The 46545-nt window shown below is 40.9% G+C and carries 34 protein-coding genes, 1 tRNA gene and 1 pseudogene; 24 read left to right on the top strand and 12 right to left on the bottom strand.

Annotated features, from left to right (window positions below; translation table 11 throughout):
- Positions 1-239: 239 nt before the first annotated feature.
- Entirely contained in the window at positions 240-1685 is a 1446-nt protein-coding gene (locus tag P7J58_RS05800; RefSeq protein WP_408555909.1) for a UDP-N-acetylmuramoyl-L-alanyl-D-glutamate--L-lysine ligase, read from the bottom strand.
- A gap of 146 nt (positions 1686-1831) precedes the next feature.
- On the opposite strand from P7J58_RS05800, the gene P7J58_RS05795 reads away from it, so the two are divergent.
- From P7J58_RS05795 to P7J58_RS05785, 3 genes are all read left to right on the top strand, one after another.
- Positions 1832-2578, top strand: coding sequence for a lysophospholipid acyltransferase family protein (locus P7J58_RS05795; protein WP_014735985.1), 747 nt, complete (start codon positions 1832-1834; stop codon positions 2576-2578).
- 66 nt (positions 2579-2644) lie between these two features.
- Positions 2645-3307, top strand: a complete 663-nt coding sequence (locus P7J58_RS05790; protein ID WP_408555910.1) for a helix-hairpin-helix domain-containing protein — start codon at positions 2645-2647, stop codon at positions 3305-3307.
- Positions 3291-5528 carry a DNA internalization-related competence protein ComEC/Rec2 gene (locus P7J58_RS05785; RefSeq protein WP_408555911.1) on the top strand — a complete coding sequence of 746 codons (2238 nt, stop codon included), beginning with the start codon at positions 3291-3293 and terminating at the stop codon, positions 5526-5528. Before P7J58_RS05790 ends, P7J58_RS05785 begins: the two co-directional genes overlap by 17 nt.
- Before the next feature lie 320 nt (positions 5529-5848).
- On the opposite strand, the gene P7J58_RS05780 is transcribed toward P7J58_RS05785, so the two are convergent.
- Positions 5849-12724: a G5 domain-containing protein gene (locus P7J58_RS05780; protein WP_408572568.1), complete on the bottom strand. Its 6876-nt coding sequence runs from the start codon at positions 12722-12724 to the stop codon at positions 5849-5851.
- Positions 12725-12869: 145 nt separating this feature from the next.
- Between P7J58_RS05780 and holA the strand changes: the two genes are divergently transcribed.
- The 4 genes from holA to P7J58_RS05760 all read left to right on the top strand — a co-directional run bounded on the left by holA (position 12870) and on the right by P7J58_RS05760 (position 17152).
- Positions 12870-13901 (top strand): DNA polymerase III subunit delta, encoded by a 1032-nt coding sequence (holA, locus tag P7J58_RS05775; protein ID WP_408555914.1) that lies wholly within the window; start codon positions 12870-12872, stop codon positions 13899-13901.
- A gap of 91 nt (positions 13902-13992) precedes the next feature.
- A complete protein-coding gene (sodA, locus tag P7J58_RS05770; RefSeq protein WP_024399054.1) occupies positions 13993-14598 on the top strand; it encodes a superoxide dismutase SodA in 606 nt (201 codons plus the stop codon).
- 262 nt (positions 14599-14860) lie between these two features.
- Positions 14861-16885 (top strand): surface-anchored 5'-nucleotidase, encoded by a 2025-nt coding sequence (locus tag P7J58_RS05765; protein WP_408555915.1) that lies wholly within the window; start codon positions 14861-14863, stop codon positions 16883-16885.
- Between the two features lie 195 nt (positions 16886-17080).
- A tRNA-Arg gene (locus tag P7J58_RS05760) sits at positions 17081-17152 on the top strand.
- 20 nt (positions 17153-17172) lie between these two features.
- Here P7J58_RS05760 and P7J58_RS05755 read toward each other — a convergent pair.
- The 4 genes from P7J58_RS05755 to P7J58_RS05740 form a co-directional block, all read right to left on the bottom strand.
- Positions 17173-18390 carry a chloride channel protein gene (locus P7J58_RS05755; protein WP_408555916.1) on the bottom strand — a complete coding sequence of 406 codons (1218 nt, stop codon included), beginning with the start codon at positions 18388-18390 and terminating at the stop codon, positions 17173-17175.
- Positions 18383-18658, bottom strand: a complete 276-nt coding sequence (locus P7J58_RS05750; protein WP_002940390.1) for a chorismate mutase — start codon at positions 18656-18658, stop codon at positions 18383-18385. Before P7J58_RS05750 ends, P7J58_RS05755 begins: the two co-directional genes overlap by 8 nt.
- Positions 18659-18739: 81 nt before the next feature.
- Positions 18740-19009: a 30S ribosomal protein S14 gene (gene rpsN, locus P7J58_RS05745; RefSeq protein WP_029996585.1), complete on the bottom strand. Its 270-nt coding sequence runs from the start codon at positions 19007-19009 to the stop codon at positions 18740-18742.
- Positions 19010-19147: 138 nt separating this feature from the next.
- Positions 19148-19609, bottom strand: coding sequence for a flavodoxin (locus P7J58_RS05740; RefSeq protein WP_012775265.1), 462 nt, complete (start codon positions 19607-19609; stop codon positions 19148-19150).
- Positions 19610-19703: 94 nt separating this feature from the next.
- On the opposite strand from P7J58_RS05740, the gene P7J58_RS05735 reads away from it, so the two are divergent.
- The 3 genes from P7J58_RS05735 (at position 19704) to P7J58_RS05725 (ending at position 22025) form a co-directional block, all read left to right on the top strand.
- Positions 19704-20648 carry a DHH family phosphoesterase gene (locus P7J58_RS05735; protein WP_408555917.1) on the top strand — a complete coding sequence of 315 codons (945 nt, stop codon included), beginning with the start codon at positions 19704-19706 and terminating at the stop codon, positions 20646-20648.
- Entirely contained in the window at positions 20635-21663 is a 1029-nt protein-coding gene (locus P7J58_RS05730; RefSeq protein WP_408555918.1) for an FAD:protein FMN transferase, read from the top strand. Before P7J58_RS05735 ends, P7J58_RS05730 begins: the two co-directional genes overlap by 14 nt.
- A 119-nt stretch (positions 21664-21782) precedes the next feature.
- Entirely contained in the window at positions 21783-22025 is a 243-nt protein-coding gene (locus P7J58_RS05725; RefSeq protein ID WP_012027466.1) for a type B 50S ribosomal protein L31, read from the top strand.
- Positions 22026-22126: 101 nt separating this feature from the next.
- Here the strand turns inward: P7J58_RS05725 and P7J58_RS05720 are convergent, their stop codons facing one another.
- Complete coding sequence (locus tag P7J58_RS05720; RefSeq protein ID WP_408572567.1) at positions 22127-23269, bottom strand: tyrosine-type recombinase/integrase; 1143 nt, start codon at positions 23267-23269, stop codon at positions 22127-22129.
- A gap of 1017 nt (positions 23270-24286) precedes the next feature.
- Here P7J58_RS05720 and P7J58_RS05715 point away from each other — a divergent pair.
- From P7J58_RS05715 to serB, 5 genes are all read left to right on the top strand, one after another.
- A complete protein-coding gene (locus P7J58_RS05715; RefSeq protein ID WP_099778023.1) occupies positions 24287-25516 on the top strand; it encodes an FtsW/RodA/SpoVE family cell cycle protein in 1230 nt (409 codons plus the stop codon).
- A 13-nt stretch (positions 25517-25529) separates the two neighbouring features.
- Positions 25530-26069 carry a DJ-1 family glyoxalase III gene (locus tag P7J58_RS05710; protein WP_015647132.1) on the top strand — a complete coding sequence of 180 codons (540 nt, stop codon included), beginning with the start codon at positions 25530-25532 and terminating at the stop codon, positions 26067-26069.
- A gap of 181 nt (positions 26070-26250) precedes the next feature.
- Positions 26251-28203: a DNA topoisomerase (ATP-hydrolyzing) subunit B gene (gene gyrB, locus P7J58_RS05705; RefSeq protein ID WP_408555920.1), complete on the top strand. Its 1953-nt coding sequence runs from the start codon at positions 26251-26253 to the stop codon at positions 28201-28203.
- Positions 28204-28291: 88 nt separating this feature from the next.
- On the top strand, positions 28292-30016 hold the full coding sequence (ezrA, locus tag P7J58_RS05700; protein ID WP_024377085.1) for a septation ring formation regulator EzrA: 1725 nt from the start codon (positions 28292-28294) through the stop codon (positions 30014-30016).
- A 51-nt stretch (positions 30017-30067) separates the two neighbouring features.
- A complete protein-coding gene (gene serB / locus P7J58_RS05695; protein WP_032511538.1) occupies positions 30068-30703 on the top strand; it encodes a phosphoserine phosphatase SerB in 636 nt (211 codons plus the stop codon).
- Positions 30704-30733: 30 nt separating this feature from the next.
- On the opposite strand, the gene P7J58_RS05690 is transcribed toward serB, so the two are convergent.
- Positions 30734-31384 carry an HAD family hydrolase gene (locus P7J58_RS05690; RefSeq protein ID WP_024379738.1) on the bottom strand — a complete coding sequence of 217 codons (651 nt, stop codon included), beginning with the start codon at positions 31382-31384 and terminating at the stop codon, positions 30734-30736.
- Positions 31385-31491: 107 nt separating this feature from the next.
- Between P7J58_RS05690 and P7J58_RS05685 the strand changes: the two genes are divergently transcribed.
- Complete coding sequence (locus tag P7J58_RS05685; RefSeq protein WP_408555921.1) at positions 31492-32619, top strand: glycerate kinase; 1128 nt, start codon at positions 31492-31494, stop codon at positions 32617-32619.
- A 227-nt stretch (positions 32620-32846) separates the two neighbouring features.
- On the opposite strand, the gene P7J58_RS05680 is transcribed toward P7J58_RS05685, so the two are convergent.
- Positions 32847-33299, bottom strand: a complete 453-nt coding sequence (locus P7J58_RS05680; RefSeq protein ID WP_172062651.1) for a DUF1694 domain-containing protein — start codon at positions 33297-33299, stop codon at positions 32847-32849.
- A 149-nt stretch (positions 33300-33448) separates the two neighbouring features.
- Between P7J58_RS05680 and eno the strand changes: the two genes are divergently transcribed.
- Positions 33449-34756 (top strand): surface-displayed alpha-enolase, encoded by a 1308-nt coding sequence (gene eno, locus P7J58_RS05675; RefSeq protein WP_002935704.1) that lies wholly within the window; start codon positions 33449-33451, stop codon positions 34754-34756.
- Positions 34757-35092: 336 nt separating this feature from the next.
- Positions 35093-35734 (top strand): HAD family hydrolase, encoded by a 642-nt coding sequence (locus tag P7J58_RS05670; protein WP_125177639.1) that lies wholly within the window; start codon positions 35093-35095, stop codon positions 35732-35734.
- A 32-nt stretch (positions 35735-35766) separates the two neighbouring features.
- Here the strand turns inward: P7J58_RS05670 and P7J58_RS05665 are convergent.
- A pseudogene (locus P7J58_RS05665) lies at positions 35767-35951 on the bottom strand (hypothetical protein).
- Positions 35952-36014: 63 nt separating this feature from the next.
- A complete protein-coding gene (locus P7J58_RS05660) occupies positions 36015-37019 on the bottom strand; it encodes a beta-propeller fold lactonase family protein (protein ID WP_172025906.1) in 1005 nt (334 codons plus the stop codon).
- A gap of 136 nt (positions 37020-37155) precedes the next feature.
- On the opposite strand from P7J58_RS05660, the gene P7J58_RS05655 reads away from it, so the two are divergent.
- Genes P7J58_RS05655 through budA form a run of 3 tightly spaced genes read left to right on the top strand, consistent with a single transcriptional unit; the run spans position 37156 to position 40261 of the window.
- A complete protein-coding gene (locus P7J58_RS05655) occupies positions 37156-38322 on the top strand; it encodes an AI-2E family transporter (RefSeq protein WP_029174488.1) in 1167 nt (388 codons plus the stop codon).
- Entirely contained in the window at positions 38312-39541 is a 1230-nt protein-coding gene (locus P7J58_RS05650; protein ID WP_408555922.1) for a tetratricopeptide repeat protein, read from the top strand. The genes P7J58_RS05655 and P7J58_RS05650 overlap by 11 nt, the downstream gene beginning before the upstream one ends.
- Before the next feature lie 3 nt (positions 39542-39544).
- Positions 39545-40261, top strand: a complete 717-nt coding sequence (budA, locus tag P7J58_RS05645) for an acetolactate decarboxylase (protein WP_024377919.1) — start codon at positions 39545-39547, stop codon at positions 40259-40261.
- A 25-nt stretch (positions 40262-40286) separates the two neighbouring features.
- Here budA and P7J58_RS05640 read toward each other — a convergent pair whose 3' ends face one another.
- Complete coding sequence (locus tag P7J58_RS05640; RefSeq protein WP_408555923.1) at positions 40287-41945, bottom strand: NFACT family protein; 1659 nt, start codon at positions 41943-41945, stop codon at positions 40287-40289.
- Positions 41946-42250: 305 nt separating this feature from the next.
- On the opposite strand from P7J58_RS05640, the gene licT reads away from it, so the two are divergent.
- From licT to P7J58_RS05625, 3 genes are read left to right on the top strand one after another with little or no spacing between them, the layout of a single operon-like run.
- Positions 42251-43090 carry a BglG family transcription antiterminator LicT gene (licT, locus tag P7J58_RS05635; protein WP_012775252.1) on the top strand — a complete coding sequence of 280 codons (840 nt, stop codon included), beginning with the start codon at positions 42251-42253 and terminating at the stop codon, positions 43088-43090.
- A gap of 10 nt (positions 43091-43100) precedes the next feature.
- Positions 43101-44942 (top strand): beta-glucoside-specific PTS transporter subunit IIABC, encoded by a 1842-nt coding sequence (locus P7J58_RS05630; protein ID WP_408555924.1) that lies wholly within the window; start codon positions 43101-43103, stop codon positions 44940-44942.
- Between the two features lie 14 nt (positions 44943-44956).
- Positions 44957-46381 carry a glycoside hydrolase family 1 protein gene (locus tag P7J58_RS05625; protein ID WP_408555925.1) on the top strand — a complete coding sequence of 475 codons (1425 nt, stop codon included), beginning with the start codon at positions 44957-44959 and terminating at the stop codon, positions 46379-46381.
- Positions 46382-46545: the final 164 nt, after the last annotated feature.

Here is a 46545-nt window from a genome sequence, read left to right as displayed (position 1 = left end):
CATAGCTCCAACAGTCAGAGTAGTGACTGTTGGAGGTTGGAAATGAAGCGAACTCTGTTCGCATCAGTCGTAATGGTTAGATTTGGAGTGTAAAACACGAATTGCTGAGATTTACTTCGCAAATACTATCTCCAACCTTTAACAGTCCACTGGACTGTTAAAGCCAATCAACCACTGCGCTGAGATGTTGACACTAACTTTGATAAGCGGTGCTGGGCTTTTTGCCCAGCCTCCGTATATTACAAATATTGTTTTGCTACTTCGATGTCACCGTCATAGGCGACCTTTTCGCCGTTTACAATCTGGTAGGCGTCAGCCCCCTTGCCTGCGATGATGACGGCATCTTTCGGAGAGCTTGTCTGACTCATGGCTGTGCGAATGGCTTCTTCCCGGTCCAAGATAAAGTTGCTTGGACGGGTCATGTGGGCACGGATTTGCTGGGCAATTGCTGCAGGATTTTCACGGTTAGGGTCATCAGCTGTCAGAATGACCTCAATCTGTGGATAGTCATTGAGTAGAAGTCCGAAGTCCTTGCGGCGGCTTTCTCCCTTGTTACCTGGAGCTCCAAGTATCAAGATAACCTTGCCTGTCTGGTGTTCCAAGACGACATCGATTAACTTTTTCACGCTGTCGCCGTTGTGGGCGTAGTCCACAAAGACCTTGGCACCATTTTGCTGGGTCAGGACTTCCATGCGGCCAGGGACATTGGTTTGGGCAATTCCTGTGTGAATATCGTCCAGGCTTGCACCCAAGCGGAGACAGGCCAGTCCTGCTGCGATGGCATTTTCTTGGTTGAAGCCACCAATCAGCTGGATGTCGTAATGGCCAGCCAATTTGCCAGTCGCTGTGAAGTCAAAACCTGCTGACTGGCTAATTTGGTTTTCAGAAGTCGGTCCATAGAAGTCATGGTCCTTTGAGCTGACTTGGTCTTTCACGACCTCAAAATGGTCCATTCCAGCATTGACAATGACTGCTCTGCTATTGTCCATCAAAAGCCGCTTGTGGTAGAAGTAGTCCTCAAAAGTCGGGTGCTCAATGGGGCCGATGTGGTCGGGGCTGATGTTGAGGAAGACACCGACATCAAAGGTCAGCCCGTAAACCCGCTTGACCAGATAGGCCTGGCTGGACACCTCCATAATCAAGTGGGTCATGCCGTTCTTGACCGCCTCCGCCATCATGGCAAAGAGGTCCAGGCTTTCAGGCGTGGTTAGGGCAGACTTAAAGAAAGTCTCACCGTCCAGCGTGGTGTTCATGGTCGAAAGCATGGCAGGCTTGTGGCTCTGTTTGAGAATGTTAAAAGCAAAATAAGCCGCCGTTGTCTTACCCTTGGTGCCGGTGAAAGCCAGGAGTTTGAGCTGTTTCTGGGGATGCCCATGAAATTCCATGGCAATCAGGCTCATAGCCTGCTTGATGTCGTGGACGATGATAGCAGGAATGCCGACCTCATAGTCGATTTCAGACACGTAAAAAGCCAGCCCAACCTCGATAGCTTTTTCCAGAAATTCCTTCTTAAAGGCCAAGCCCTTGGCAAAAAAGAGGGTTGTTGGGCTAACCCTACGGCTGTCATAGCTGAGGGCGTCAAACTGGATATCCGTCCATGTGCTGTCAGTCTGGTTATTCTGTTTGATATGGCGGAAGTTGTTGTCCGCCTTCAATATTTCTAATACACGTTCAATTGTAATCATGCTTCTATTGTAAACCTATCTAGTGGTTTTTACAAGTCGGGGGCTATGTAAATAGTGGGTATTTTGACCGTAAAGTTGAATGAATATGACATTTCGTTCTGACGCAAATTTGTGCTATAATAGGAGGGATTGAAAAGGAGAAGTTTATGTTTTATTCTTATCTACGAACACTATTAACATTCTTGTTGTGGGCCATCAATGGCAATATTCACTATCATGATAGAGAGAAGATTTTGCCACAGGAGGAAAATTATATTCTTATCGCTCCGCACAAAACCTTCTGGGATCCAGTCTTTCTTGGCTACGCAGCTGCTCCCAAGCAGTTCATCTTTATGGCTAAAAAAGAACTCTTCAAAGACCGCGGTTTTGGTTGGTGGATTTCAAAATGTGGAGCCTTTCCAATTGACCGTGACAATCCTGGCATGGCAGCCATCAAGTATCCAGTTAACATGTTGAAAAAAAGTGACCGTTCGCTGGTCATGTTTCCTTCTGGAAGTCGTCATTCATCTGAGCTAAAAGGTGGTGTGGCGGTCATTGCCAAGTCAGCCAAGGTCAAACTCATGCCAGCTACCTATGTGGGTCCCATGACTATCAAAGGGCTCTTAGCTGGTGAGCGAATTGATGTGGCTTTTGGAAATCCTATCGATGTTTCGGACATCAAGCGTATGGATGATGCAGGTACAGCAGAAGTAACTAGCCGAATTGAGGCTGAGTTCAAACGCTTAGATGACCATGCGGCATCTTTCCAAACCAAGAAAAAACCAAATATCTTGACCTATATCTACCGTATCCCAGTTCTTTTGCTGGTTGCTCTTATCTTGGGATTGACCTATGCCTTTAGCTATATTGCCAGCTTCTTCTGGCAACCAAGTACTCAGTTGGATAAAAAATAAGTAAATGAAACTCGCAGCTTGCGGGTTTTTTGTATTTTTTACGAACTATATAGGTGGAGGTAATTTATGGATACAATCAAAACTTATATAGAAATGCTTAAAGAATACAAGTGGCAGATTGCTCTGCCAGCAGTTGCAGGTTTGCTTCTGACCACATTCTTAATATTCAGCCAACCTGCCAAATCTGACCAGACAGGACTGACAGATTTTCCACAGCTAGAGCAAACTTCTAGCAGCTCTGAGTTGGTCGAGGAAACCAGTGCAGAAGCAAGCGAAGAGCCCAGCCAGCTGGTCGTCGATGTCAAAGGAGCGGTAGCAAAGCCAGGACTCTACACTTTAGAAGAGGGTAGCAGGGTCAATGACGCGGTTGAAGCAGCTGGCGGCTTGACTAGTCAGGCAGACCCCAAGTCTATCAATCTAGCTCAGAAGCTCAGCGACGAGGCGGTGGTCTATGTGGCTAGTAAGGACGAAAACATCTCGGTGGTGGCCAGCACGACTACCAGCTCTGCTATGTCCCAAGAAGAAAAAAACACTAATCTAGTCAATCTCAACACGGCGACCGAGGCTGACCTGCAGACTATTTCGGGCATCGGTTCCAAGCGAGCGGCGGACATTATCGCCTATCGTGAGGCCAACGGTGGCTTCAAGTCGGTGGATGACCTCAACAATGTTTCGGGCATCGGCGACAAGACCATGGAAAGCATTCGGCCTTATGTCACGGTCGATTAAGCTCCCCAGCCAGCCCATCCATCTGGCAGTCTTGGCGGTGGCGGCCTATTTTGCAGTCCACTCTTTTTCCCTCTTGACAATGGGCCTGTTCAGTCTGTTACTAGTTGTCTTTGGGTTTCGGCAAGGTAAGGCAGTTTTTCTCAAAACGCTGCCGCTTCTAGCCCTGTGTGGTCTCTTTTTCGGATGCCAAAAGGTCCAATGGGAGCGGGCAGACCAGTCAGCCTCAGAGCAAGTCACGACTGTGCAGATTATTCCAGATACGATTGAAGTAAACGGGGATAGCTTGTCTTTTCGTGGTCGGGCTGACGGACAAATCTATCAAGTTTTCTACAAATTAGCCAGTCAGGAGGAACAGACTTATTTTCAAAAGCTAACAGATTTGGTCCAGCTTGAAGTGGAAGCAGAGGTCAGCCTGCCAGCAGGTCAGCGGAATTTCAAGGGCTTTGACTATCAGGCTTACCTGAAAACACAGGGTATCTATCGGACTATCAAGCTAACGGCGATTAAGAAGATTGTTCCTATCCAGTCTTGGAATGTTTTTGACTGGCTGTCAAGCTGGCGGAGGCAGGCCTTGATCTATGTCAAAACCAATTTTCCAGCTCCGATGAGTCACTACATGACAGGGCTTTTGTTTGGGGAGCTGGATAGTGATTTTGACCAGATGAGTGACCTCTATTCCAGTCTAGGAATCATTCATCTCTTTGCCCTGTCTGGTATGCAGGTGGGCTTTTTCATCGACAAGTTTCGCTGGATTTTACTGCGTTTGGGCTTGACCAAGGAAACAGTGGATAAGTTACAAATTCCCTTTTCCCTTGTCTATGCGGGCTTGACAGGATTTTCGGTGTCAGTGGTGCGGTCTTTGGTTCAGAAAATTTTAGGCAATATGGGCTTGCGGAAGTTGGATAATTTTGCGGTGACAATCTTTGTCTGTCTGCTGATTCTGCCCCGATTTCTCTTGACAGCTGGTGGTGTCCTGACCTTTACCTATGCTTTTTTGCTGACGGTTTTTGATTTTGAAGACTTGGGGCAGGTCAAAAAGGCTGCGGTGGAGAGCCTCAGTATTTCGCTGGGAATTTTGCCGATGCTTATGACCTATTTCTATGCCTTTCAGCCTTTGTCTATCCTCTTGACCTTTGTCTTTTCCTTTGTCTTTGATGTCCTGCTTTTGCCAGGCTTGTCGGTCATTTTTCTTCTATCGCCCTTGGTCAAGATGACTTGGGTCAACGGATTTTTCGTTTTTATGGAGAAAATCATTGTCTGGGTGGCAGATTTGGGTTTTCGGCCTTGGATACTGGGCAAGCCGTCTGGGCTGGTCCTCTTACTCTTGCTGGTCTGCCTCTTTTTGCTCTACGATTTTCACAGGAAGAAGAACTGGCTCTTAGGACTGAGTTTGGTCCTCGCTCTGCTATTTTTCATCACCAAACACCCGCTGGAAAACGAGGTGACGGTGGTGGACATCGGGCAGGGGGACAGCATCTTTTTGCGGGATATGTGGGGGCGGACGGTCTTGATTGATGTGGGTGGTCGAGTCGATTTCGCGGCCAAGGAGGAGTGGCAGGAGCGGTCTTCGCAGGCAAATGCAGAGCGGACTTTGATTCCCTATCTGCATAGTCGAGGTGTGGACAGGATTGATAGTCTGGTCCTGACCCACACCGACACAGACCATGTGGGCGATGTGCTGGAAGTGGCTAAGCAGGTCCAGATTGGACGGATTTACGTGTCGCCAGGAAGCCTGACGGTGCCTGACTTTGTAGCGACCTTGAAAAAAATCAATGTGCCTGTCCATGTGGTGGCGGTAGGCGACCGCTTGCCGATTTTTGACTCCTATCTGGAAGTCCTCTATCCAGATGGGACAGGCGACGGGGGTAATAATGACTCTGTTGTTCTCTACGGTCGCTTGTTGGAAACGAACTTTCTCTTTACCGGAGATTTGGAGCAGGGGGAGTTGGAATTGATAGAATCCTATCCCAACCTGCCTGTCGATGTCCTCAAAGCCGGTCACCATGGCTCCAAAGGCTCTTCCTATCCAGAATTTTTAGACCATATCGGTGCCAAGATTGCCCTAGTATCAGCTGGGGAAAACAATCGCTACAAACATCCACACCAAGAAACCTTGGACCGTTTTGACAGCCGGAATATCCAAGTCTATCGCACAGACCAGCAAGGAGCCATTCGCTTCCGAGGTTGGAAGGAGTGGAGGATTGAAACGGTGAGGGAGTGATGATATGAAAAAAAGGATCTATAATTTCTACAGTGGATTTGCCCACTATAGAAATTATAGAGTCCTTTAAGGGAGTTGGGTGGCATAGGACTATTAGTAAGTTTATGCTATTCTATTCAATACTGTTTTCTTATTTCCAAAGAGTTTTTTTATCTCTTGGGAGAGGAGGTAGACGATTAGTATAGATCTGGTCGACTTTCAAAAGTTCCCATCAGAAGGAAGGAGTCGTCAATATCATAAGAATTAGAAGTAACCCTATGTTGAACTGTCTTAAAAAGTTAGATGGAAAAGTCTAACTTTTTTTGGGATGGAAATACATATTATTTACTCTTCCTTTTATTTTTGAGAAGAGTTGAGATAGCCCAACAAAATTCTAAAGATAATAGGGAAATGTATCCCAATCTGGCCAGGAAGTTTTCTTTTTGTTCACCTGTTTTTGGTAATATTACGCCATTGGTTTGTTGAAGCTGGCTCGGAGAAACTGTTGAATCATACTTCCTGTCAGTCAGATATTGAATTGATTTTGGTGTCTCTGCGAGTTTAATTGGAGTAGAGCTTACTTTATTATTTGGTAATGTTAGTCCAAGATTTGAAATATCTGTTTTTTCTTTTTTGCTTGGGAGGTCTATTGCTTTATCGGTACTGCGGTTTCCGATTTTGATAACTTGTTCAACCGGCTCAAGGAGGATGGTATCAGAAATGATTTCTTCATCGTTTCTTCCAACGACTGAGCCATTTATGAGAGCAATAATTTGTCGTTGACCGTCTTTGCCTTGTACAAGGATAATTTCTTCTCCCTGTTTCAACTGATTATCCACGATGTATTTCGTTTGGAAAGGAATTGGTATGATTGTTGTACTCCATTTGAGTTCAGGTTTTATGTGTTGCTCAGGAGCAGTTTCGGGAACTTTTATTTCTAAAGTTCCAATTTTCACAACTTGTTCGACTGGTTCGATTGTTTCCGTTGCGGTGTTCGCAGTAATGTTTCCAGTTTTGGTATCTAGTGTGTAGGTCGTAGTGATGATTTCCTTGCCTTCTTTACCTTGAGTGACGGTTTCTGTGTGTCCTTTTGGCAATTCAGGGTCTTCTACGGTAGTTGTCTTGTATTTCAAGATGTTGGTTACAACAACTGGTTTTGTACCGACAGCGACAATTTCGTTTTGTGGTTTTTCAAGGACTTCTCTTACCGGCTCAGAACCTTCTGTCTCAGTAATTTTTGCCTTTCCAAGTTTTCCGCTAGAGATGGTTTCTTTTTCTCCAGCTGTTCTGTTTTCGTCAGCTTGGTAGATAACTGTAAACGGAATCTCTTCGAATCGAACGGTTGTTTGAGGGGAAGATTTGGTTCCAATTTTCACAACTTGTTCGACTGGTTCGATTGTTTCCGTTGCGGTGTTCGCAGTAATGTTTCCAGTTTTGGTATCTAGTGTGTAGGTCGTAGTGATGATTTCCTTGCCTTCTTTACCTTGAGTGACGGTTTCTGTGTGTCCTTTTGGCAATTCAGGGTCTTCTACGGTAGTTGTCTTGTATTTCAAGATGTTGGTTACAACAACTGGTTTTGTACCGACAGCGACAATTTCGTTTTGTGGTTTTTCAAGGACTTCTCTTACCGGCTCAGAACCTTCTGTCTCAGTAATTTTTGCCTTTCCAAGTTTTCCGCTAGAGATGGTTTCTTTTTCTCCAGCTGTTCTGTTTTCGTCAGCTTGGTAGATAACTGTAAACGGAATCTCTTCGAATCGAACGGTTGTTTGAGGGGAAGATTTGGTTCCGATTTTCACAACTTGTTCGACTGGTTCGATTGTTTCCGTTGCGGTGTTCGCAGTAATGTTTCCAGTTTTGGTATCCAGTGTGTAGGTCGTAGTGATGATTTCCTTGCCTTCTTTACCTTGAGTGACGGTTTCTGTGTGTCCTTTTGGCAATTCAGGGTCTTCTACGGTAGTTGTCTTGTATTTCAAGATGTTGGTTACAACAACTGGTTTTGTACCGACAGCGACAATTTCGTTTTGTGGTTTTTCAAGGACTTCTCTTACCGGCTCAGAACCTTCTGTCTCAGTAATTTTTGCCTTTCCAAGTTTTCCGCTAGAGATGGTTTCTTTTTCTCCAGCTGTTCTGTTTTCGTCAGCTTGGTAGATAACTGTAAACGGAATCTCTTCGAATCGAACGGTTGTTTGAGGGGAAGATTTGGTTCCGATTTTCACAACTTTTTCGACTGGTTCAATTGTTTCCGTTACGGTGTTCGCAGTAATGTTTCCAGTTTTGGTATCCAGTGTGTAGGTTGTAGTAATGATTTCCTTGCCTTCTTTACCTTGAGTGACGGTCTCTGTGTGTCCTTTTGGCAATTCAGGGTCTTCTACGGTAGTTGTCTTGTATTTCAAGATGTTGGTTACAACAACTGGTTTTGTACCGACAGCGACAATTTCGTTTTGTGGTTTTTCAAGGACTTCTCTTACTGGCTCAGAACCTTCTGTCTCAGTAATTTTTGCCTTTCCAAGTTTTCCGCTAGAGATAGTTTCTTTTTCCCCAGCCGTTCTGTTTTCGTCGGCTTGATAGATAGTTGTAAATGGAATCTCTTCAAAACGAACGGTTGTTTGAGGGGAAGATTTGGTTCCGATTTTCACAACTTTTTCGACTGGTTCAATTGTTTCCGTTACGGTGTTCGCAGTAATGTTTCCAGTTTTGGTATCCAGTGTGTAGGTTGTAGTAATGATTTCCTTGCCTTCTTTACCTTGAGTGACGGTCTCTGTGTGTCCTTTTGGCAATTCAGGGTCTTCTACGGTAGTTGTCTTGTATTTCAAGATGTTGGTTACAACAACTGGTTTTGTACCGACAGCGACAATTTCGTTTTGTGGTTTTTCAAGGACTTCTCTTACTGGCTCAGAACCTTCTGTCTCAGTAATTTTTGCCTTTCCAAGTTTTCCGCTAGAGATAGTTTCTTTTTCCCCAGCCGTTCTGTTTTCATCGGCTTGATAGATAGTTGTAAATGGAACATCTTCAAAACGAACGGTTGTTTGAGGTGAAGATTCGTAGCGCCAGTAACCGGTATAGAATTGTCGTTTTGTAGTACTATTAGAATCAAGTTCCCATCTGTCAAAGACCCATCTTCCATCCCCATCTACAACTATTTCAGTAATCGCTTCTGGTTGTGGAATCGCTTGATTAGGACTTTCCTTATCTTCTGGCAATAAATCTTCGACTTCACTTGGCAATATCTTATCAAGTTCTACGGATTCAAAATAATATCCTGCTGAGTAAGGCTGATGATAGATGTAATTTCCGTCTTTGTCCATTTTAAGTATTTCATCCAGCGGTATTAGCTTGACTGAAAGGCCACTTTGTTTAGAAGCAATCGTGACAAATGTCTTACCGTCTGATTCAGAGAAATTCATATCTTTGCGTTTAAACTGGATAGTCGCTTGTCCGTCTAAATCTTGTAAGGCTAATTGTCCCTTATCTGTGAATCCTAATATTCCATCTCCTTTAAGTGATTGGAAACGAGCTTCTAAATCTCCCAAATTTATTTGGCTACCAGTTTCTACTGTTAATGCCTGTTGGATTGGATTGAGTGATTGGCTGTTTAGGGAGATAAAGGAATTGTTTTTTACTATGAGATTTGAGATGTTTTTTAACTCTACATTACTTGCTTTGCTATTATTAAAAATAAGGGTTACCTGATTGGTTGCAGGTGCTTGGAATTTATTGACCTGATTACTTTCGGAAGTGATTGTAACAGGAGAAGGTGTAGTCACTTCGACACCGTTTTTAATTTGTGTACCATTTGCAATCGCAATATCTGCGGCATTTTGGACGGTCATCTTATCGAAAACAGTTTCATTTGTATTTAAAATTTTCAAACTGGATTCACGCTTATCAGTTGTATCTGCTGATGAACCTATGATAAGACTAGGGCGTTTATCAGTTTGACGATTGGATATAAGAGTGGATACATGATCCATTGTCACTTGACCATCTATGTAGATGTTTCCAGGGACATTGCTTTCTGTTAAAGCATGAATACTTAAATTACGTAGGGTAACGTTATTTGAAATTTGAATACTCTCATTAAAAATAATCGCATTTTCACTGCTATCACTCTCAATGGTAACTGCTTTATTGATGACGAGTGGAGTTCGCTCGGTGGCATTGCCGACCAGTTTGATGATAGTACCATCTGTAGCTTTCTGCAAGGCTTCAGCCAAACTTCCCATAGGGGTATCTTCTGTCAGTCCTTGTCCGTTTCCGCCATTTTTTACATAGATAATGTCAGATTGTTTTGGTGCTTCAAAGATACTAGCTTCTAGATTGTTAAACTGTAGAGCTTTGTTTAGAATATCTAATTTAACTTTACGGACATTAGTTGCTAACCGAGCAACTGAAGCTTTTTGAGCTGCTTGGTCTAACTGCGTTTGAGTAACAGTGGAACGACTGTTAAGTAGACTGTTAATTGAATTTCGATAGGTGGTTAATACTGCTAAATCAGCTTTTATAGCTGTTTCTAACTCTTTCTCCAATTGGCTAGTTTGCCACAATTGATTAACCGGTTCCTTATCTTCTAACCGTTTATATTGCGCTTTTTTGAAACTAGCCCAATCTGAATATTCGTTTCCTAAGATTGCTTTAAAAGCTTCTGAGTCGCTATTGTATCTGTTACTAATGTAACTTATAAAGGCATCCCAGCCTTTCCATGCCAATATTTCATATGCATGTCGCTTGAAAGAGATATCTCCAACGGTATTATTGCCACTTGGAGCTTCTGAAGCACCGTAGAAGCTTTCTAGAAGTGGGACATGATCATATTGGTTATGACTTAATTCCGTTAGGATAGGGGAAATTCCACGAGGGATAAACTGACCACTGACTGCATCTTGGTCAACCAAATCATTGATGCTAGTTGGTTTAGTAAGTGAAGCAACCGTCAACTGCCCATAGGGGAGAAATGCATCGTTGGTAGAAGGGAGACTGGTGGTTGTCGTGCTAGTGTTAGAAGTGGTATTGCGAGGTACTTGGACGACCTTATTGAAATAAATAGCTAATTCATTTTCTGCTAGGGATTTTAAAGCAACCCTCGCTTCAACAGCTTCTAAATAAGCGACTAAATCAACAAGATTTTTTGTGTAATTTGCTAACTTTTCTGTAGAAGTTTGAGGTGTTAATGCTTGAGTACGATTAGAACTTTCAGCAATAGTGAGAGCGGTATTCAAATTAAAGACAGGTTTGTACTCACCAGGAACACCGTTTTGTGTATTATCAATTACTTCAAATAAACCTCGTGCATACACTTCAGGTCCTTGACCAGCTCGTCGACCTTCTTTACGATAAGTTCCACCGAACAACCTAGCCTCATCGTTTGTATGAGTCATTTCGTGAGTGAACAGTGCGACACCTGAAAGGTTACTGTGCATAAAGCGTGTCTCGTAGGCTTTAATCATATTTTCACCATTTGCAACACCTCCTAGTCCAACTCCTGAACGAACATAATTTTCCCAGAGATTCATTGGAGAGAAGAAGTTGAGTACCGCAGAATGTGCAGAAGTGCCTTCGTTAGGTGACCAAGTGTGTGCTTTGGTGGTCTCGTTATAGACATTCATCGTATCGACTGCTAGTGTAAATGGAATAGTTGTACTATCTTTTTTAGCAGAGTTAAGGAAAGTCAACCAATTTTCTTGGTAGGTAAGGATTTTTTCGAAGAAAGTAGATGTAGGTTGTTGTACCCCACGTTCCTTGCTGTAGTTTTTCAACTCAGGGTACAGGTCTGTATACGAATCTAAAAGTCCAAGAGTCAAACTATTGCTAGTACCCGCAACGTAAATTCCTCTTCCTTGTGAGAGGATAGGGAGAATGTAATCTGGCTTATTTGTTTTCAATAAGTCAAATATGGAAATATTTGGGCTAGTTCCAATCAGTGCCTGAGATTGTTCTGTAAAGTAGCTATTTACATCTTTTCCTTTAGATTGAGCTATTTTTTCAACTAATTCAGCAGTAGATTTGGTACCAGTGTATTGACCAATCATACGGTTATTGAATTGTATTTGATTAAGATTTAAAGCAAGCGATCGTTTATCAGTAATACGACCACCATAAGCCATCAATCGGTCATAGGCACTTGTCTGGTCAGCTTGGATATTACCGATTGTGTGGGGAGTAAAGACAAGAGTTTGTGGTAAATCTTTTTCAAAGGAGTATTGTTGCTGGAGGTATAGGACACCACGATACAGTTGACTAAGATTATTTTTTAGAGTTTCAACTGTAAGTCCTGATTTTTCCGTAAGTAGCTGACCATTGTTATATTCAAGAAGTTGTTGGAAAGTGTTTCTCGCCTCAGGCGCAAGAGCTTCAATACTCGCATCTTCGTAGAGGTTTTTGTTCGCTTCAATCAGTGCTAATTTTCTTGCTTCTTCTACTTTTTCAGCATTAGAGAGATTTTTGTATTTTTCATCCAATCTAATCTTTTGGATCAGTGGAATGAAATACTTCGTTGAGTCAGCAGGGCTTAACCATTCTTTAGGTTTCACAACATCTAGTAAAGCTACTTTATCAGCGCTAGTTTCAAAGTTTGTGAGAATGAGGTTGTTAAGAGTTTGTTTCTCTTCAGCGTTTAGAGATGCTATCGTTTTAGACTGAGGGATGCTTCCTTTTTCGATTGCTTGGATTGCAGTATCATCAGTGGAAACAGCTGTTGTTGGGGCTGTATTTGTATTTGCTGCTGTGCGAAGTGCAGTACTTCCTTCGATTGTACCAGCCGGCTCTTCTGAAAGGCTGGTTTCATTTGTTTCTGATTCAGTGGATAGTTCAGGAGTAGAAATAGTAGATGGCTTACTCGCTGTTTCCACAGTTTCGAGGGAGGCACTTGTTTGTGAACTGTCTTCAGTATCAGAAGAGCTTGAAGGGGCTACCTCATTTTTACTGTCATTAGTGTTGCTGACAAGAGGGGCTACTTCAGGTTGTTCTTCTCTAGTCTTGTTTAATGCAGGATCTTCGTCGGTGTTTCCTGTATCTTGTTCCGCTTTTTCATTCACTAACGTTTCAACTGAATCTGCAGTTTCACTTCCGTCAGCTTCTACCTTGTCAGTTACAAAAGCTACAGTATCCTTTTCATCAGCTGCAACTGTAATACTTGCTTGAGCAAGAAAAGTAAAACCGATGCAAATAGAGACAACACCGATTGATAATTTTTTTATTGTAAATCGCTGTTTCCGTTCCATATTTTCCCCTTTTCTAGTTCATGTAGTTATCTAGAATATAACAGAAATTAAGCGTTTTTGCAAATAGTATAGTAATTGATTTTGTTAGACACTTTGCCAGCCTCATTGCTTTTGTGGTAAAATGAAAACAGAATATGAGGTATACATGTTAGTTATTGAACAGATTGAAAAATTAAAAAAAGAGAAACTAGAGCTTCTGACCGTTTTATGCGGTGAAGACATCGGACAATACCAAATAGCGAAAGACTTACTTCTGAGGAAGCTTGATTTCGATCCTGCAGATTTGGGGTTTGCCTATTTTGATATGTCAGAAGCTGATTATAGTCAGGTGGATTTGGATTTGGTTTCTCTCCCATTTTTTTCAGATGAAAAAGTTGTCATACTGGATTATTTTTCTGATTTGACCACAGACAAGAAGCGGCATTTGACGGACGATGAGCTTAAACAGTTTGAGGCTTATTTGGAAAATCCTGTCGAAACAACACGTTTGATTATCCTAGCTCCAGGAAAGTTAGATAGCAAACGACGCCTGGTTAAACTTCTCAAACGAGATGGACTAGTATTAGAAGCCAATCCTCTGAAGGAGATGGATTTGAAAAATCATTTCCAAAAGGAGATAATGCGTCTTGGATTGCAGATGGGAGGAGAGGTTTTTCAATATCTTTTAGAAAAGTCCAATTTTGATTTTGCAGAAATTAGTAAGAACCTAGTCTTTCTTCAATCTTATAAGGGAAAAGAGACGATTGAAATTTCAGATATTGATGCGGCTATCCCCAAGACACTACAGGATAATATCTTTGATTTAACACAGTTAATTCTACAATCCAAGGTAGACGAGGCTCGCAACTTAGTTCGTGACTTGCGGTTGCAAGGGGAGGAAGAGGTTAAGTTGATTGCCATCATGTTAACCCAATTTCGAACCTATCTACAAGTGCAAATCCTAGTAGAGCAAGGCCGAGGGGAACAGCAGATAGTAGCTGAGTTATCAACTATTATGGGGCGTAAGGTGAATCCATACCAAGTAAAGTATGCTTTGCGCGATTCACGCTATTTATCCATTGGATTTTTGAAAAAAGTTGTTCGATTATTGATAGTAACGGATTATCAAATCAAGACAGGACAGTTTGATAAGGATTACTTGTTTGATCTTACATTGTTAAAAATTGCAACGAGTTAAGTGTTTGATTAGTATTTTCAGACAAAAAAATTGAAAAGGCTCTCACATTGGAGTAAAATAAGAATATCAATTAGTATAGGAGAACAAGAAAATGGCAATTATTTTACCAGACCTTCCATACGCATACGATGCCTTGGAACCACATATTGATGCAGAAACAATGACCCTGCACCATGACAAGCACCATGCAACTTATGTTGCAAATGCTAATGCAGCCCTTGAAAAACACCCAGAAATCGGTGAAGACTTGGTAGCACTTTTGTCAGATGTGGAGCAAATTCCAGCTGATATCCGTCAAGCCCTTATCAACAACGGTGGCGGTCACCTTAATCATGCACTTTTCTGGGAATTACTTTCACCAGAGAAAACAGAAATTTCAGCAGAATTGGCAGCCGATATTGATGCGACCTTTGGTTCATTTGATGCCTTCAAAGATGCCTTCACAACTGCAGCAACAACTCGCTTCGGTTCAGGTTGGGCTTTCTTGGTTGTCAACAAAGAAGGCAAGTTAGAGGTTATCTCAACAGCTAACCAAGACACACCTATCATGCAAGGGTTGAAACCAATCTTGGCATTGGATGTTTGGGAACATGCTTATTACCTCAACTACCGCAATGTTCGTCCAAACTACATCAAAGCCTTCTTTGAAGTGATTAACTGGGACAAGGTTAACGAACTTTATAAAGCAGCTAAATAAGAACAGTTCTCTTCCGTTTGGAAGAGATTTTTTAGTTGTGAGGAGTATTTTGTAGAGAATTGTGTAAGGGAAGAGGGATGATTTTTCGTATTATGGATAAAAACAACAAGATATTTTCAGAAAAATGATGCAAAAGTAAGAATAAACGAATATTTTTATACTTTTTTGTTATAAATGACTGATTTGATATTGAAAAGCCGTAAAAAAAGGATTATTATAGATATGTCAATATGAAAAAAATAGAAGGAGCATTGTTTTGCTTATGAAAAAGAATATTCGGTTGAAAAGCAGTGTACTAGCTCTTGTAGCTGGTTTTAGTGTCATTACAACACAGGCTGTTTTAGCAGATGAATTAGCTGTCCAAATTATGGGAGTTAATGATTTCCATGGTGCGCTTGATACGACAGGGACAGCGCGATTGGAGGGGGAAACAGTTCGGAATGCAGGAACTGCAGCCTTGCTTGATGCTTACATGGATGATTCGCAAGCAGAATTTGAAGAAACAGCAGCAGAAACAGAAACACCTGCAGAGTCTATCCGTGTTCAAGCCGGAGATATGGTTGGTGCAAGTCCATCGAATTCTGGACTTTTACAAGATGAACCAACTGTAAAAGTCTTTAACAAAATGGATGTTGAATATGGTACTTTGGGGAACCATGAGTTTGATGAGGGACTTGATGAGTATAACCGTATCATGACTGGCGAAGCTCCAAAAGAAGGCCAGTTTAATGAGATTGTAGATAATTATACTCATGAAGCAGCCAAACAGGAGATTGTTATCGCTAACGTTATTGATAAAGAGACGGGTGAAATTCCGTATGGCTGGAAACCGTATGCTATTAAGACTATTCCTGTAAATGATAAAGAAGCAAATATTGGCTTTATTGGTGTAGTTACGACAGAAATTCCTAATCTTGTTTTGAAGAAAAACTATGAGCAGTACACTTTTTTGAATGAGGCAGAGACGATTGCAAAATATGCGCGTGAGTTAGCTGAAAAGGGTGTAAATGCGATAGTTGTACTGGCTCACGTCCCAGCTACAAGCAAGGATGGTGTGGCTGCTGGTGAAGCTGCAGATATGATTGCTAAGCTAAATGAAATCTATCCTGAACACTCAGTTGACCTTGTATTTGCCGGTCACAACCATGTCTATACAAACGGTACAACAGGCAAAACCTTGATTGTACAAGCTACCTCACAAGGTAAGGCTTATGCAGATGTTAGAGCTGTTTATGATACAGATATTGCCGACTTTAAAGAAGTTCCGACTGCGAAAATTATTGCAGTGGCACCAGGGCAGAAAACACCAAGTCCAGAAATTCAGGCGATTGTAGACGAAGCAAATACCATTGTTAAAAAAGTAACAGAGCAAAAAATTGGTACGGCTAGTCAAGTGACAGATATTTCTCGCGAGGTAAATGAATTTAAAGAAAGTGCTGTGGGCAATTTAGTAACATCGGCTCAATTAGCTATTGCTAAGAAATCAGGTTATGATGTTGACTTTGCAATGACCAACAATGGCGGGATTCGGGCAGATTTGAAGGTCCAAGAGGATGGAACAGTTACTTGGGGAGCAGCACAAGCTGTTCAACCATTTGGGAATATCCTACAAGTCGTTCAAATGACAGGTGAGCAGATTTATACAGCCTTAAATCAACAATACGATGAAGGCGAAAAATATTTCCTTCAAATGTCTGGAATTAAATATATCTACACGAAAGCAGATAATCCAACGGAAGAAAATCCTTATAAGGTTGTAAAAGCCTTCAAAGAAGATGGAACGGAGATTGTTCCGACAGAAACCTATACACTTGTCATCAATGACTTCCTATTTGGTGGTGGGGATGGCTTCTCGATTTTCAAAGAAGCTAAACTGATTGGCGCTATCAATCCAGATACAGAAGTATTTGTTGAGTATTTGACTGATTTAGAAAAAGCAGGTCAAACGATTAGTGCAACTATTACAGGTAGAAAAGCATTTGTAGAGGAGTACGTAGAAGAACCAAAAGCAGAAGAAAAAGGAGATACTGCTGGGACAACTACCGATACGAAAATACCTGAAAAAGCAAGCGACGGTGGCGATAGTGTAGCAAATCAGAAAGCAAACGAGCAACCAGCACCATCTGGAAGTATGGCTCCTGTTTCAAATAAGAAAACTGAAAAAGCATCAGGGAATCAAACACTTCCAAATACCGGTCAAGAAGCCCTAGGCTCACTTCTTATTAGCTTGGGTGGCTTAGTTTCACTCGGAATGGCTGTCTCAATGAGACGTAAGGAAGGGGAATAGGAATCAAGCATAAAAACGACAAACTTTCGAAGTACATTCTAGAATTACTTCTTTTAGAGATTATCATGAGAGAAATACATAAAAACAATTGTGTTTCATCTTAGAGTAGGTTCTGCTTTTTGTAAAAATTTGAAAAAACTTATATAACCTTGCTCTTGCAATCTGCTCTCTTCTGGGGTACAATAGAGAAGCAGACTTCCCTTAGTTAAATGGATATAACAAATTCCTCCTAAGAATTAGTTGCAGGTTCGATTCCTGCAGGGGAGATGAAGAGTATACGAAAAAGCCTAAATGATAGGCTTTTTTGCATTATTGAATTTCCTCACCTGCACCCCATAATAAATAGTCTGTTTTCTGTTTATAAGATAAGCTATGGCAAGTACAGGAATAGCATAGGGCAGGATATTAGCACCGAATACTTCATAACTAATGAAGAGAGGAGCCAGTAAGGTATTGGTGGCTGTTCCAAATACGGCACAATACCCAAGAGCTGCAACAAGTTCAGTTGGTAGACCTAGTAATCCTGCTAAAACAGCCCCTGAACTTGCTCCAATCGCAAAGAGCGGAGTAACTTCGCCCCCTTGAAAACCTGCAGCCAAACAAAGACAGGTTAGTAGGAGTTTTAGTAGCCAATCGAAAGCAAACACCTGTTCCCCAGCTAAACTGGCATCGATCAAATTGGTTCCTAGACCAGTATAACGACCTTGATGGAAGAAAAATAGTAGAACGGTCAGTCCAACTCCCATGATAGCTATTTTAATGTAGGGATTTGGAAGCCATCGAGTTGAGATGCTTTTTGTTTGCACCAGAAACCAAGCAAATACATTACCGACAACTCCAAAGCAGATGGCAATCAGAAGCCATTTAAAACTATCTATAAAATGGAATGAGGTAGTTGCGATGGCATGTGAAAATTTCTCTAATCCCAATAAATGGGAAGTAGTAGAAGCCGTGAAAGCGGCAACTAGACAATAGGGGAGACTAGTCCAAGAATATTGGCCAACGATTACTACCTCAATGGCAAAGAAACTAGCAGCCCATGGCGTTTGAAATAACCCTGCAAAACCTGCGGCCATACCAATCTTTGTTATCATGTCTTTGGGCAAGTGTGTGAAACCATGTTTTTTTAACCAGTGTGAGAGACTGGCTCCAAGTTGGACAGCTACCCCCTCGCGGCCAACGGAAGCACCGACAAGATGACTGAGCCAAGTTGTAGAGATGATGAGCGGAATGAGAACTGGAGAAATTTGCACTAGCTCCCCTTGTCCAGCTTTGAAGACTAAGCCCATGCCTGCTTGGACTTCCCTCCCCCATTTTTGATAAATGAAAACAATCAACACACCTGCAAGTGGCAGAAAGGGGATGAGATATGTAAAATATTCAGATCGTAACTCTCCAACCCCTAGTAGAATTTTCCCAAAAAGTGTGGTGATAATTCCTGCACCGACTCCAATTAAGCAAGAAAAGAAAAGGAGTTGGATGGCATGTTTCATTTTATTACTCATGATTTGCTAACTTGGAAGATTGATATGCTCTTGATTGGGCCATCATATCACTAAAGGTCGCTTGAATAGCAGAGCGGTAATCATCCTTTTGGACTAATTTTCCAACTCTTTCAAGGACAGCATTTTCTCGGCTGGTATCCAAAACAGGCTTACCTGTTGCTCGTTTATAGGCTGTAACTTGGTCGACCAACTCCATTCGTTTTTCAAGTAGTTCAACCAATTGGCTATCAATCGTGTTAATCTGTTCGCGGATGCAATCCAAATTCATCTTATAAACCTCCGTATATTGTTTCAGTTGTTTTTTAGTATAGCAAAAAACAAGGCAGAATACTAGCCTTGTTTGAGGAAGTTACCAACTTGCTTTTTTTACCCCAGGAAGTTGACCAAGATGGGCTAATTCACGGAAGGTAATCCGACTCACACCGAATTTTCGCATATAAGCGTGCGGACGGCCATCGGTCCTATCGCGGTATTTCAGTCGATTTGGATTTGAGTCGCGAGGCAATTTTCGAAGTGCTTGATAGTCACCTTTTTCTTTGAGACTTTTACGTAAATCCGCATAGCGCTCGATTAACTCCAACTGTCTCTGATAGCGTGTCATTTTTGATTTTTTAGCCATAAAATTCTCCTTTTTAAAAAACTTAACCAGTTAATTATATATCGAAACTATTAAGATTGCAAGCAATAGGTGTACAATCTTAATAAAAGGCTAAAAGAAAACAGACTAGACCTATTGATAAGCCAGTCTGTCTGTCAGTTAATTCATTGTATCTAGTTTAGCAACAAGGTCTGTCGCGAATTGCTCAAGGTTAACAATATCCTCATCTTCAGCGGCAAGGTCTACCTTAACATTTTCGGCCCCCTTAGTTGCACCACGTGAACCCAACATGACATCAAAGTCATCTACTGCACTACAGAAGTCATCATAGAAGGTATCGCCAGAACCACAAACACCGTAGACCTTACCAGTCAAATCTAAGTCAGCTAGGTCAGCATAGAAATCAACGATTTCATCTGGAAGCTCACCATCACCACCATAAGAATAGGTGTAGCTGGCTACAACAATCAAGTCAGCATCCAAGATTTCTTCGGTTTCAATAGTCGTACATTCGTGAACCTGTACTTCTAAACCCAACTCTTCTAGCTTACTGGCGACGATGTCAGCAATTTCTTCTGTGTTACCAGTCATACTAGCGTAAACTATTTTTGCTAGTGCCATAATTTCCTCCAAATTACATAGTAATCCCATTATACCACACTCCCATCATTTTCAAAAGGGGAAGTTTATGCTAAAATGATGAAAAGGAGTTGCTATGACAATTTACAGTAAAATTATTGAAAAAATTTGCGAATACGACACAATCATCATTCATCGTCACCAACGACCAGATCCGGATGCCATTGGCAGTCAGGTTGGCTTGCAGAAACTCTTGCAGAAGAATTTTCCTGAAAAAACCATCAAGGTAACCGGTTTTGAGGAACCAAATCTTGCTTGGATGGCAGGAATGGATCAGGTTTCCGACCAAGATTATCAAGGAGCCTTGGTTATCGTAACGGATACTGCCAATACAGCCCGTGTGGATGATGACCGCTACACTCAGGGTGAATTCCTGATTAAAATCGACCACCATCCAAATGAAGAGCCTTATGGTGACCTGCTCTGGGTCAATACGGAAGCTAGTTCTTGCAGTGAAATGATTGCAGAATTGGCCCTTCAAAGTCAGTTGGAATTGGACGGGGAAACTGCTCGTCTACTCTATGCAGGAATTGTGGGCGATACAGGCCGCTTTCTCTATCCAGCAACCAGCTCTCGCACCTTTGAGATTGTTGCTCGTCTCCGCCAAGAAGATTTTGACTTTGCAAGGATGTCTCGCCAGATGGACACCATTGATTTCAAGATTGCCAAGCTGACTGGCTACGTCTACGACAACTTGGAAGTCGATGAGCATGGTGCGGCACGGGTCATTTTGACTCAGGATATCCTCAAAAAATACGGGGTGACCGATGCGGACACTTCCTTTATCGTTGGGGCTCCAGGACGGATTGGAATCGTTCAATCTTGGGGGATTTTTGTGGAACAAACTGACGGAAATTACAGGGTTCGTTTGCGCAGTAAGTATCTTCCAATCAACGAGATTGCCAAGCGCCACGATGGCGGTGGCCACCCACTAGCCAGCGGTGCTAACTCTTATTCTCTTTCCGAAAATGAGCAAATCTACCAAGAAATTCAAGAGGTCGTGAGGAATGCAAGCAAGTAGTCGCTCCCTTCGTCTAATGGGAACCATCATAGAAACTAAAATATGGCATCCAGATGCAGAACCAATTTTAGATCAGGTCGAAGAGTTACTTTATCTTTATAAAGATCGGTTTTCTGCCAATGATTTGACTTCTGAATTGATGGAGGTCAATCTAAACGCAGGTGTTCAAGCAGTTCCAGTTGCCGATGACCTGTATGAATTGATTAAATTGGGCAAGGAACACAGTCTGGCTGAAGGAAGTTTTTTGAATATTACCATTGGTCCCCTTGTGCAAAGTTGGCGGATTGGATTTAGTGATGCCAAACTTCCCAGTCCTGAAGTTATCTCAGAAAAACTCCAGCTCATCAATCCAAGGGACATCGAATTAGATGATGAGGAGCAAACGGTCTATCTAAAAAAAGAAGGCATGGCCATTGATTTGGGTGCCCTAGCCAAAGGTTATGTGGCAGATAAGATTGTCGACTTCTTGAAAAGAATAGGTGTGGAGGCTGGACTGATTAATCTGGGAGGAAATGTCTTAACTTTCGGTCAGGCTCCACATAATCCAGATGGTTGCTGGCGAATTGGGATTCAGGATCCACAGAAAACACGGGGTGAGAATGCCCTCGTCCTCAAAATAGGAGAAGAATCAGTAGTTACCTCTGGTATTTACGAAAGAACCCTTACCGTGAATGGAAAGACCTATCATCATATTTTGAGTCCTGAGACCGGCTATCCAATGGAGTCGCAGCTGGCTAGTTTGACCATTGTGTCCAAACAATCTGTTGACGGTGAGATTTGGACGACTCGACTGTTTGGTCAAGAAATAACTCGGATTTATAAGATGGTAGAAGAAACGGATGGTATCGAAGCGGTTCTGATTGGGCTGGATGGCAGGATTCTAGTGACCTCAGGGCTTTCTGAGAAAGTTCTTGCTGGTAAAGAAAGAATTTCTGATAGCTTGGGCAGTCCTTCAAGAGGGGGATTTGGCGCCAGAGTAACTTTTGACCTTGTTTCAGGTGCTTCCGTACTATAACTTGAAAAAAATATTAAAAAAATAGGTAAAAAGACTTGCCATAAGAACAAACTTTTGGTAAACTTAAATGGTTATAATCTATGGCTCGGAAAGAGTCCATGGCAGAAAGGAATTTTAAAATGAAAAAAGATATCCATCCAGAATATCGCACTGTTGTCTTCATGGACACAACTACTGGCTACAAGTTCCTTAGCGGTTCAACTAAGAAATCTAACGAAACAGTTGAATTCGAAGGTGAAACTTACCCATTGATCCGTGTGGAAATTTCATCAGACTCACACCCATTCTATACTGGACGTCAAAAGTTCACTCAAGCAGATGGACGTGTGGATCGCTTCAACAAAAAATACGGTCTCAAATAATCAGCGTTATAAAACCGTTAGAAACGTTGATTTTAAGCCATTCCCGAGCCGTGGGAGTGGTTTTCTTTTTGAAAAAGTAACGAAAAAAGTAACGGCTGGCGTTACATTCCCAAAAATTGGGCAAACTTTTCAGCCGTTTTTTCTTTTGTATTTTCCGTAACATGAGCGTAAATATTCATAGTTGTTTTAATATCTTCATGCCCTAATCTTTCTTGTACTTCCTTAATCGATGCCCCAGCTTCAAATAATAAGCTACAATGAGTATGGCGGAAACCGTGGGGCGTTATATAAGGCAAGTCATATTTTTTCAGAATACAACGTAGATTATAGTTTATATAATCAAAACTATGGGCGTTGCCTGTTTCTGCTGGAAAAACTAGGTCAGTTGGTTTCACGCGCTGGGGGAAGTTTAAAAATTGTCTAGTCTTTTCCCACTTTTTCAGAATAGACACGGTAATAGGGTCAAGCGTGATAGTGCGCTTACTCTTTTTTGTTTTGGGTGTTTGATAGACGATACTGTTATTTTCTCCGTAGGCTACTATTTGGCTAACTGATAAACGTGAGGTAAAGAAGTCTAAGTCTTTCCACCGTAGGGCAAGAACTTCGCTTTTTCTCATACCTGTAAAGGCGAGTAAGCGGAAAATACAGGCTATTTCTTCCTTGTCTTCCTTTGCTACGCAGTCTAGGAACTTTTGCAAGTCTTCACGGCTGTAGAAGTTCTCTTTTTTCTTTTCTTCTTCATCTACTTCAGAGGATTTACGGGGCTTTATTATTTTCTTCATGGGGTTATCATGAATATAGCCCAGATTTACCGCAAAATCTAAAACCATCTTAGTCATACCGATAAAGTTAGCATATTTCTTGTAGCCCTTAAACCATTCTTGTGCCTGTTTTTGGCACATTGGTAGGCTTATTTTATCCACGTAGCACGCGCCAAAGGCTGGAATGATATGTAGGTCTGCTTGTGCCTTTTGTCTGGCGTATGTACTAGCCTTCACGGTGTTTTTATAGTGTTCTAGCCATATCTTATAGACTTCCTCAAAGGTTATTCTATCTGGCTTATCAAAAAATCCGTCTTGCTCCACTTTTAGAAGTAGCTGGCTTTCAGCTATTCGGGCTTCTTTTTGAGTTTTAAAACCGCTCTTTTTTACGCGCTTTTCTTTGCCTGTAAGTGGGTCTATACCTACATACGCAATATAAGAGTATCTAACAGAGCCGTCTTTTAGTTGGTATTGTTTAATCATTTGTTTATTCCTCCTATTGGTTTCCCCACCTAATCGAAAGAATAAAATAGTATGCGCGTGTTTATAAGTGGTTTCTAATATTGTTGCTAAGAATGAAAAAAAGTGCCTAGCAAAACTAGACACCTCACGCAAATATACACCCTCGGGCGTTATAAATGCTTTCTCCGTTTATCTAGTTTATAGTATTTGGGATTAAATATCAATTATAAAAATATGGTTGCTTACACGTTGCCATGTGTAAGCGGGGAGAATTTGACAACAAAATAAACTATCTGATAAGATATACAAGCCCCCCTTGAATTTACTGAAGGGAGGTGGTTTAGTTGCTAGAGCTTATCCTCACAAGTATTCTAGCGCCGTTATTGGTTAATATCTTGATTGAAGTAGTTAAGTATTATTTAGACGATAACGACGACTAACCCCAAACAGGGGCAAACAAAAACCCTCAACGCTGGCACGTTGGGGGCTTTTTTGATTTAGTGCTAGAATTGTCCTCACAACAATTCTTTACACTATGATTATACCCCCATTATAGGTTATATGTCAATCAATTTGTATATTTCCACGCGCCGACCTGCTGGGGTTGGCGTTTTCCGTAACATCGTAGAATAACAATAAAAGGCAGAATAAAAACTATTCCACCTTTTTGTAATGACAAAATTAAAAAAGCCCTTAACTGTTGGCTGGCATACCACACAGGCAGCTTACGACAATACGCAGACACAAACAGGATTACAAGTAGCCTTTTCTATACTTAATATAGTAATCATTTAAAGAATAGCTGAAAGCCTTGATACGTATTTTATGATTTGTGCACTAGTAATACTCTTTGAAAATCAAAATTATCCGTTGTCAAGAGCCTTGAGGAACTCCAGTTCTATCTTCGACTTCGTTTCCTAGGCTACTTTTGATTTTCGTTGAGTATAAATCGTATTCCCACTGATGTAACTAGATTTTTAGTTTCAATGAGAGATGATTTCTGCTATAATGGAACGAGTAAGAATTTGAAGTGAAAGTATGAGGAAATTGATGAAAAATAGGGGAACAATCGATAGTCGAGTAGACTACTCACTTATTTTACCGGTCTTTTTTTTATTAGTTGTGGGGATTATTTCTCTCTACATTGCGGTTAGTCAAGATTATCCGAATAATGTTGTACAGATGGTTGGTCAACAAATTGCTTGGATAGGAATTGGAACAGTGGCAGCTTTTTTGGTCATGTTCTTTTCCACTAAGTTTCTGTGGCAAATCACACCTTACTTGTACGTACTTGGGCTAGGACTTATGGTATTGCCTTTGTTTTTCTACAGTCCAGACTTAGTAGCGTCAACGGGAGCAAAAAACTGGGTAACGATTGGTGGAATGACTCTTTTTCAACCATCCGAATTTATGAAAATAGCCTACATCATTATGTTGTCAAGGGTGATTGTCACCTTTCACAAACATTATCCAAATCGAAAAATTCGTGAGGATTTTATGTTGATTGGTTATATGACACTGTTTACTATCCCAGTCTTGATTTTGTTGGCCTTACAGAAAGATTTGGGAACCTCCTTAGTATTTGTAGCAATCTTTAGCGGAATGCTTCTATTATCTGGAGTTTCTTGGAAAATTCTATTACCGACTGCCTTAACGGGGATCGTTTTGGTTGGTGGATTTATGCTGATTTTTATTTCTCCTGGTGGAACAACATTCCTCCACAATTTGGGGATGGATACTTATAAAATCAATCGTATTGCAGCCTGGCTTGATCCCTTTAAAAATGCCCAATCAACGACCTACCAGCAAGCTCAAAGTTTGATAGCTATCGGAAGTGGTGGCTTAAAAGGACTAGGTTTCAATAAAACAAATCTTCTGATACCGGTTCGAGAAAGTGATATGATTTTTACGGTGATTGGAGAGGACTTTGGTTTTATTGGTGGGACGGTATTGATTGTACTATACTTGTTGCTCATTTATCGAATGTTGCGGGTAACGTTGAAGTCAAACAATCGATACTACACCTACATATCAACTGGCTATATCATGATGCTCTTGTTCCATGTGTTTGAAAATGTTGGCGCTGCAACGGGTTTGTTGCCTTTAACAGGTATTCCTTTGCCGTTTATCTCCCAAGGTGGTTCGTCCATGGTTTCAAATCTGATTGGTGTTGGTCTAGTGCTGTCAATGGGGTATCAGTCACGACTAGCTGATGAGAAGGAAACAAATCGATCACGTCGCTATAGAAAAATTACGATAAAACGTTAGAAAGTTGGTTTATATGACAAGAGTTGCGGTTGTTTTAGCCGATGGTTTTGAAGAAATCGAAGCATTGGCCCCTGTAGATGTATTCCGTCGAGCTCATTTTGACTGTCAGATTGTTGGTTTAGATAGTCATGAAGTGGAGGGGTCGCACGGTATTCGTGTTCAAACTGACCAAGTCTTTGATGGAGACCTGTCTTCCTTTGATCTGATTGTGTTACCAGGAGGAATGCCAGGTTCTGTCCACCTTAGAGATTCAGAGTCACTGATTACGGAATTGCAAAGAGCGGTTGCATCAGGAAAATCAGTAGCAGCAATCTGTGCGGCTCCAATTGTTCTGGATAAGGCTGGTTTGTTAGATAGTCGTCACTATACATGTTTCCCAGGGAAAGAAAAAGACATTCCGTCAGGTATTCATCTGGAAGAGGATGTGGTCGTTGATGGTCCAATTATCACTAGCCGAGGCGCTGGAACAAGTTTGGATTTCGCCTATAAATTGGTTGATTTATTTGGTGGAGATGGGGAAAGCCTAGCTCAAACAATGGTTTATCATAGTTAAAGTAATGAAGAAGATGGAGCTAATGTTTCCTCTTCTTTTTTCTATCAAAATATTAGAAAATATGGTATAATAAAGGGTATTCGTTAGAATGATTTTTGCTCTAAAAATATGTCTCGCTTTTATCCATATGGATTGGCTTTTCTATTTTTAAGGAGCAACAAATAGAAAATAAGGAAAAGAAATGACAGAAGAAATCAAAGATTTACAAGAGAAGGCTCAAGAATATGATGCCAGTCAGATTCAAGTCTTGGAAGGTCTTGAAGCTGTTCGAATGCGTCCAGGGATGTATATCGGCTCAACATCTAAAGAAGGTCTCCATCACTTGGTTTGGGAAATTGTCGACAACTCAATCGATGAGGCGCTGGCTGGTTTTGCAAGCAAGATTGAAGTCTTTATCGAACCAGATAATTCCATTACAGTAGTGGACAATGGGCGTGGTATCCCAGTAGATATTCAAGAAAAAACTGGTCGTCCGGCCGTAGAAACAGTTTTCACCGTTCTCCATGCCGGAGGAAAATTTGGCGGAGGCGGATATAAGGTTTCTGGTGGTTTGCATGGCGTAGGCTCATCCGTAGTAAATGCCCTTTCGACCCAGTTGGATGTCCATGTTTATAAGAATGGTCAAGTTTATTTCCAAGAATATAAACGAGGCGAAGTGGTTGCGGATTTGAAAGTTGTAGGAGAAACGGACCGTTCTGGTACGACTGTTCATTTTACGCCAGACCCAGAAATTTTTACAGAAACGACTGAGTTCGATTTTTCAAAACTAAATAAACGTATTCAAGAGCTTGCCTTCTTAAATCGTGGTCTAAATCTATCTATTACAGATAAACGCGAAGGATTAGAACAGACCAAAGAATATCATTACGAGGGTGGTATTGCTTCCTACGTGGAATACCTCAATGAAAACAAGGATGTTATTTTTGATACTCCTATTTATACAGAAGGGGAGATGGATGATATCACCGTTGAAGTTGCCATGCAATATACAACAAGCTATCATGAAAATGTTGTTAGCTTTGCCAACAATATCCACACCCATGAAGGTGGTACCCACGAACAAGGTTTCCGTACGGCTCTGACTCGTGTTATCAATGACTATGCCAAGAAGAATAAAATCCTCAAGGAAAATGATGATAACCTAACGGGTGAGGATGTGCGTGAGGGTCTGACAGCTGTTATTTCTGTCAAACATCCTGGACCTCAGTTTGAAGGGCAAACCAAGACAAAGTTGGGTAACAGTGAAGTTGTAAAAATTACCAATAGACTCTTTTCCGATGCATTCGGGGAATTTCTTTTGGAAAATCCTCAGATTGCAAGAAGAATTGTTGAAAAGGGAATCTTGGCAAGTAAGGCTCGTATTGCAGCTAAACGAGCACGTGAAGTAACCCGGAAAAAATCTGGACTTGAAATTTCAAATCTTCCTGGAAAACTTGCAGACTGTTCATCAAATGATGCAACTAAGACAGAGCTATTTATCGTCGAGGGAGACTCTGCAGGAGGTTCAGCAAAATCTGGTCGTGACCGTGAGTTTCAGGCTATTTTACCGATTCGTGGTAAGATTTTGAACGTAGAAAAAGCCAGCATGGACAAGATTTTGGCAAATGAGGAAATCCGTAGCTTATTTACCGCTATGGGAACTGGCTTCGGTGCTGACTTTGATGTGACTAAGGCTCGTTATCAAAAATTGGTTATTATGACCGATGCAGATGTTGACGGGGCCCATATTCGTACCTTGCTTTTGACACTTTTTTATCGTTACATGAGACCGATTGTCGAAGCTGGATATGTTTATATTGCACAACCTCCGATTTATGGTGTTAAAGTTGGTAGTGATATTAAAGAGTATATTCAACCAGGAGTAAATCAAGAGCAAGAATTGCAAGATGCCTTAGAAAGACATAGTACGGGACGGTCCAAGCCAACGATTCAACGTTACAAAGGTTTGGGAGAAATGGATGATCATCAGTTGTGGGAAACTACGATGAATCCTGAAAATCGTCTCATGGCACGCGTTTCAGTTGATGATGCGGCAGAAGCCGATAAGATTTTTGACATGTTAATGGGGGATAAGGTTGAACCTCGTCGAGAGTTTATCGAGGAAAATGCTGTTTATTCAACATTGGATGTCTAAAAACTAAAAAAACAAGTGCATATACTAGAGATTTATGGTATAATTAAGCGATATTTTCTAGTAATTACTATGAGCTAAGGAGATTTACATGCCTACAGGAACAATCATCTTAATCGTTTCGATTGTTATTATTTTAATCATTGCCTATGTAGCTTGCCTGATTGTTCGTAAACGAAATGACAACCTTTTGGTTGCATTGGAAGAACGTAAGGAAGAGCTATTTAACCTTCCAGTTAATGAAGAAGTCGAAGCTGTCAAAGCACTTCATTTGATTGGTCAAAGTCAGGTGTCATTCCGTGAATGGAATCAAAAATGGGTTGATTTGTCGCTCAATTCATTTGCCGACATTGAAAATCATATCTTTGAGGCAGAAGGCTATAACAATGCCTTTCGCTTTGTGAGTGCAAAGAATGCTATAGACAGTATCGAAAGCCAAATTGATTTAATTGAAGAAGACATCGCCTCTATCCGTCATGGTTTGATGGAGTTGAAGGAGCAAGAAGAGAAAAACTCTGGTCGTGTAAAACATGCGTTAAACTTGTTCGATAGTTTGCAGGAAGCTGTTCGTGAAAATCCAGATAGCTACGGTGAGACATTACCAGAACTTGAGAAGCAATTGAAAAATATTGAAGTTGAGTTTTCTGAATTTGTGATGCTCAATTCCTCAGGTGACCCGATTGAAGCTTCTGAAATCCTTGATAAGGCTGAAGAGCATATGATTGCTCTCAATCAAATCATGGATCGCATTCCAAGTTTGATTGAACGAGTTACAAAAGATTTCCCAGAGCAATTGGAAGATTTGGAGTCGGGTTATCGTAAACTGGTTGAGCAGAATTATTTGTTCACAGAAGCTAACATCGAGTCACAGTTCCAAAATATTCGCGTTTCAATTCGTGAAAATACTGCTTTGATTGTTTCCTTTGATTTGGATGCCGCAGAAGCTGAAAATGAGGGAATTCAAGCAAAAATTGATCATTTGTATAAAGTCTTCAATCGTGAAATCGAAGCGAATAAGGAAGCTGTTAAGATTAGTAAAAACTTGCCAAAATTCTTGGAGCATGTTGTCCAAAATACACAGCTCTTGGATGAGGAAAGCCAACGCCTAAATGCAACTTACTTGCTGGCAGATAGCAAACTTTCACGGATCAATCAGCTTAAAGCTCGTTTGGAATCGATTGAAATTGTTGTTACAGAAAGTGTGGAGGACATTGAAAATCCACAAGTTGCATATTCTATTTTGGAAGAGCGTTTGGACCATTCATTGGCAAGTTTGAAAGAAATCGAAGAGGAGCAGCTGGTTTTAGCTGACTATCTTAAATCACAAGAATTGTCAGAGAACACAGCGCGTAAGAAAGCTACACTTTATATCAACAAATTGCATACCCTTAAGCGTTATATGGAAAAACGCAACCTTCCAGGAATTCCAGCTGAATTTTTAACAAACTTCTTTAGAACGAGCGATCATGTGGAAGCCTTGATTGCTGAGTTAGACTATAAACGAATCAATATCGAAGTTGTTAACCGTTTGTTGGAAAATGCAACGTATGATATGAATCAATTGGAAGAGTTGGCGTATTTGATTGTGCAAAATGCGACTTTAACAGAGCAGTTGCTACAATACTCTAACCGTTATCGTTCATTCGATGAAAGTGTGCAAAAAGCATTTAACCGTTCATTATCAATTTTTGAAAAGGATTTTGATTACCAAGCAGCATTTGAAGAAATTTCATTTGCTCTGGAAACAGTTGAACCTGGTGTAACAGAGCGTTTTGTACGTTCATACGAAAAAACTCGCGAAGCCATTCGCTACTAGATAAAAAGCCATTTGGCTTTTTATTTTTATACTTTGAAAGGAATATCGGAGATGACAACTGGATTATTAGTTATGGATGTTGATTCAACATTAATTTTGGAAGAAGGGATAGATTTACTTGGAGAAGAGGCCGGTTTAGGAGAGCAAGTTGCAGCAATTACCGAACGTGCTATGCGTGGGGAATTGGATTTTGAAGAAGCCTTACGTGAACGTGTGGCGTTGTTAAAGGGACTACCTGTTTCTGTGTTTGATCGAATTATCCAAAAAATCCACTTTACGCCTGGAGCAGCAGAATTAGTCTCAGAATTAAAAATGCGAGGCTATAAGGTAGCAGTCGTTTCGGGCGGGTTTCATGAAACAGTCGATCGACTAGCTGCACAGTTAGAGTTAGACTATGTTCGGGCTAATCGATTAGAAGTAGTAGATGGAGTATTGACGGGACAAGTGTTGGGGGAAATTGTAACGAAAGATACTAAAAAAGCATGTTTAGAAGAATGGGCGACAGAAAATGGGCTGAGTCTATCTCAAACGATTGCCATGGGGGATGGAGCAAATGATCTACCAATGATTCAACGAGCAGGAATTGGAGTAGCTTTCTGTGCTAAACCGATTGTCCAAGAACAGGCGCCCTACCAAATAAATGAAAAAAATCTCTATAAACTAATAGAGATTTTAGATAGTAAATAACGAGAAGTCAGCTGAGTGCTGACTTTTCTTCTATTCTGTTGTCAGTAAAACCCTTTTCAAATCTTGGACGGTTTCGACTATCATGGTGGCCCCAGCCTTTTCAAATTCCTGTTTGCTCCCATAGCCGTAAAGAACACCGATGGCGGGAAGTTGGTGCATGCGTGCTCCTTCAATGTCATGTTCCCTATCTCCAATCATCACAGCATGTTTTGGAAATGCTTCTAATTGATTTATAGCATAGCCGATGACGTCCGCCTTACTGATGCGACTACTATCCAGACTAGCACCGGCAATGACATCAAAGTAGTGAGCGATACCAAAATGTTCTAGAATCTGTTTGGCAAATATTTCTGGCTTTGAGGTAGCAATTACTAGTGTTTTTCCAGCCGTTCTCAATTCTTCAAGCAGAGGGATGATTCCAGGATAGAGTTGATTTTCAAACATTCCTTTTTCTTTAAAATAGACACGGAAAGCATCAACTGCACTTTGTGTATCTTCAGGGCTGAGTTGATAGAATCGTGAAAAAGATTCATAGAGTGGCGGGCCGATGAATCGGTTTAAATTGGCTGTATCTGGTTCTTCGATTCCCATTTTTTCTAGTGCGTAGGCGACGGAGTTTAAGATTCCTTGTCCAGAATCAGTAAGTGTTCCATCTAAGTCAAATAATATAGTTTGATACATACTTATCTCCTTTCTTTCAGTATAACACAGACGATGAAAAACAGAAAAGATTTATTGAAAGCTGAATAGGAGTGTGATATACTAATAATATAAAGGAGGTTAGTACCATGCATATTCTCATTGCTCCAGATTCATTTAAAGAGTCTCTTTCAGCTACAAAGGTTGCTGAAGCGATTAAAAAAGGATTTTCTAAGGTTTACCCACAAGCAGGGTATGACTTAATTCCCCTAGGAGATGGTGGCGAAGGGACAGTTGAGAGTCTAATGCAGGCCTTATCCTTGGATGGAACGCAGACTTGGGTGACAGGTCCATTTGGAGATAAAATTAAGGTTTCCTATGCGGTTAAAGATGATCTTGCAGTTTTTGAAATGGCTGAGATTGTAGGGCTGGCAAGTATCCTGCATGAAAGAAGGAGTCCTCTCTTTATTAAGACACAAGGGGTTGGGGAGCTGATTGTGGAGCTTGTTCAAAATGGTGTTAAACGCATATTTATAGGAGTAGGTGGCTCTGCCAGTCATGATGGTGGTATCGGAATGGCGGCAGGTTTAGGAGTGAAATTTTATAATCGAGCGGGAAAAGAAGTAGAGGCAATTGGAGCTCATATCGGGGAGATTGTCAGCTATTCCACAGAGGATATGTTGGTAGATCTATCTCAGGTCAGGATTGATTTGGTAACGGATGTGGAGAATCCGCTTTGCGGACCAGCGGGTGCCACATTTGTTTTTGCAGGTCAGAAAGGTCTTGCCTCTGCCGAATTTGAACTAGTAGACAAGAAAATGGAGTCCTTTTATAAATTGGTTAATCCAATGCTACTCGATTTAGCAGGAGCGGGTGCTGGAGGAGGCATGGCAGCAGGTCTAGTCCAATTTGCAGGTGCTCGCATTCAAAAAGGCATCGACTTTGTCTTGGATCAGTTGGACTTTGATCATCGCGTCGCCAAAGCGGATCTGGTTGTGGTCGGAGAAGGGCGGATGGATGCCCAAAGCTTATCAGGGAAGACTCCGGTAGGAGTGGCTAGACGGACTCCAGCAGGGATTCCCATCATTGCAATTTGTGGTAGCCTCAAAGACGATCTTCCCGAGTTTCCTTTTGAAAATATCTGCGCCGCTTTTCCGATAATTGCAAGCGTTGAAAGTTTGGAGGACACGCTTCAGAAAGCAGAAAAAAACCTGGTCCGCACGGCAGAACAGGTGGCAAGAATTCTTCAGTTAGGAGGCCAACAAAGATGGAATTAGTGAAATATGTGGCTATTATCTTATTTATTTTTATTTGTCTCGCAAAGCTAGTATCCGTTATGAGACTTTCCGAAAAAGACAGAGGAACGGAAACGAATGTAATAAAGGCAAATGGAGCAGTGTTCTTTTTCAATGAAAAAAATGAAAGAGGCAGATTGCTAGGAATTCTTTGTCTATCCTGTATTATTTTCATTTTAGTGTGTATCCTAGTTCAGTGATAAATAAGTCTAACTAAATAATTTTTTCCAGAAGGAAGGTTTTGCATCTTCCTTTTTTTCTTCTGGTTTTGAGATAAGATTTGGAAATATGGATTCTAAGCTAACTTCTTCATTATCCACAGCGTGATTTGTGTGAAAGACAAGTGCGTAGGGAGATTGTCCTATTTTTTCATCGATGATAGCGGTAGTAATACCGAAGTTCTGAGCAATTTTTAGTAGTGAAATTTGTTGCTTGTCAGACAGGGCTGGCGAGAGTTTGAGGAATAGAGGAGAGTAGCTGTTTGCTAGTTTTTGGCAAATTGTATCAAACTTATTTCCGACGACTTCACTACTCAAATCGTCAAAGGAAACGAGTAGGACAACCCGTTCACGATAGGTTCCCATGTATAGACGTTGTTCATCTGGATTCAATCGTGTTTCGCCAGAGGCTTTCTGTAGTATGGTAGTATTTAAATCGTTCATGATTTCAGTATAACATACTCAGTTAATTTTGAAAAGGAAGGCGTTTACATTATTTCTTTCAGTAAAATAACCTGTTTTTTCTTGAAAAATCCCTTCTTTTAGGGTATGATAGCTATGTAACTATTTTAAACTCAAAGGAGAGTAATATAATGTCAATTATTACTGATGTTTACGCTCGCGAAGTCCTTGACTCACGCGGTAACCCTACACTTGAAGTTGAAGTTTATACTGAATCAGGTGCTTTCGGACGTGGTATGGTTCCTTCAGGAGCTTCTACTGGTGAGCACGAAGCAGTTGAGCTTCGCGACGGTGACAAATCTCGTTACCTTGGTCTTGGTACTCAAAAAGCTGTTGACAACGTGAACAACGTGATTGCTGACGCTATCATCGGTTTTGACGTTCGTGATCAACAAGCTATCGACCGCGCTATGATCGCTCTTGACGGTACTCCTAACAAAGGTAAATTGGGTGCAAACGCAATCCTCGGTGTTTCTATCGCTGTTGCGCGTGCTGCTGCTGACTACCTTGAAGTGCCACTTTACACTTACCTTGGTGGATTCAACACTAAAGTATTGCCAACTCCAATGATGAACATCATCAACGGTGGTTCTCACTCAGACGCTCCAATCGCTTTCCAAGAATTCATGATCTTGCCAGTTGGCGCTCCTTCATTCAAAGAAGGTCTTCGTTGGGGTGCTGAAGTATTCCACGCTTTGAAGAAAATCTTGAAAGCTCGTGGTTTGGTAACAGCTGTTGGTGACGAAGGTGGTTTCGCTCCTAAGTTCGAAGGAACTGAAGACGGTGTTGAAACAATCATCGAAGCAATCGAAGCTGCTGGTTACGAAGCTGGCGAAAACGGCATTATGATTGGTTTCGACTGTGCGTCATCTGAATTCTACGACAAAGAGCGTAAAGTTTACGACTACACTAAATTCGAAGGTGAAGGTGCAGCTGTTCGTACATCTGCAGAACAAATCGACTACCTTGAAGAATTGGTTAACAAATACCCAATCATCACTATCGAAGATGGTATGGATGAAAACGACTGGGATGGCTGGAAAGCTCTTACTGAGCGTCTTGGCAAACGCGTTCAATTGGTTGGTGACGACTTCTTCGTAACAAACACTGACTACCTTGCACGTGGTATCAAAGAAGGTGCTGCTAACTCAATCCTTATCAAAGTTAACCAAATCGGTACTCTTACTGAAACATTTGAAGCTATCGAAATGGCTAAAGAAGCTGGCTACACTGCCGTTGTATCACACCGTTCAGGTGAAACTGAAGATTCAACAATCGCTGACATCGCAGTTGCAACTAACGCTGGCCAAATCAAGACTGGTTCATTGTCACGTACAGACCGTATCGCTAAATACAACCAATTGCTTCGTATCGAAGATCAACTTGGTGAAGTTGCAGTCTACAAAGGCTTGAACTCATTCTACAACTTGAAAAAATAAAACAGTCTGGGAGACTGTTTTATCCCTGAGCTAGAATAGCGAAGGTTATAATAAGAACAAGTCTGGAAATTTCCAGACTTGTTTTTCGTAGTACAGTGTACTAATTTATCCCCGAGTTAGAATAACGAGGGTTATAGTAAAAACAAGTCCGAAGATTTTCGGACTTGTTTTCAATGTCTGGGAGACTGTTTTATCCCCGAGCTAGTATAGTGAGGGATTAGTAAAACTCTTTAGGTTTTCCTAGGGAGTTTTCTTTGCCTTGATATTGATAAAATGATATTCTAAAAAGGTAGATTAACTTAAGTATTCTCATGTTGAAAAGAGATGGAGAGCGGGATGATAGAGTGGATATTTTTTGATTTGGGTTCGACGCTTTTAGATGAAGAGGCTGCTTATGGTTATTATATAGACAAGTGTGTGAAGAAGTTAGAGTCTCTGGATATAGAGGTTTCATCAGATTCTTATAAAAAGAAAATGGTGGAGTATGCTCATAAGTCGCTGGATCCCATTCGTGCGACCTGGCACTATTTTGCACCGACCGAGCCACGTCCTTTATGGACAAATGAGGGTGTGAGCCTGTATCCTGAAACAATAGATGCTCTAGAGAAGTTATCACAAAACTATCGATTGGGGATTATTGCCAATCAGTCTAGTAGTGTTAGAGATCTGCTTAAAGAGTGGGGAATTGAGTCTTATTTTCAACTCATCATCCTCTCTGAAGAGGTTGGGCTATCTAAACCAGATACAACTATTTTCACACTTGCCTTGCAAAAAGCAAACATCCCTGCAGATAGAGTTGTCTATGTCGGGGATAGGTATGATAATGATATTCTGCCTGCTAAATCTTTGGGAATGTGGACTGTACGGATACTGACAGGTTTTGGAAAGCATGCCAGTGAAAATGAAAAATTGAAGAGCGATTGGGTAATTCCCTCATTGCAAGAGATAACAAATATTTTTGAACAAACAAAAAACTAGACTGAACATTCTCAGCCTAGTTTTTACATGTATTAGAACAAGCCTTTAACTTTATCTAAAAGACCGTTAACACCTTCAGAACCTGATAACAAGCCTTTTGCTTGTTCCAAGTATTTACCGAATTGGTCCTTTTTTCTTCGATAAATTGTTTTGCACCATCAAAGTCTTTGTTTGCAATCAATTCTTTTACTTGGTTAAAAAGATCTACTGGATTCATGGTGAAAACACCTCCTATGAAACTATTAAACCAAAACTGGACGGATTTCACAACTGAAACGACTTATAAAAATGTAACGCAAACTGCTTCAGGAACATAGAAATCGTGTGAAAGCTCAGTCAAACAGCCATTTTCGGCATCTCTTTCGAATACAGTTGCATTGTCAGAATCTTGATGGACAACAATCAAATGCTTTTCATCAGGACTAAGCGTGAAATCGCGAGGAGTTTTCCCATTTGTTGGGGCGATTTCAACTAATTCTAAGCTGGCATCAGCAAGCGTTTTGTAGACTGCGATAGAGTCGTTTCCGCGGTTGGAGCCATAAATAAATTTACCATCCTTTGTGATGCGAATAGCGGCAGTACCGTTGAAACCAGTATGGTCTTCTGGGAGAGTAGAGACAGTTTGTAGGTGTTCAAATTGTCCCCAGCCGTCATAGATAAGCACCTCAATAGTTGAATTGAGTTCACAGATGAGATAGGCGGTTTTTGCGACAGGATGGAAGACAATGTGACGTGGACCACTTCCTGGCGCAGCCTGATAGGTTGCGATTTTCTCTACTTTTCCTTGGTCAGATACCTTATAGGTTACCACTTGATCACATCCTAAATCACAGGTTACTAAAAATTTATCGGGCGTCAAATCAGAAAAGTGAACGTGGGCGGAAGCTTGATTTTCGTGCGGCCCAGATCCTTCGTGTTGAGCGACATCAGCTAATTCTAGCGAACCATCCGCCAAACGTTTATAAACAAGTAGTTGCCCTTTGTGGTAATTGGAGCCATAAACTAAATCTCTTGTTTCATCTACAGCGACATAGCAAAGTGGTGCGCCCTCTGATACAACATGGTTGAGTAGAGTATAGTCAGCATTAAAGGCAGCGATACCTCCTAGACCATTTTCAGCGCCGACGGAGTATAGATGTCCGGCCTTATCAAAGGCAAGGTAGGTAGGGTTAGGTTCTTCAGTGACCAATTCTAGATTGCTAAGTTGTCCTGTTTCAGAATCAAAATTTGCTTTATAAATTCCTTTTGATTCACGTTTTGTGTAGGTACCGAAATAGATAGTCATAGGATTCTCCTTTTTGGAAATGATTGATAAAATTATACCATGTTTTTCTGAGAAAGTCGTATAAATTCTGTAGTTGATTTTTACAAAAATCCTTTCTCCATGTTACAATAGAAAAAAAAGACTAGGAGTGTATTAGATGGAAGATAAGCATCAAAAATTTAGTCTGACTTGGTTTTTCCGCTTGTTTTTAAATAGCCAAGCGGTGACATTTTTATTGGTAACCTTGCTGACTTTTTTGACCATATTTATTTTTAGTAAAATTAGTTTTTTATTCAGACCAATAGGAAGCTTTTTAGAAATTGTATTGTTACCGATGATTTTAACAGGTCTTTTGTATTACCTATTAAATCCGATGGTTGACTGGATGGAAAAGCATAAAATTTCTCGTACAGTTGGTATTTCCATTCTCTTTGTTTTAATCAGTCTTCTCATTATCTGGGGACTGGCGGTGGCAATTCCGAGTATTCAAGAGCAAGTGACATCTTTTGCGCAAAACCTGCCAGCAAATATCCAAAAAATCGAAGGGCAAGTGACGAGCTTATTGCAGGACCAAAGATTTGAACAATTTCGTCCTACTGCATTGGAATTGTTAAATAAGGTCAATGATCAAGCAGTTGCTTATGCTCAGAAGTTTTCCTCAAGTGCTGTGAACTGGGCAAGTAATTTGATTTCAACCGCTTCACAGATTATTGTTGCTGTTCTGATTATGCCTTTTATTCTCTTTTATCTGTTACGGGATGGTCAGTATTTGAATAAACACATTACCCAATATCTACCAACCAAGTGGAGAGAACCGATTGGAACAGTACTATCAGATGTGAATGGGCAATTATCAAACTATGTTCGTGGTCAGGTGACCGTTGCGATTATTGTTGCCCTGATGTTCTCAGTGATGTTCTCAATCATTGGTCTTAGCTATCCAATAACTTTGGGGGTGATGGCTGGTTTCCTCAATCTAATTCCGTATTTGGGTTCTTTCTTGGCCATGATTCCAGCTGTTATTTTAGGATTGATTGCTGGTCCAATCATGCTGATAAAGGTTTTAGTAGTCTTTATGATTGAGCAGACTATAGAAGGTCGTTTTGTGACGCCATTGATTATCGGAAGCTCCCTAAGTATTCATCCGATTACCATTTTGTTTGTATTATTGACAGCTGGTCAGATGTATGGTGTCCTAGGAGTTCTTCTTGGAATTCCAATATATGCCTCTATTAAGGTTTTAGTGAAAGCGGCATTTGAATGGTACAAGGCACACAGTAGTTTGTATGAAGATGAAGAAAATGAGGTTGTGAATGAACAATAGTGAAAAAATGTTGGTTTGTTTGGATCAACAGGATTTAGACAAGGCAGATAAGTATTTCAAGCGCGCCTTGGTGCAAGATGATAGCGAAACACTTTTGTCCTTGGCAGCCTACTTAGAAGGCATTGGTTTTTTCCCACAGGCTAGACAAATCTATGAACAGGTCAAAGAAGAATTTCCCGAAGTACTGATCAATCTTGCCCAAATAGCATTTGAAGATGGCTTGGTTGAAGAGGCTTTCGGATATTTGGAGGAAATTTCGGAAGACAGTTCTGTCTATGTGGAAGCCTTGTTGGTCAAGGCAGATTTGTATCAGGCAGAAGGCTTGTCGGATGTGGCGCGTGAAAAATTGCTAGAAGCAAGTCACTTATCAGCTGAACCCATTATCCTCTTTGGCTTGGCGGAACTGGACATGGAATTGGAATACTTTAAGGAGGCTATTTCCTACTATGCCCAGCTGGATAATCGTGAAATCTACGAATTAACGGGAGTTTCTACCTATCAGCGAATTGGTATTGCCTATGCAAGTTTGGGAAAATTTGAAGCGGCCATTGAATTTTTGGAAAAGGCTGTTGAGTTGGAATACGATGATCAGACGGTTTTTGAGTTAGCAGCTCTGCTATTTGAACGAGAAGAATACCAAAAGGCCAATCTCTATTTCAAGCAGTTGGATACCATCAATCCTGATTTTGAGGGCTATGAATATGCCTATGCTCAGTCGCTTCATGCCGAGCATAAGATTGATGATGCCTTGGCTATGACTCAAAAAGGCCTGGCTAAAAATGACTTTGATGCCAATCTCTTGCTCCAGGCTTCTCAGTATGCCTATGAATTGCATGATGAGGCGGGGGCAGAAGATTATCTTCTACGGGCAAAAGAGGTGGCAGATGATAGTAACGAACTAGCTCTGCGCTTGTCCAATCTGTATCTTGAGCAGGAACGATTTGAAGAGGTTGTGGCTTTATTTGATGAAGAGGTAGATAACGTTCTAGCTCGCTGGAATGTGGCCAAAGCCTATCAAGCTCTAGAAAGAGATGATGAAGCTATTGAGCTTTACGATGAATTGGCTGGAGAATTGGCTGAGAATCCTGAATTTTTGGCTGATTACGTAGCGGTTTTACGTCAACTTGGTCGTTTGGATGAGGCAAAAGAGCAAGCTAGTCGTTATATCCAATTGGTGCCAGACGATTTAGCCATGCAAGAATTTTTGAATGAAGAGTAGGTTATGCAAGTAAATCGATTATTTCAATACAATACCTTAGGTGCCTTAATGGCTGGACTGTATGGCGGCTCCTTGACGGTTGGCGAATTGTTGGAACATGGTGATTTGGGTTTGGGAACCCTGGATTCCATTGATGGCGAGCTGATTGTTTTGGATGGAAAGGCTTATCAGGCCAAGGGAGCAGGGGAGAAACCAGAAGTGGTTGAAGTTCCAGCTGATATGAAAGTTCCCTATGCGGCGGTCATTTTCCATGAGGCAGAAGTGATTTTCAAACAACGCTTTGAAATGACTAGCGATGAATTACACCAGCGGATTGAATCCTATTATGATGGGGAAAATCTTTTTCGCTCCATCAAAATAAAAGGGACGTTTTCGCATATGCACGTGCGTATGATTCCCAAATCAGCTTCTGACGTCCGTTTTGCGGAAGTGGCAAGTCGCCAGCCTGAGTATACCGCTGAGAATATTTCAGGTACCATTGTTGGTATTTGGACGCCAGAGATTTTCCATGGTGTCAGTGTGGCTGGCTATCATTTGCATTTTATTTCGGATGATTTGACATTTGGCGGGCATGTCATGGACTATGTTATCTCAGAAGGAATGGTGGAAGTGGGACCAGTAGATCAACTAGACCAACGTTTTCCTGTTCAAGACCGCCAGTATCTTTTTGCTAAGTTCAACGCTAAGGAAGTTAGAGAAGATATTGATAAGGCGGAGTAGGTTTCAATACAGAAAAATCCATGAACTAGATTTTCATGGATTTTATTTTGTCTTCAGTTGGGGTGACACGGAGGGTCTTCTGACCGCGGTAGGTCACAAAACCTGGCTTGCCACCTGTTGGTTTATGGAGTTTTTTGGCTTCAATCATGTCGACTTGGACCAAGTTAGAATGTCTAGCCTTAGAGAAGTAGGCTGCCAGCTCCGCCGCGTCTGTCTTGACCTCGTCGCTTGGGTCCAAGTTATCTGTGATGACCACGTGGCTACCAGGAATGTCTTTGGCATGGAACCAGAGTTCGCCTTTTTTGGCCATTTTGAAGGTCAGCTCATCATTTTGCAGGTTATTTTTCCCAACCAGAATAATGGTTTTCCCATCCGTCGCTAAGTAACGCTCGGGTTTCTGACGCTTATGGATTTTCTCACGGTGGCGCCGCTTGAGGTAGCCTGTTTCAATCAGCTCCTCACGGATTTCGTCGATTTCTGCCAGACTAGCCTGTCCCAGCATGGTATCAACGGACTCCAGATAGACAATGGTTGCCTTGGTCTCCTCAATCAAGTTGGTCAGGTGCTTGACCGCTTCCTTGAGTTTTTGGTATTTCTTGAAGTAACGTTGGGCATTTTGGCTAGGCGTCAAAGCCACATCCAACTCAATCTCCAGCTCCTGGCCCGTATAGTAGTTGTCTAACCGCACACTTGGCTGGTCATTTGGCACCTGATGCAGATAGGTGGTCAAGAGCTCACCCTTTTGCCGCACCAACTCCGCCGTCTCTGTATCCGCCAATTCCTGCTCCTGCTTGACCAACTTCTTGCGATTCTTCTCCAGCTCACTGGCCACCCGCTTGATCAGCTCATTGGCCTGCTGGGCCACCCGATCCCGCTCCGCCTTGTCCTGATAGTAGAAGTCCAGCAGACTGCTCAGGCTCTCAAAGTATGGCTGGTTTTCAGGGCTATTGGCAAATGGCAGAGCAGCATAGGACTTGTCTGTCAGGCTAGGCTGTGTTGCCTGTTCAAAAAAGGCACGGAAGTTCTTCAGGCGGTCTGACTGCAAATGACTGGCCAGTTCAGAAGCCGTATCCCGACCCAAACCTTGAAAAAGTTGTTGGAGATTTTTTGGACTCAGTTCCTGAGTCGATAGGATTTCAAATAATTTCTCGTCAGATACCGTGTAAGGATTGAGAGAATGCGTCTCCGGTGGACGAATGTAGGTGGAACCAGGCAAAATGGTTCGGTAGGAATTTTGCGAGAAACCGACATGCTTGATAGCCTCGATAATCTTTTGTTCAGACTTATCTACCAAGATGATATTGCTGTGCTTGCCCATGATTTCCACAATCAAGGTAGCTTGGATATGGTCGCCAATCTCATCCTTGTTGGACACCGAAAATTCTAAGATGCGGTCATTGTCCAACTGACGAATCTCCTCGATAATGGCTCCCTGCAAGTATTTCCGCAGAATCATGGTAAAGGTATTGGGCACTTTTGGATTGGTAAAGTCCGACTGGGTCAGCTGAACCCGCCCGAAAACCGAATGGGCAGACAGGAGCAATTTATGGCTCTGACGGTTGCTGCGGATGTTGAGGACAATTTCCTGCTCAAAGGGCTGGTTGATTTTCTGAATCCGCCCACCTTCTAAATTGGCCTGTAACTCAGCCGTCATGTGATGTAAAAAAAATCCGTCAAAAGACATGGTTTTCCTCTTTCTAATAGCTATAACTCAGTCTAGTATATCATAAATCAGTGACTTTTTAACGAAGGGGACTAAAAGAAGTATTCTTAAATTTTTATAAATTATTGACAAATTCTTTAATTTATATTAAAATTGAAAATGGTTACAGAGTTATTAAGTTTTTTAAGCTAGAAGTACCAACTAATAATTGAAATAAAAGGATGTTATCGCTTTAAGGCGAGCAGGAACCTATTTAAATGAATCGATACGATATATGTCGATTTCTTTTAAGTAGGTTCTTTTATTTTAAGTTTAAAGGAAAATTTATGATCATAAAGCGTGTATTAAATCATAATGCAGTCATAGCACAAAATAATAAGAACGTTGATATCTTGTTGTTCGGTAAAGGAATTGCATTTGGAAAGAAGGTCGGAGATGCGATACCACCTTCTTCGATAGAAAAAAGTTTTTTGCTCAAGAATAGCGATAATATGAATCGCTTTACGGAACTATTTATCGATGTTCCTATTGAATTGGTTTATGTTTGTGAGAAAATAATAAATTTAGGAAAGATAACACTTGGAAATCATTTTGATGAGATTATTTACATCAATTTGACAGATCATATCAATTCTAGTATAGAAAGACATAAGGAAGGAGTAGTCGTTACTAACCCTCTTAGATGGGAAATTGCCAAATATTATAAAGAAGAGTTTGAACTGGGGAAAAAAGCATTATCCATCATAAAAAAAGATTTACATGTCGAACTCCCAGTTGATGAAGCAGCCTTCATCGCTTTGCATTTTGTCAATGCGAATTTGGAAAATATTTTTCAAGAATCTTATCGTATTACTGGAATTATCATGAAGATTGAACAAATTATTCAAGACTATTATTCTACAGAATTCAATCAAGATTCTATTGATTACTACCGATTCATCACACATGTTAAGTTGTTTGCTCATCGTTTGGTAGAGGGGAATGAATACCATGATGAAGATGATGTGGATCTTTTAGAGTTAATGAAAAAGAAGTATCCAAGAGAGTACCAATGTGGAACTCGAGTAGCGGACTTTATTCGGTTAGAATATGATTATCTACTGAGTCCAAGTGAATTAGTCTATTTAATTGCTCACATTCGGCGTTTAACAAAAAATTTATCATAAGGAGTCTATTATGAAGTACAAGAATACTGCATTGGCAATCCTAGAGGCAGTCGGAGGAGAAAAGAATGTTCTTCGTGCAACCCATTGCGTTACTAGATTGCGACTGGAACTGAAAGATGAGGATATCGTGTCCGATGAACGTGTTAAATCCATTTCCGGAGTCATTGGCATTATGAAAAAAAATGGACAGTATCAAATCATCTTAGGTAATGATGTAGCTAATTACTATAAAGAATTTACTGCATTAGGAAAATTTGATTCTGATTCAGTTCAACAGGTAAAAAAAGCAAATGTCTTAGAACAAGTCATCGAGTATATCGCTGGCTCTATGACACCTCTTATTCCAGCTATGCTTGGTGGAGGTATGATAAAAGTTCTAGTCATTGTCTTACCGATGTTGGGGCTTTTAAAAGCTGATTCCCAATCTATTTCATTTTTAGCCTTTTTTGGAGATGCACCATATCACTTTATGCCGATTTTTTTGGCCTACTCAGCTTCACAAAAACTTAAAGTTACACCTACTTTAGCCATGTCGGTTGCTGGTATTTTGCTACATCCTAATTTTGTTCAAATGGTATCTACAGGTGATCCACTTCATTTTTTAGGTGCCCCTGTCACACCTGCTAGCTATGGTTCATCAGTTATTCCAATTCTTATTATGGTTTGGCTAATGAAGTATATTGAAGCTGTTTTTAACAAGGTCACTCCAGCTGTAACGAAAAGTTTCTTACAGCCAACCTTGGTCCTGCTTGTTTCAGGTTTCATAGCTTTAGTTCTTGTTGGACCTCTCGGCGTTATTGTTGGTGAAGGATTATCGCAATTGGTTGAACAAATGCATGGTGTAGCTGGTTGGTTAACTTTAGCAGTTCTTGGAGCAATCATGCCATTTATCGTTATGACCGGTATGCACTGGGCTTTTGCACCGATTTTTTTGGCGGCTTCAATCGCGACACCTGATGTACTGATTCTACCAGCGATGTTAGGTTCTAACTTGGCACAAGGTGCCGCATCTATGGCAGTTGCATTTAAGAGTAAAAATAGTAACACGAAACAAATAGCCTTTGCAGCTGGATTTTCAGCTTTATTTGCTGGTGTCACTGAGCCTGCTTTATATGGTGTTACTCTAAAGTATAAAAAACCATTGTATGCAGCAATGATTGGTGGTGGTCTAGCAGGATTATTTGTTGGTTTGACAGGCGTAAAAGCATACCTTTTTGCAGTACCTTCTCTCATTGCTTTGCCACAATTTATTTACTCTGAAGCGGCTTCAAATATTACTAACGCTATGATTGCTGCGGCAATTTCAATTATTGTCACATTTATTTTAGCCTATTTCCTAGGTATCGATGAAGAAACGTCAACAGTTAATTTAGAAAAAGTAGCACCTGGCATTTCAAGTAGAAAAAATGTCTTCTCTCCTCTTTCAGGTCAAATTCTCCCTTTAGAAAAAGTTAATGATGCAACGTTTTCAAAAAAAATGCTTGGAGAAGGAGTTGCAATTATCCCTAAGGATGGAAAAGTCTATGCTCCATTTGATGGGGCTGTTACCAGTCTTTTTCCAACAAAACATGCAATCGGTTTAACAAGTGATGAAGGGGTAGAGTTGCTTATCCACTTTGGATTAGAAACTGTCGAGCTAAAAGGAAGAGGTTTTGTAAGCCATGTTTCAGATGGAGAAAAAGTTGAAAAGGGTCAACTGATGCTGGAAGTGGATGTAGAAATGCTTGTCGCAGAAGGGTACGATATAGTGACTCCTGTAGTTGTTACAAATACACAGGAATATCTGGATGTTCTCTTGCTTTCGACAAAAGAGGAAGTTAACTATGCTGATGATTTATTAGCAGTCTTATAATTAGAGGAGGGTATATGTCAATTTTTCCAGACAATTTCTTATGGGGAGGAGCAGTAGCTGCAAACCAAGTAGAAGGTGCATATAATGAGGGAGGAAAAGGATTATCCGTTCAAGATGTTCTCCCCAATGGTGGACTGGGTGAAGCTACCCAAGAACCAACGGAAGATAATTTGAAATTACAAGCTATTGATTTTTACAATCGATACAAGGAAGATATAGCCCTGTTTTCAGAGTTGGGATTTAAGGTATTTAGAACATCAATTGCTTGGAGTAGAATATTTCCGAATGGCGATGAAGAATTTCCAAATGAAGAAGGGCTACAGTTTTATGATGAACTTTTTGATGAACTTCTAAAGAATGGTATAGAGCCTCTTGTAACTCTTTCTCACTATGAAACTCCCCTGTATCTGGCAAGGAAATATCATGGCTGGGTGGATAGAAAAATGATTCACTTCTTTGAAAAATTTGCTCGTACAGTTTTTGAGCGATACAAAGATAAGGTTAAGTACTGGTTGACATTTAACGAGGTCAATTCTATCTTAGAACTGCCTTTTACAAGTGGTGGAATTGACTTGCCGAATGAAGAACTTTCAAAACAAGATTTATATCAGGCCATTCACCATGAACTTGTAGCTTCTAGTCTTGTTACCAAAATTGCTCATGAAATTATTCCTGACTGTAAGGTTGGCTGTATGGTCTTAGCTATGCCGACCTATCCAATGACACCCAATCCTGAAGATGTTTGGGCGGCTCATGCCTATGAAAATTTGAACTATTTATTTTCGGATATACATGTTAGAGGATATTATCCTAATTATGCCAAAAGATACTTTAAAGAAAATGGCATAAAGATTACTTTCATGGAAGGTGATGAAGAGTTATTAAAAAATAATACGGTTGATTTTCTCTCCTTCAGTTATTATATGAGTATTACTCAGGCAGCAGATCCATCAAAATATTCATCTGGAAAAGGAAATATCTTGGGTGGTTTGGTCAATCCTTATTTAGAAGCTTCTGATTGGGGTTGGCAGATTGATCCAATTGGTTTAAGATTGATACTAAATCGTTACTATGATCGATACCAGATTCCTTTATTTATTGTTGAAAATGGTTTGGGAGCTAAAGATCAGCTAGTGAAGGATGAGGCTGGTGGTTTGACTGTTCATGACGATTATCGAATTCAATACATGCAAGAACACCTTTTACAAGTTGCGGAGGCGATACAGGATGGCGTAGAAGTCATGGGTTATACTTCTTGGGGCTGTATTGATTGTGTATCTATGTCTACCGCACAATTATCTAAAAGATATGGACTAATTTATGTTGATAGAAATGATGATGGAAGCGGCAGTCTAACTAGATATAGAAAGAAATCATTTTACTGGTATAAAGAAGTTATTCAATCCAATGGCAGTATCCTGGGCAATAGTTCAAAATAGACTCTTAAGGTATTAAAAAAATTTGGTAAATTCTCAAAGTAAGTTCTAGTTCCCGTCCTGCCAGAAGTTACTCTGAGAAAACTGCACAACATCAACAGAATTTAGTCTCAGACTAAGTTCTGTTTTTGACTAAAAATGTTGATAGTAGTGAGTTTTAGGGTTGA

The organism is Streptococcus suis (assembly GCF_046032535.1).
GTDB classification, from domain to species: domain Bacteria; phylum Bacillota; class Bacilli; order Lactobacillales; family Streptococcaceae; genus Streptococcus; species Streptococcus suis_AK.
This window is presented reverse-complemented; position numbering and strand designations above follow the sequence as displayed.

Bases quoted from the DNA above. Each gene is read 5' to 3' on its own strand.
- eno (WP_002935704.1), top strand. From the start codon at position 33,449: ATGTCAATTATTACTGATGTTTACGCTCGCGAAGTCCTTGACTCACGC.
- P7J58_RS05795 (WP_014735985.1), top strand. From the start codon at position 1,832: ATGTTTTATTCTTATCTACGAACACTATTAACATTCTTGTTGTGGGCC.
- holA (WP_408555914.1), top strand. From the start codon at position 12,870: ATGTTAGTTATTGAACAGATTGAAAAATTAAAAAAAGAGAAACTAGAG.
- P7J58_RS05690 (WP_024379738.1), bottom strand. From the start codon at position 31,384: ATGTATCAAACTATATTATTTGACTTAGATGGAACACTTACTGATTCT.
- rpsN (WP_029996585.1), bottom strand. From the start codon at position 19,009: ATGGCTAAAAAATCAAAAATGACACGCTATCAGAGACAGTTGGAGTTA.
- P7J58_RS05720 (WP_408572567.1), bottom strand. From the start codon at position 23,269: ATGATTAAACAATACCAACTAAAAGACGGCTCTGTTAGATACTCTTAT.
- P7J58_RS05755 (WP_408555916.1), bottom strand. From the start codon at position 18,390: ATGAGTAATAAAATGAAACATGCCATCCAACTCCTTTTCTTTTCTTGC.
- P7J58_RS05765 (WP_408555915.1), top strand. From the start codon at position 14,861: ATGAAAAAGAATATTCGGTTGAAAAGCAGTGTACTAGCTCTTGTAGCT.
- P7J58_RS05730 (WP_408555918.1), top strand. From the start codon at position 20,635: ATGCAAGCAAGTAGTCGCTCCCTTCGTCTAATGGGAACCATCATAGAA.
- sodA (WP_024399054.1), top strand. From the start codon at position 13,993: ATGGCAATTATTTTACCAGACCTTCCATACGCATACGATGCCTTGGAA.
- P7J58_RS05790 (WP_408555910.1), top strand. From the start codon at position 2,645: ATGGATACAATCAAAACTTATATAGAAATGCTTAAAGAATACAAGTGG.
- P7J58_RS05650 (WP_408555922.1), top strand. From the start codon at position 38,312: ATGAACAATAGTGAAAAAATGTTGGTTTGTTTGGATCAACAGGATTTA.
- P7J58_RS05670 (WP_125177639.1), top strand. From the start codon at position 35,093: ATGATAGAGTGGATATTTTTTGATTTGGGTTCGACGCTTTTAGATGAA.
- gyrB (WP_408555920.1), top strand. From the start codon at position 26,251: ATGACAGAAGAAATCAAAGATTTACAAGAGAAGGCTCAAGAATATGAT.
- budA (WP_024377919.1), top strand. From the start codon at position 39,545: ATGCAAGTAAATCGATTATTTCAATACAATACCTTAGGTGCCTTAATG.
- P7J58_RS05785 (WP_408555911.1), top strand. From the start codon at position 3,291: ATGTCACGGTCGATTAAGCTCCCCAGCCAGCCCATCCATCTGGCAGTC.
- P7J58_RS05800 (WP_408555909.1), bottom strand. From the start codon at position 1,685: ATGATTACAATTGAACGTGTATTAGAAATATTGAAGGCGGACAACAAC.
- P7J58_RS05680 (WP_172062651.1), bottom strand. From the start codon at position 33,299: ATGAACGATTTAAATACTACCATACTACAGAAAGCCTCTGGCGAAACA.
- P7J58_RS05725 (WP_012027466.1), top strand. From the start codon at position 21,783: ATGAAAAAAGATATCCATCCAGAATATCGCACTGTTGTCTTCATGGAC.
- licT (WP_012775252.1), top strand. From the start codon at position 42,251: ATGATCATAAAGCGTGTATTAAATCATAATGCAGTCATAGCACAAAAT.
- P7J58_RS05710 (WP_015647132.1), top strand. From the start codon at position 25,530: ATGACAAGAGTTGCGGTTGTTTTAGCCGATGGTTTTGAAGAAATCGAA.
- P7J58_RS05780 (WP_408572568.1), bottom strand. From the start codon at position 12,724: ATGGAACGGAAACAGCGATTTACAATAAAAAAATTATCAATCGGTGTT.
- P7J58_RS05630 (WP_408555924.1), top strand. From the start codon at position 43,101: ATGAAGTACAAGAATACTGCATTGGCAATCCTAGAGGCAGTCGGAGGA.
- P7J58_RS05715 (WP_099778023.1), top strand. From the start codon at position 24,287: ATGAGGAAATTGATGAAAAATAGGGGAACAATCGATAGTCGAGTAGAC.
- P7J58_RS05685 (WP_408555921.1), top strand. From the start codon at position 31,492: ATGCATATTCTCATTGCTCCAGATTCATTTAAAGAGTCTCTTTCAGCT.
- P7J58_RS05660 (WP_172025906.1), bottom strand. From the start codon at position 37,019: ATGACTATCTATTTCGGTACCTACACAAAACGTGAATCAAAAGGAATT.
- P7J58_RS05750 (WP_002940390.1), bottom strand. From the start codon at position 18,658: ATGAATTTGGATTGCATCCGCGAACAGATTAACACGATTGATAGCCAA.
- P7J58_RS05735 (WP_408555917.1), top strand. From the start codon at position 19,704: ATGACAATTTACAGTAAAATTATTGAAAAAATTTGCGAATACGACACA.
- P7J58_RS05640 (WP_408555923.1), bottom strand. From the start codon at position 41,945: ATGTCTTTTGACGGATTTTTTTTACATCACATGACGGCTGAGTTACAG.
- P7J58_RS05740 (WP_012775265.1), bottom strand. From the start codon at position 19,609: ATGGCACTAGCAAAAATAGTTTACGCTAGTATGACTGGTAACACAGAA.
- P7J58_RS05625 (WP_408555925.1), top strand. From the start codon at position 44,957: ATGTCAATTTTTCCAGACAATTTCTTATGGGGAGGAGCAGTAGCTGCA.
- P7J58_RS05655 (WP_029174488.1), top strand. From the start codon at position 37,156: ATGGAAGATAAGCATCAAAAATTTAGTCTGACTTGGTTTTTCCGCTTG.
- serB (WP_032511538.1), top strand. From the start codon at position 30,068: ATGACAACTGGATTATTAGTTATGGATGTTGATTCAACATTAATTTTG.
- ezrA (WP_024377085.1), top strand. From the start codon at position 28,292: ATGCCTACAGGAACAATCATCTTAATCGTTTCGATTGTTATTATTTTA.